General features: G+C 52.8%; 48 protein-coding genes. 22 read left to right on the top strand and 26 right to left on the bottom strand.

Translation table 11 applies throughout. The annotated features are described in order from the left end of the window. Nucleotides 1-61: 61 nt before the first annotated feature. A complete protein-coding gene (locus EFA69_RS06895; protein WP_123132369.1) occupies nt 62-1360 on the top strand; it encodes a hypothetical protein in 1299 nt (432 codons plus the stop codon). A gap of 71 nt (nt 1361-1431) precedes the next feature. On the opposite strand, the gene EFA69_RS06890 is transcribed toward EFA69_RS06895, so the two are convergent. The 5 genes from EFA69_RS06890 to EFA69_RS06870 form a co-directional block, all read right to left on the bottom strand. Next, on the bottom strand, nt 1432-2058 hold the full coding sequence (locus EFA69_RS06890; protein WP_123132368.1) for an HD domain-containing protein: 627 nt from the start codon (nt 2056-2058) through the stop codon (nt 1432-1434). Between the two features lie 256 nt (nt 2059-2314). Then, a complete protein-coding gene (nadE, locus tag EFA69_RS06885; protein WP_123132367.1) occupies nt 2315-4171 on the bottom strand; it encodes an NAD(+) synthase in 1857 nt (618 codons plus the stop codon). A 274-nt stretch (nt 4172-4445) separates the two neighbouring features. After that, a complete protein-coding gene (gene rnc, locus EFA69_RS06880; RefSeq protein ID WP_245964515.1) occupies nt 4446-5201 on the bottom strand; it encodes a ribonuclease III in 756 nt (251 codons plus the stop codon). Then, nucleotides 5201-6454, bottom strand: coding sequence for a beta-ketoacyl-ACP synthase II (fabF, locus tag EFA69_RS06875; protein ID WP_123132366.1), 1254 nt, complete (start codon nt 6452-6454; stop codon nt 5201-5203). The genes rnc and fabF overlap by 1 nt, the downstream gene beginning before the upstream one ends. 78 nt (nt 6455-6532) lie before the next feature. Next, nucleotides 6533-6769 carry an acyl carrier protein gene (locus tag EFA69_RS06870; protein ID WP_048919546.1) on the bottom strand — a complete coding sequence of 79 codons (237 nt, stop codon included), beginning with the start codon at nt 6767-6769 and terminating at the stop codon, nt 6533-6535. A 177-nt stretch (nt 6770-6946) separates the two neighbouring features. Between EFA69_RS06870 and EFA69_RS06865 the strand changes: the two genes are divergently transcribed. Both EFA69_RS06865 and pyk read left to right on the top strand, forming a co-directional pair. Continuing rightward, nucleotides 6947-7372, top strand: coding sequence for an IPExxxVDY family protein (locus EFA69_RS06865; protein WP_123132365.1), 426 nt, complete (start codon nt 6947-6949; stop codon nt 7370-7372). 3 nt (nt 7373-7375) lie between these two features. Beyond that, entirely contained in the window at nt 7376-8806 is a 1431-nt protein-coding gene (pyk, locus tag EFA69_RS06860) for a pyruvate kinase (RefSeq protein WP_123132364.1), read from the top strand. A 458-nt stretch (nt 8807-9264) separates the two neighbouring features. Here the strand turns inward: pyk and rpsT are convergent, their stop codons facing one another. Continuing rightward, nucleotides 9265-9522, bottom strand: coding sequence for a 30S ribosomal protein S20 (rpsT, locus tag EFA69_RS06850; protein WP_123132362.1), 258 nt, complete (start codon nt 9520-9522; stop codon nt 9265-9267). Between the two features lie 372 nt (nt 9523-9894). On the opposite strand from rpsT, the gene EFA69_RS06845 reads away from it, so the two are divergent. Then, complete coding sequence (locus tag EFA69_RS06845; RefSeq protein WP_123132449.1) at nt 9895-10311, top strand: BrxA/BrxB family bacilliredoxin; 417 nt, start codon at nt 9895-9897, stop codon at nt 10309-10311. A gap of 106 nt (nt 10312-10417) precedes the next feature. Here the strand turns inward: EFA69_RS06845 and EFA69_RS06840 are convergent, their stop codons facing one another. The 3 genes from EFA69_RS06840 to recQ form a co-directional block, all read right to left on the bottom strand. Then, nucleotides 10418-11701 (bottom strand): acetyl-CoA hydrolase/transferase family protein, encoded by a 1284-nt coding sequence (locus tag EFA69_RS06840; protein WP_123132361.1) that lies wholly within the window; start codon nt 11699-11701, stop codon nt 10418-10420. A gap of 172 nt (nt 11702-11873) precedes the next feature. Continuing rightward, nucleotides 11874-13178, bottom strand: coding sequence for a phosphoribosylamine--glycine ligase (purD, locus tag EFA69_RS06835; RefSeq protein ID WP_123132360.1), 1305 nt, complete (start codon nt 13176-13178; stop codon nt 11874-11876). A gap of 161 nt (nt 13179-13339) precedes the next feature. Continuing rightward, on the bottom strand, nt 13340-15517 hold the full coding sequence (recQ, locus tag EFA69_RS06830; RefSeq protein ID WP_123132359.1) for a DNA helicase RecQ: 2178 nt from the start codon (nt 15515-15517) through the stop codon (nt 13340-13342). 69 nt (nt 15518-15586) lie between these two features. Here recQ and EFA69_RS06825 point away from each other — a divergent pair, with 69 nt between their 5' ends. Both EFA69_RS06825 and EFA69_RS06820 read left to right on the top strand, forming a co-directional pair. Further along, nucleotides 15587-16555, top strand: a complete 969-nt coding sequence (locus tag EFA69_RS06825; protein ID WP_123132358.1) for a KpsF/GutQ family sugar-phosphate isomerase — start codon at nt 15587-15589, stop codon at nt 16553-16555. Between the two features lies 1 nt (nt 16556). Next, on the top strand, nt 16557-17633 hold the full coding sequence (locus EFA69_RS06820) for a mannose-1-phosphate guanylyltransferase (protein WP_123132357.1): 1077 nt from the start codon (nt 16557-16559) through the stop codon (nt 17631-17633). Nucleotides 17634-17797: 164 nt separating this feature from the next. Here EFA69_RS06820 and rlmB read toward each other — a convergent pair whose 3' ends face one another. The 4 genes from rlmB to EFA69_RS06800 form a co-directional block, all read right to left on the bottom strand. After that, on the bottom strand, nt 17798-18610 hold the full coding sequence (gene rlmB, locus EFA69_RS06815; RefSeq protein ID WP_123132448.1) for a 23S rRNA (guanosine(2251)-2'-O)-methyltransferase RlmB: 813 nt from the start codon (nt 18608-18610) through the stop codon (nt 17798-17800). Between the two features lie 263 nt (nt 18611-18873). Beyond that, entirely contained in the window at nt 18874-21879 is a 3006-nt protein-coding gene (locus EFA69_RS06810; RefSeq protein ID WP_123132356.1) for a glycosyltransferase family 117 protein, read from the bottom strand. Between the two features lie 123 nt (nt 21880-22002). Next, complete coding sequence (locus tag EFA69_RS06805; RefSeq protein ID WP_123132355.1) at nt 22003-22638, bottom strand: T9SS type A sorting domain-containing protein; 636 nt, start codon at nt 22636-22638, stop codon at nt 22003-22005. A 181-nt stretch (nt 22639-22819) separates the two neighbouring features. Next, on the bottom strand, nt 22820-23533 hold the full coding sequence (locus EFA69_RS06800; protein ID WP_245964514.1) for a biotin--[acetyl-CoA-carboxylase] ligase: 714 nt from the start codon (nt 23531-23533) through the stop codon (nt 22820-22822). Nucleotides 23534-23624: 91 nt separating this feature from the next. Between EFA69_RS06800 and rsfS the strand changes: the two genes are divergently transcribed. Genes rsfS through EFA69_RS06775 form a run of 5 tightly spaced genes read left to right on the top strand, consistent with a single transcriptional unit; the run spans nt 23625 to nt 28434 of the window. Beyond that, the gene (gene rsfS, locus EFA69_RS06795; protein ID WP_123132354.1) at nt 23625-24023 is read left to right on the top strand and encodes a ribosome silencing factor; all 399 of its coding nucleotides are present in this window, start codon (nt 23625-23627) and stop codon (nt 24021-24023) included. Between the two features lie 49 nt (nt 24024-24072). Continuing rightward, nucleotides 24073-26181, top strand: coding sequence for an ATP-dependent zinc metalloprotease FtsH (gene ftsH / locus EFA69_RS06790; RefSeq protein ID WP_123132353.1), 2109 nt, complete (start codon nt 24073-24075; stop codon nt 26179-26181). 31 nt (nt 26182-26212) lie between these two features. After that, nucleotides 26213-26863, top strand: a complete 651-nt coding sequence (locus EFA69_RS06785) for a LutC/YkgG family protein (RefSeq protein WP_123132352.1) — start codon at nt 26213-26215, stop codon at nt 26861-26863. Beyond that, nucleotides 26847-27626, top strand: a complete 780-nt coding sequence (locus EFA69_RS06780) for a UDP-2,3-diacylglucosamine diphosphatase (protein WP_123132351.1) — start codon at nt 26847-26849, stop codon at nt 27624-27626. The genes EFA69_RS06785 and EFA69_RS06780 overlap by 17 nt, the downstream gene beginning before the upstream one ends. Further along, nucleotides 27607-28434 carry a hypothetical protein gene (locus tag EFA69_RS06775; RefSeq protein ID WP_148041290.1) on the top strand — a complete coding sequence of 276 codons (828 nt, stop codon included), beginning with the start codon at nt 27607-27609 and terminating at the stop codon, nt 28432-28434. Before EFA69_RS06780 ends, EFA69_RS06775 begins: the two co-directional genes overlap by 20 nt. A gap of 707 nt (nt 28435-29141) precedes the next feature. Here EFA69_RS06775 and sugE read toward each other — a convergent pair. Continuing rightward, nucleotides 29142-29468 carry a quaternary ammonium compound efflux SMR transporter SugE gene (gene sugE, locus EFA69_RS06770; protein WP_123132349.1) on the bottom strand — a complete coding sequence of 109 codons (327 nt, stop codon included), beginning with the start codon at nt 29466-29468 and terminating at the stop codon, nt 29142-29144. A gap of 411 nt (nt 29469-29879) precedes the next feature. Here sugE and EFA69_RS06765 point away from each other — a divergent pair, with 411 nt between their 5' ends. Both EFA69_RS06765 and EFA69_RS06760 read left to right on the top strand, forming a co-directional pair. Continuing rightward, the gene (locus EFA69_RS06765) at nt 29880-30941 is read left to right on the top strand and encodes a sensor histidine kinase (protein ID WP_221175689.1); all 1062 of its coding nucleotides are present in this window, start codon (nt 29880-29882) and stop codon (nt 30939-30941) included. After that, complete coding sequence (locus EFA69_RS06760) at nt 30941-31720, top strand: LytR/AlgR family response regulator transcription factor (protein ID WP_123132347.1); 780 nt, start codon at nt 30941-30943, stop codon at nt 31718-31720. The genes EFA69_RS06765 and EFA69_RS06760 overlap by 1 nt, the downstream gene beginning before the upstream one ends. Before the next feature lie 88 nt (nt 31721-31808). Here EFA69_RS06760 and EFA69_RS06755 read toward each other — a convergent pair whose 3' ends face one another. Continuing rightward, nucleotides 31809-32219 carry a DUF6157 family protein gene (locus EFA69_RS06755; RefSeq protein ID WP_123132346.1) on the bottom strand — a complete coding sequence of 137 codons (411 nt, stop codon included), beginning with the start codon at nt 32217-32219 and terminating at the stop codon, nt 31809-31811. Nucleotides 32220-32329: 110 nt separating this feature from the next. After that, nucleotides 32330-32794, bottom strand: coding sequence for a GNAT family N-acetyltransferase (locus EFA69_RS06750; protein ID WP_394342821.1), 465 nt, complete (start codon nt 32792-32794; stop codon nt 32330-32332). Nucleotides 32795-33154: 360 nt separating this feature from the next. Here EFA69_RS06750 and EFA69_RS06745 point away from each other — a divergent pair, with 360 nt between their 5' ends. The 8 genes from EFA69_RS06745 to EFA69_RS06705 all read left to right on the top strand — a co-directional run bounded on the left by EFA69_RS06745 (nt 33155) and on the right by EFA69_RS06705 (nt 43782). Then, a complete protein-coding gene (locus EFA69_RS06745; protein WP_123132344.1) occupies nt 33155-34309 on the top strand; it encodes a zinc-dependent alcohol dehydrogenase in 1155 nt (384 codons plus the stop codon). A 14-nt stretch (nt 34310-34323) separates the two neighbouring features. After that, entirely contained in the window at nt 34324-34815 is a 492-nt protein-coding gene (locus tag EFA69_RS06740; protein ID WP_123132343.1) for a hypothetical protein, read from the top strand. 324 nt (nt 34816-35139) lie between these two features. Continuing rightward, complete coding sequence (locus EFA69_RS06735; RefSeq protein ID WP_123132342.1) at nt 35140-36297, top strand: zinc-dependent alcohol dehydrogenase; 1158 nt, start codon at nt 35140-35142, stop codon at nt 36295-36297. 348 nt (nt 36298-36645) lie between these two features. After that, nucleotides 36646-38337 carry a PSP1 domain-containing protein gene (locus EFA69_RS06730; RefSeq protein WP_317125623.1) on the top strand — a complete coding sequence of 564 codons (1692 nt, stop codon included), beginning with the start codon at nt 36646-36648 and terminating at the stop codon, nt 38335-38337. Then, nucleotides 38337-38822 (top strand): gliding motility lipoprotein GldH, encoded by a 486-nt coding sequence (locus tag EFA69_RS06725; protein WP_123132341.1) that lies wholly within the window; start codon nt 38337-38339, stop codon nt 38820-38822. Before EFA69_RS06730 ends, EFA69_RS06725 begins: the two co-directional genes overlap by 1 nt. 168 nt (nt 38823-38990) lie before the next feature. Next, nucleotides 38991-40094: an endonuclease/exonuclease/phosphatase family protein gene (locus tag EFA69_RS06720; RefSeq protein WP_123132340.1), complete on the top strand. Its 1104-nt coding sequence runs from the start codon at nt 38991-38993 to the stop codon at nt 40092-40094. Nucleotides 40095-40437: 343 nt separating this feature from the next. After that, on the top strand, nt 40438-42594 hold the full coding sequence (locus EFA69_RS06710) for a hypothetical protein (RefSeq protein WP_148041289.1): 2157 nt from the start codon (nt 40438-40440) through the stop codon (nt 42592-42594). A 288-nt stretch (nt 42595-42882) separates the two neighbouring features. After that, nucleotides 42883-43782, top strand: a complete 900-nt coding sequence (locus EFA69_RS06705; RefSeq protein ID WP_123132337.1) for a DUF1207 domain-containing protein — start codon at nt 42883-42885, stop codon at nt 43780-43782. A 351-nt stretch (nt 43783-44133) separates the two neighbouring features. Here EFA69_RS06705 and EFA69_RS06695 read toward each other — a convergent pair whose 3' ends face one another. The 10 genes from EFA69_RS06695 to EFA69_RS06650 form a co-directional block, all read right to left on the bottom strand. Next, nucleotides 44134-45003: an SDR family oxidoreductase gene (locus EFA69_RS06695; RefSeq protein ID WP_123132335.1), complete on the bottom strand. Its 870-nt coding sequence runs from the start codon at nt 45001-45003 to the stop codon at nt 44134-44136. 216 nt (nt 45004-45219) lie between these two features. After that, the gene (locus EFA69_RS06690) at nt 45220-46152 is read right to left on the bottom strand and encodes a hypothetical protein (RefSeq protein ID WP_123132334.1); all 933 of its coding nucleotides are present in this window, start codon (nt 46150-46152) and stop codon (nt 45220-45222) included. Then, complete coding sequence (locus EFA69_RS06685) at nt 46142-50137, bottom strand: AAA domain-containing protein (RefSeq protein ID WP_123132333.1); 3996 nt, start codon at nt 50135-50137, stop codon at nt 46142-46144. The genes EFA69_RS06690 and EFA69_RS06685 overlap by 11 nt, the downstream gene beginning before the upstream one ends. A 159-nt stretch (nt 50138-50296) precedes the next feature. Continuing rightward, complete coding sequence (locus EFA69_RS06680) at nt 50297-51235, bottom strand: ComEA family DNA-binding protein (RefSeq protein ID WP_123132332.1); 939 nt, start codon at nt 51233-51235, stop codon at nt 50297-50299. Between the two features lie 289 nt (nt 51236-51524). Next, the gene (locus EFA69_RS06675) at nt 51525-52424 is read right to left on the bottom strand and encodes an SDR family oxidoreductase (RefSeq protein WP_123132331.1); all 900 of its coding nucleotides are present in this window, start codon (nt 52422-52424) and stop codon (nt 51525-51527) included. 12 nt (nt 52425-52436) lie between these two features. Next, nucleotides 52437-53057 (bottom strand): peptidylprolyl isomerase, encoded by a 621-nt coding sequence (locus tag EFA69_RS06670; protein WP_123132330.1) that lies wholly within the window; start codon nt 53055-53057, stop codon nt 52437-52439. Between the two features lie 72 nt (nt 53058-53129). Beyond that, nucleotides 53130-54074 (bottom strand): hydroxymethylbilane synthase, encoded by a 945-nt coding sequence (gene hemC / locus EFA69_RS06665; RefSeq protein ID WP_123132329.1) that lies wholly within the window; start codon nt 54072-54074, stop codon nt 53130-53132. A gap of 9 nt (nt 54075-54083) precedes the next feature. Further along, nucleotides 54084-55205 (bottom strand): DNA polymerase III subunit delta', encoded by a 1122-nt coding sequence (holB, locus tag EFA69_RS06660; RefSeq protein ID WP_123132328.1) that lies wholly within the window; start codon nt 55203-55205, stop codon nt 54084-54086. Nucleotides 55206-55366: 161 nt separating this feature from the next. Next, nucleotides 55367-56575, bottom strand: coding sequence for a GlmU family protein (locus EFA69_RS06655; RefSeq protein WP_123132327.1), 1209 nt, complete (start codon nt 56573-56575; stop codon nt 55367-55369). Nucleotides 56576-56643: 68 nt separating this feature from the next. Next, complete coding sequence (locus EFA69_RS06650; protein ID WP_123132326.1) at nt 56644-56886, bottom strand: type B 50S ribosomal protein L31; 243 nt, start codon at nt 56884-56886, stop codon at nt 56644-56646. A 165-nt stretch (nt 56887-57051) separates the two neighbouring features. Between EFA69_RS06650 and EFA69_RS06645 the strand changes: the two genes are divergently transcribed. Next, complete coding sequence (locus EFA69_RS06645; protein ID WP_123132325.1) at nt 57052-57561, top strand: phosphoribosyltransferase family protein; 510 nt, start codon at nt 57052-57054, stop codon at nt 57559-57561. Nucleotides 57562-57671 lie beyond the last annotated feature (110 nt).

Here is a 57671-nt window from a genome sequence, read left to right as displayed (position 1 = left end):
TAAACGCATTTTGCTTTCTAAGTCCTAATCCCGATCTTATTATCTCTTATCTACCTCCTCCATGAAAAAATATTTCGCCACCCTGGCCCTCAGCCTCTTCGCCCTTGCGGTGGGCTTCGCGCAGAAAAAAGCGCAGCGCGTTGTTACCACCGACGTTGACAATTTCTGGGTGGCCTATGACAGCATGCGCACCACTCAGGACAGCGTAAAGCAGCTGCATTACTTGCAAACGCTGTACCTGGATAAAGGCACGCCCGGCCTAAAAGCCATGAGGGAGGTAAGGAATTACAAGCCCGAGGAATGGGTAAACGCCATCAGAAAATACCCGAAATTCTGGAACTCCCTCAGGCCCCGTACCCAACTGGCCAAATCCGGGGCCGACGGGCTGGAGCCGCACCTGAAGAAACTCCGACAGCTCTACCCGCCGCTCAAACCCGCGAACATCTACTTCGCCATCGGGGTTTTCCGGACCAGCGGAACATACAAGGACAGCCTGGTGCTGGTGGGGGCCGAACTGGTCACCGGCAATTCCTCTGTAGACGTCTCAGAACTGCCCCAGAATCTACAGACCTTTTTGCGCCAATACTACTCCACTAATCCATTCCAGAACATGATTCCGCTGAACGTGCATGAGTATGTGCACACCCAGCAGAAAAGCTTGGGCAATATGCTGTTGGGCACTGCTCTTATGGAAGGTGCCTGCGACTTCATGACGGAACTGGTGACCGGCAAAACCATGCCGCTCCCCTACATGGAATATGGCCCGGCGCACCTGCCTGAGCTGAAGGAGAAATTCAAGGCAGAGATGTTTGAGACCTGGGATGGCAACTGGTTCTACAACCGGAACGATCCACATCCTGACCTCGGCTACTTCATGGGCTATGCCATCTGTAAAGCGTATTATGCCCAGGCCAAAAACAAACAGCAGGCTATCAAAGAAATCATTGAACTACAGTATGACGATGACGCCGCGGTAGAAGCTTTCCTGACCCAATCTAAATTTTACCAGGAGCCCCTCAACAAAGCCCAGCTGCGCAAGGCCTATGCGGCGCAAAAACCAGTTATTACGCGCATCATTCCTTTTGCGGGGGCAGACAGTGTGCTGGACGCTACCGTGCAGGAGATACGTCTAGAATTCTCTTCCCAGATGCTGCGCTTTCAGGCAGCGGATTACGGCTCTGGCGGAGAAGCGTCGTTCCCCGTGGTAGGCCGCGTGGGTTTCTCTCCAGACATGAAATCCTATGGGTATAAAGTGGACCTTAAACCGGGCCGTTCTTACAGTTTCAAGATAAGTGGTTTCAGGGCCACCGATGGCAAACCTCTGGACTCGTATGAGATAAGGTTCAGGACAAAACCTTAACGCTGTTCATTTATCTTTCCCTGCAAATTGCGTTTAGGGACTGTTTTTGGGAAAACAGCCTCTAAACGCAATTATGCTTCTGGCGCTTCCCAGGAAGGCCGCTCCCGTCGCTCCTCCAGGGCCAACAACGCTTTCTGCACCTCATAGCAGGCCAACAGGTACAGCTTGAACGGCTCGGCTTTCTTCAGTACTTCCAGCAGCGCCACAATCTCCGGGATGTATACCTTCGCGAAGCTGAAATCGTGTTCCAAAATGTCTCGGGTGTTGTCAATGATGTCGGCGAGCTTGATGGTCTGGGCCCGGGCCGAAATATGGGCCTGCCGTTCCACTTCCATCTGTTTGCGCCGTTTCCGGTTATAACCGGGAGCCTGCTGTTTGGTGAACTGGTCGGTGAGTTCTTCCACCATCTCCAGCACCTCAGCGGGTTTCACAATAGAACCGGCGCAGGCTTCCTCCAGAAACACCAGCATTTCGGATTCGGTCACAGGCGTGTCTTCCAGTACATCATGCAGCAGCGCGGCCATCACCATGCCGGTGGTTCCGCCATAGACCATTACCGTTTGGGCCACCCGCTCCAGGTGCTTCACGTACGGCTCATTATGGTATTTGCGCCGCTGCTCGCCATGGGCGGCCACAGCAAATTCCCACGCCTTGCGCTCCAGCGTATTAAAGGAAGGCGGACATGCCAGATTTTCCATAAAGCCTGCACAAAAAAATTGTCTGATAACACTAAGGCGTTTAGGGGCCGTTTTTTCAAAAACAGCCCCTAAACGCCCCGGCACCTACAGATACTGTTTAGCAAGGCACGGAAGTATCTTCCGCACCATAGTAGCTCATTCTGTTGACAAGAATTTCTGTTTAAGGTCTGCTTTTCAGAAAACAGCCCCAAAACAGAAGCGTTACCAAAGTCCTAATCAGCACATCTTCTAATCAGCACATTAGCACATCTCCAAATCAACCCAGTTCGCTCAGTTCCTGCCGGAAACCGCCGCTGAGGATTGGGAACCGAAGCCAGCTGCGCGGGTCTACATTGTAGTCGTCCAGGTGGAAGGCGGGGGCGTAGCGTTCGCGTTTCCATTGGTTGCGGCTCCAGAGCGAGTAAAAACGCTGGATGAACTGGCGTAATTGTTCATCTGGATAAGTGCCTTTCAGCTCCTGAAACACCTGCTGCGGCGAGAGGCGGTTGTAGAACGCCAGCCGCTCAATCTGGTTCAGGAGCGGGTACGGCATCAGGTCTTCCTCATCGGTTTGGGTGTTCTCCAGGGGCCGCAGTTCCGCCGAAGGCTGTAGGTTGTTCACGTACTGCAGCCCTTCATAGCCCAGCTGCAACTGCGCCCACACCAGCCACTGCCGGATGAAGGCTTTGTCTACGCCCGCGATGGGCGAAATGCTCCCGGCGGTGTCGCCGTCCATGGTGGCGTAGCCCACGCTGGCCTCTGAGCGGTTAGAAGTGGCCAGCAGGAGCGAGTTACGGAGGTTGGCCAGCATCCAGATGCCGGGGGCGCGCACGCGGGCCTGAATGTTCTGCAACGCGAGGTCGTCCTGCTCCCAGGTAAGCTCGCGGCCGATGACGTGCTCAATCTTGCCCCGGTAGCTTTTCACCTCCTCGTCAATGGTCCAGTTATAGAAAACCGCGCCAATGGATTTGGCCAGCTCCTCCGCGGAGCGATAGGTGTCATCTGAGGAGTTGACAGTGCCCTGGTATGCGGTGACCAGTAATTTACCCACCAGTATGTTCCTGACTTCGGTGTTTGCTAGTTGATTGTATTGTTCGATCTCCTCGGGCGTGAGGCTGTTGGTTTTCTGGGCGAATTCTTCCAGCCCGATTTCCTCCACGGCCCGGCGCACCATCTCGGCCACGGCCACGGCACACAAAGAAGAATCGGCCCCGCCGCTTAATGAGAGGACAAAGCCCCGGCTCCGGCTTTTGCGCAGGTAATCAAAAAGGGCCAGCGAAATGGCCGAGATGAACTCCATGTTCTCGTCAACCGGCAACAGATCCATTTCCACCGGCGGCAGCGGGGTTTCAAAAGAGACTTCGGCACACTCAAAATCGACGCTCTTGAACGAAAGCAGTTGATTGCGCAGCAGCAGATTCCCGTTCTGCGCGATGATGATTTCGCCGTCATAGATCATTTTGCCGGCTTCGTTGCCCAGCAGGTTCACGTACAGATACGTGCACTCAAATTGCCGCGAGGCATCTACCACCAAATGGTAGCGCACATCGGTTTTGCTCATGGCAAAGTGGCTGGCGCTGGGGTTGATGATGAGCTGCACGCCTTTGGGCTTGTGCCGGTAGGCGGGCCGGTTCTCGTTGCGCCAGGCATCTTCGCAGATCTCAAAAGCGAATTTCACTCCTTGGTGCTCATAAATAATGTCCCCAATCTGGTACGTCTGACCCATGGCCTCAAACTGCTCCACGGTATCCGGCACCCAGGAACTGAACCAGCGCGGCTCGTAGTGTACGCCGTCATTGGCTAGAAACTGTTTGGCGGTAAAACCCAGAATCTCTTTGTCTCTGATGACGCAGGCGCAGTTATAGGTAGTGTTGTTCAACCGAATAGGAATTCCCACGCACACAATGACACCTTCGCACCACTCTTTTATCTCCAGCAGGCGCTCAAAGCACTCTACAGACACCCACTCGCTCAGGAACAGATCCTCGCACCCGTACCCCGGAATACTCATTTCGGGGAGGCACAGGATGTCCACGTTCTCTGCTTTGGCCTGTTCAATGGCGGTTTTGATGTTGCGGAGGTTATTTTCCCAATCCAGGGGAGTTTGGTTGAGGGCGGCGCCGGCAAGTTTCATAGGTAGGTTCTGTTTTGGCCTTTTTAACGCAAGAACAGCCTTGCAAGTTAAAATACACGGAGTTTGTGCAGATGAGGCGCACTTCACCCGAGTAATTACAAAACTAATAAGCTTGCTGCTAGAACCAAGAAAAGAGCCCTAAACTGAACAGCCCAAAAACGACAGGAAGACCTATCTACCCAGCAGATTGATGTAAGGAAATTTGGTAAAGAAAGTTGAGAGAAGAGGATTGCGTTTTGTGCCTGATTTTGGAAAAACGGCCGCTAAACAGGTTCTAAGGAAGAATCGCGCCGGTAGATTTAAGGACCTCCATGCTTTTCTCCGCAGCCGCCTGCTCAGCTTTTTTCTTGGAAAGACCGCTGCCGCTTGCAATGATGTCATTGTCTACCACCACGGCGGCCGTAAACTCAGTAGTGGAGCCACTCTGTTTCTGCCCCACAATCTCGAACCGGATGCTGCGGTTCTGCCCCTGTGCCCACTCAATTAGTTTGCTCTTGAAGTTACTGGTGGTGGTAGTGAGTTGGTGCAGATCAAAGTGCGGTTTCACCAGTTTCTTCAGGATGAAGTCTTTGGTGTCTTTGTAGCCTTTGTCTAGGTACACGGCCCCTACCAATGCCTCTAAAGCGTTGCCATTGATGAATTTATGGCGGGTTACCCCAGAGATATTGTCTACCTTAATAAGCGAGTGCAGCCCAACTTTCACCGCCAGGCTGTTCAAAGATTCACGGTTCACCATGCGTGACCGGATCTCCGTTAAGAAACCTTCGTCTTTATAAGGGTATTTCTTGAAGAGATACTCCGCAATGACCGCTCCCAAAATGGCATCCCCTAAAAACTCCAGACGCTCGTTGGTTTCCTGGTTTCCCTTGAGGTTTTGACGCACGTAAGACGTGTGCGTAAACGCCAATTGGTACAGGTGCAGGTTGTCTGGTGCCATGCCCGTGATATGGGTAATGGCATTTACAAAAGCTTTGTCTTTGTAAAAGAATTTATGGATTGCTCTAAAGACCGGTCTAATCGGGCTCAACACTACTCACTGAATTTCTTGAAAATCACAGAGGTATTATGTCCACCAAATCCGAAGGTATTGCTTAGGGCAATGTTCACTTCGCGCTCTTGAGCCTTGTTAAAAGTAAAGTTCAGCTTTGGATTAAACTGCTCATCATCCGTAAAGTGGTTGATGGTAGGCGGAACTATACCATTCTGGATAGCCAGAATAGACGCAACCGCTTCAATGGCGCCGGCCGCCCCTAATAGGTGGCCCGTCATGGATTTGGTTGAGCTGATGTTCAGGTTGTAGGCGTGGTCACCGAACACGTATTCAATAGCTTTGGCCTCTCCCACATCTCCTAGCGGAGTAGAAGTACCGTGCACATTGATATAGTCTACCTGCTCAGGTTTGATACCGGCATCACGCAACGCGTTCTGCATTACATTGCGGGCTCCCAATCCGTCTGGGTGTGGAGCTGTAATGTGGTAGGCATCAGCAGACATACCGCCCCCAATGATTTCAGCGTAGATTTTAGCGCCGCGGGCTTTGGCGTGCTCGTATTCTTCCAGCACAATGGCGGCGGCACCTTCGCCTAACACAAACCCATCGCGGTCTTTGTCAAACGGGCGGGAGGCAGTTTCTGGAGAATCGTTGCGTTCTGAAAGGGCTTTCAGGGCGTTGAATCCACCCACACCTGCTTCGGTCACGGCGGCCTCAGAACCACCGCTCACCACCACATCCACCATACCCAAACGGATATAGTTAAAGGAGTCAATTAGAGCGTTGGTGGCAGAAGCACAGGCAGATACGGTCACAAAGTTAGGACCTCTGAACCCGTACTTGATAGAGATATGACCAGCGCTGATGTCGGCGATCATTTTGGGAATGAAGAAAGGATTAAATCTTGGGGTGCCGTCTCCGTTGGCAAAGTTCACGCACTCTTCCTGGAAGGTACGCAAGCCGCCAATACCAGAGCCCCAGATCACGCCAATACGGTCTTTGTCCAAAGACTCATCTTCCAGATTGGCGTCTTTCACTGCCTGGTCGGCAACGATAACGGCAAATTGCGTAAAGAGGTCCATTTTGCGGGCCTCTTTACGCTCAAAGTAGTGCTCAGGATCATACCCCTTTACTTCGCAGGCAAATTGGGTCTTAAATTTTGAGGCATCAAAGCGAGTGATGGGCGCTGCCCCACTCACCCCGTTCACGAGGCCGTTCCAGTATTCAGAGACGGTATTCCCCAGAGGGGTAAGCGCACCAAGGCCAGTTACTACAACTCTCTTAAGCTCCATACGCTGCTAGTAGAGGAAAAGAACCTGTATTGATTAGGTAAAATTGGATCGATAGAAAATAAAGGGGAAGGAAGGAAATTACTTCGCGTGCTCTTCCAGGTAGCTGATCGCTTGGCCTACCGTTGCAATGTTCTCAGCTTGATCATCTGGAATAGACACATTGAATTCTTTCTCAAATTCCATGATCAATTCTACTGTATCAAGAGAGTCGGCACCCAGGTCGTTTGTAAAGCTAGCCTCAGGCGTTACCTCAGATTCCTCAACGCCTAATTTATCAATGATAATAGCTCTTACTTTTTCTGCGATTTCTGACATTTTTTTATAAGTTTTTTAAAACACAGTGCAAAGAAATAGATTTGGCAACACAATGTCAAACAAAATGCGCGCAATAGTTTTTCAGGCACTTTTCTGAAAAAGGTTTCTTGTGTTTCCAATTACCTTCTTTAAATTGCCTGCCCAACTACTATTACCCTTACCCAGAGTACCCCACCCATGAAATCTTTTCGACTAGACGTAGAATATGATTACGACTTCGACTTATACGGCGTGGTGTCCTCCAGTAAAGAACATACGTTAGCTTGGGCCCTGAACAAGTACTTCCGCATTAGGCTGGTAAAACAGACTGACCTCTGCATTGACTTCCTCCACAAGGGGCGGCTGGTGATCTCCAACTACCTGCACCGCGCCGAGCACGGTTCCCTGCGCTTGTTCCGCAACCGCTCTGTGGGCACCAGCACCCTGGCTACTCCTTTCTTAGTGCCAGATATAAAAGAATACGATTATGTAATACAAGTATCTGGCGGGCTCAGCCACCTTCAGCAAGAGCTTCTACAGACACTTAACGCCGTACCACTGGTCCAGTACGTGCGTTCTTTTGACCCGCAATGTTTACGTTATAAAGAAAACCTGCTTTTTTAGCGCATGGCTATCCATTTCAACAAAACCAAGATTATCGCAACAATTGGCCCCGCCAGTAACACTCCAGAGAGGCTTCGCGCCCTTATCCAGGAGGGGGTAGATGTATTCCGTCTTAACTTTTCGCACGGTGCCCACCCAGAGCACCTGAAGGTGATTGAGGCCGTACGTGCCATCAACGCCGAGGAAGGCTATAACATCTGTTTACTTCAGGACTTGCAAGGTCCTAAGATCCGTCTCAATGATATAGAGAACGGAGCAGTGGAGATTGTGGCCGGCCAGCAAGTAACCATTGTATGCGACAAATCTGTAGGCACGTCACAGCGTCTGTCTACCAGCTATCTTCGTCTTGCCCATGACGTGCGCCCCGGTGACGCCATCCTGATTGACGATGGTAAACTGGAGCTGACGGTGATCAGCACAGACGGCGACAAAGAAGTTTTGACCGAAGTAGTATACGGCGGCGTGGTGAAACCCCGCAAAGGCATTAACCTGCCAGACACCGTGGTAACGGCTCCTTCGCTTACGGAGAAAGATATCCAGGACCTGCACTTCGGGCTGGACAATGACGTGGAATGGGTGGCCCTCTCTTTCGTGAGAAAGGTAGAAGACATCCATGAGATCAAGCGCATCATTGCCGAGCGCGGCAAAGACACCAAAGTGGTGGCTAAGATTGAGAAACCGGAGGCCATCCGTAACATTGACTCCATCATTGAAGCCACAGACGCCGTAATGGTGGCCCGTGGTGACTTGGGCGTTGAAGTGGGTATGGAAGAAGTGCCCATGCTCCAGAAAATGATTGTGGAGAAGTGCCAGGCCATTGGCAAACCTGTGATTATTGCTACCCAGATGATGGAAAGCATGATCACCAATCCGCGCCCTACCCGTGCGGAGACCAATGACATTGCCAACGCCGTAATGGACGGTGCCGACACCCTGATGCTGAGCGCCGAGACCGCCGCCGGCGCCTACCCTATTGAAACCATCCGGAGCATGGTGCGCACCATTGCCTCCGTGGAGTCTCAGGCCGAGCTGTTCTACCGCAACTTCGTGTTCAACCCGCAGTCAGAAACCTTCTTCAATGACACCGTGGTCGCCAACGCCGTTAGCCTGGCCCGCGACACTGATGCCCGTGCCCTCATTGGCTTGACCAAGTCTGGTTATACCGCTTTCCAACTGGCCAAGCACCGTCCTAAGGCACACATCTTCATCTTCACAGACAACCGCGCGTTACTCAACACCCTTAACCTGGTGTGGGGCATCAGAGGGTTTTACTATGATCGTTTTGTCTCTACTGATGAAACCATTGCTGACCTGAAAGAAATCCTCCTGAAAGCCGGGCACCTGACCCAAGGCGACGTATTCATCAACATTGGCTCTATACCGGTCATGGAGAAAAAACGCGCCAACATGATTAAACTGAGCGTAGTGCACTAGGCCCAGATTTAGTCTCACATGAAAAAGCGGAAGGCGGCCTCTAGGTAGAGACCGCCTTCCGCTTTTTTAGCTTCTTTTGATTTAAATCAACAACCTCCTCCCCTGTTCTAGTTAACCAGACAGCGAATCACCGTTTAGGGCAAATTCCGGAAAATCGGCCGCTAAACGCATTTCCACCACAGACAGATAGTGGCGCAGTACGAATAGGCTTTATTTAGCAGGAATGGAGAAAAACAGCAGAATACAATGTCTCTTCAGACAAATCTGAAGGTTCTGTTTTAAGGCTGTTTTCTGAAAAAGAGCCCCTAAACGCAAAAGAAGCCCGGCGGCTTCTTCAACAAGGGAAACTACTACAACCTCCCAAAGGAATGGCAACAAAAGACTATACAACACAAGAAGCCTTGCATAGAGCAAGGCTTCTTGTAAAATTCCCAAGAAACAAATACTACCTAAAGAAACTAGGCAGCTAAGTTATTAACGAAACGAGCCAGTTTAGACTTGTTGTTAGCAGCTTTGTTTTTGTGAATCACATTCTTCTTAGCCAATTTGTCCAGCATACCAGATACCGTCTTGAACAGTTCTTGCGCCTCGGCTTTGTCAGTTGTGTTTCTCAAACGCTTTACAAAGGTACGGGTAGTTTTCGCCTGATAGCGGTTCAGCAAGCGTTTCGCGTTGTTGGATCTGATTCTCTTTAATGCTGACTTATGGTTAGCCATGGTTGTGAATATAGATAAATGCTTTTGACTCTGATTCTAAATGAGTTTGCAAAACTACACCATCAAAGATTAATTTCCAAGCAACCGCTTCAAAATTTAATCAGCTTACCGCTCTTAAATTGCTTCAGGAGACATAACAGGCAGCTTGGGCTGTTTTGCGTTGCAAAGGTAACATTTCTGCCAAACCCTGTCCCCTTTTAGGCCAAAAGTTTTTGGGCAGCTTGGCCAAAACCGCTCAGAACACCCCAGTTTCCGGGGTAAGAATCAGTACCCTTTTGGAAACCAGAACTATGGCCGCGGTGTTTTACGCTTGATTTCGTAATTTTACCCCAGAAAACAGAATTTCACCTAAAATTCACCATCACCATGGCAATGTATCCTGAATATATGGTCGCCCCTATCCGGGAAGACCTGACCTCCGTCGGCTTTGAGCAGCTCATGACGCCCGAAGAAGTAGAGAATGTATTGAACCAGAAAGAAGGCACCGTGCTGGTGGCCGTAAACTCTGTGTGTGGCTGTGCCGCCGCCAAAGCCCGTCCGGCCCTGAAAATGGCCGTGGCCAGCTCTGACCAGAAGCCCGCCAAACTGGTAACCGTGTTCGCCGGTATGGAAACCGAAGCCGTTGCCAAAGCCCGCGAGTTCATGCTGCCTTACCCGCCGTCTTCGCCGTCTATCGCGCTTTTCAAAGACGGTGAACTGGTGCACATGATTGAGCGCCACCACATTGAAGGCAACGACCTTACCCGCATTGTAGACAACCTGCAAGGCGCTTTTGAGGAGTACTGCTAGTTTGTAGTCCCCTTATTATTTGAACAGTGAGGCCTGACTTTCTATAAGTCAGGCCTCACTGTTTTAGGGCTGTTTTTCAAAAAAGAGCCGCTAAACGCCTTTCCGCTTACAGCACCTTAAAGCGCTCAAAAGCCAGCCGCTCCAGTTCTGCCTGGTGCGAGGGGTGCGCAATCCTGATGAGCTCTTTCGCGCGCTGGCGCAGGTTCTTGCCGTACAAATCCGCAATCCCGAATTCTGTGACAATATAGCGTACGTGGGCCCGGGTGGTGGTCACGCTGGCCCCAGGCTTGAGCATGTTCACAATCTTAGATTCGCCTTTGTTGGTGATGGACGGCAGGGCGATGATAGGCTTGCCGCCTTCAGACAGGGCCGCGCCACGCATAAAGTCCATTTGACCGCCCACCCCGGAGAATTGGTACGTTCCAATACTGTCGGCGCAGACCTGGCCGGTGAGGTCTACTTCAATGGCGCTGTTGATGGCCGTGGTTTTAGGGTTTTGCCTGATGATGGACGTGTCATTGGTAAATACTGTCTCCTTCATGACCACCGCCGGATTGTCATGAAGAAAATCAAAAACCCGCTGCGAGCCGTTCACAAAGCAGGACACAATTTTGTGCTTGAGCACTTTCTTGCGGGCGCCGGTGATAATGCCTTTTTCCACCAGCGGAATGATGCCGTCTGAGAACATCTCAGTATGGATGCCCAAGTCCTTATGGTTGGTGAGCTGCGCCAGCACCGCGTCTGGGATGCCGCCAATGCCCATCTGCAAAGTGGCACCGTCTTCCACCAAAGAGGCCACCAGCTGGCCAATCTGGGTTTCCACCTCGCCGGCAGGTTTGTTCGTGTGCTCCGGCAACGGCTCGTCTACCCATACCTTCGCATGGAACTTGCTGATGTGCACCACCCCATCGCCGTGCGAACGGGGCACCCTGGGGTTCACTTCCGCAATCAGGATTTTAGCGGTCTCTACCGCAGACAGAGCCACGTCTACAGACGCGCCCAGGCTACAGAAACCATGCGCATCTGGCGGTGTTACCTGTACCATAGCCACATCCAGCGGCAGAATATTGCGCCGGAACAACAGCGAAATCTCGCTCAGGAAAATGGGGATGTAATCTGCCGTGCCTTCGTTCAGGGCCTGCCGGATGTTACCGCCCACAAAACAGGCGTTGGTCTTGAAACTGCCGGTGTGCTCTGGGTAAGTGTAGGGGGCGGGGCCTTCGGTGTGCATGTGAATAAACTCCACCTCGCGCAGCTCGGGACCGCGGGCAGAGATGGCATTCACTAAGCGCAGCGGCGTCATGGCGGCACCGTGCACAAATACCCGGTCACCGGACTTGATGAGTTTAACGGCTTCCTCAGGGGTGGTATAGTCAGGTTGAAGAGACATCTGTTATCTGAATGGTTGAAATGCTTTCTACGAAAATCTGCCGCAAAGATTTTCCTTTCCCACCTTCCCAAAAATGACAAAGGCCAGCATGGGAGCTGGCCTTTGTCATTTTATGCCCTTTTTGGAAAAACAGGCGCTAAACGCAATCTCTCATCTATAGATCAAAAGATGCTTAGAGTTTCTGGGTGAGGTATTGTTTCAGGTCAAACCCAATGTCCTGGCGGAAGTAACGGTCTTGCCACTGGATATTGGCGGCGGCGGCGTTGGCTTTCTCCAGCGCATCTTCCATGTCCTGGCCCAGGGCGGTCACGGCAATCACCCGGCCTCCGTCTGTCACAATCTGTCCGTCTGCGGCTTTTTTGGTACCGGCATGGAAACAGAAAGAATCCTGCGGCATCACCTGGTCCAGTCCCTGAATAGGGTGGCCTTTGGCATAGTCCTCGGGGTACCCGCCCGAAACCAGGAAAATAGTGGTAGCCGAACGCGGATCTACGCTCAACTGGAACTGCCCCAACTCATGGTCATGCAAGGCTTTGAACAGCTCAAACAAATCTGACTGAATGCGCGGCAGAATAGCCTCCGTCTCAGGGTCGCCTAGGCGCACGTTGTACTCAATCACGTACGGATCGCCGCCGGAATTCATGAGCCCGATGAACAGGAACCCCGAGTACGGGATTCCCTCCTGCTGCAACCCGCGCAGGGTAGGCTCAATCACGCGCTCCCGCACTTTGGCCATGAACGCATCATCTGCGAACGGAACGGGAGAAATGGCCCCCATGCCGCCGGTGTTCAATCCTTGGTCTCCTTCGCCAATGCGTTTGTAGTCTTTGGCCTCCGGCAGCAGCACGTACTCTTTGCCATCGGTCAGGATGAAGGCCGAGAGTTCTATGCCTTGCAGGAATTCCTCAATGACCACTTTGCTGCCGGCACTGCCAAACTTGTTGTTCTTGAGCATGTCTGTAAGGGCAAGCGCGGCTTCTTCCTGATTTTGCGCAATCACCACTCCTTTTCCGGCGGCTAGGCCATCGGCTTTGAGCACCACCGGGTAGGCATGGTTTTGCAGATAAGCCAACCCCTGGTCAAAGGTCTCTGGTGTGAACGTCTGGTACTGGGCCGTAGGAATGCCGTACTTGAGCAGGAACTGCTTGGAGAAATCTTTGCTGCCTTCCAATTGGGCACCGGCTTTGCGCGGACCTACCACCAAAATGTGCTTGAGGTATTCGTTCTCGGCGAAATAATCGGCGATGCCTTCCACCAGGGCGGCTTCCTGCCCTACTACCATCATCATGATGTTGAAGTCAGTCGCGAATTTCGCCAGTTCCTCAAAGTTGGTGATGGCAATATCTACGTTGGTGGCGATTTGGGCGGTACCGGCGTTCCCGGGCGCTACAAAGATCTGCTCACAGTAAGGGCTTTGGCTAATTTTCCAGGCTAGGGCGTGCTCTCGGCCACCCGCTCCTATTATCAGTACGTTCATACAGGCATGGTTTGCGCTCAAGCGAGGCTCAAGCAGGTTTTACTAATGTGTGGCTGCGGCTGTTTTGGGCAAGATTTGAGAAAAACGGCCCCTAAACAGCCCGCTGCAAAGGAAATAAAAAAGCAGGTGTTGCCACCTGCTTTTTTAATTTCGGCTAAGAATTAATTTGCATACTTAGAGAGGAACTTGATGCGCATGAGGCGCAGGTCGTCCTCGGTATAATCGTCGGTGCCGAGTTCCTTAATGGCCTCGGCCATGTTGTCTGTGGTAGCGTGCATGAAATAGTCAATCACCTCCTGCTGACGGTCCTCGTCCAGTACCCCGTTGATGTAGTAGTCCAGGTTGAGCTTGGTACCGGAGTAGCAGATGTGCTCTATTTCCTCAATCAACTCAGGCATGGTAAGACCTTTGGAGCTGGCAATTTCCTCCAGGTCCATTTTCTTGTCTATCTGCTGGATTACGTAGATTTTGAGCTTAGACTTATTCACCGTGGTTTTCACCACTACGTCGGCGGCTGTGACAATGTCATTTTCCTCTACGTACTTAGAGATGAGTTCCAGGAACGGCTTCCCAAACTTCTGCACCTTGCCCATGCCCACGCCGGCAATGTGCGCCAGGTCTTCTTTGGTGGTGGGGTACGTGGTAGCCATTTCCTTGATGGATGGGTCCTGGAAGAGCACGTACGGCGGCAGGTTCATTTCCTTGGCCAGTTTCTTGCGCAGGGCTTTGAGCATGTCAAAGAGAACAGCGTCATGCCCGGCCGCGGCCTGGGTTTCTTCTTTTTCTTCTTCCTGTTGCACCTCTTCGTCAAAGTTATGGTCCTTGGCAAACTTGATAGCGTGCGGGCTCTGAATGAACTTCTCTCCCTTCTGGGTGATCTTCAGCGTCCCGAAGTTCTCAATATCTTTCTCCAGATAGTCAAATAACAAGGCTTGGCGAAGAATAGAGTTCCAGAACTGTGGCTCCTTCTCTTTCCCTACTCCAAATACCTCCAGTTGGTCATGGCCGTAGCTCTCCACGTACTGGTCTTTGAGGCCGATGAGCACGTGCACTAAATGATCTATGGCGAAGCGTTGGTTCGTCTGCACTACGGCCTTAAGCGCGTAGGTGAGCTCCTGCTCCGCCTCAAACTTCTCTTTAGGGTGTACGCAATTGTCGCAGAAACCGCAGTCTTTATCGTACTGTTCGCCAAAATAATGCAGCAACTGACGGCGGCGGCACACGGCTGAGTCTGCGTACGCCGACATTTCCTGCAACAGCAGTTTGGAGTTGTCGCGCTCGGTAACAGGCTTGTCTTTGCTGAACTTCTCCAGCTTTACAATATCATCGTAGCTGTAGAACATGAGGCAGTTGCCTTCCAGTCCGTCGCGGCCGCCGCGGCCGGTTTCCTGGTAGTAGCCCTCAATGGATTTAGGCGTATCATAGTGGATCACGAAACGGACATCGGGCTTGTCAATCCCCATTCCGAAAGCGATGGTGGCCACAATCACGTCTACGTCCTCGTTCAGGAACGCATCTTGATTGGCCATGCGCACGTGGGAGTCCAGCCCGGCGTGGTACGGCAGTGCCTTGATGTCATTCACCTGCAGCAGCTCAGCAATCTCCTCTACTTTCTTGCGGCTGAGGCAGTAGATGATCCCGCTTTTGCCTTTGTGCTTCTTAATGTACTGAATGAGCTGCTTCTTGGTGTTGTGCTTGGGCCGCACCTCATAATACAGGTTGGTACGGTTAAAAGAAGACTTGAACACAGAGGCATCATCCATCTGCAGGTTTTTCTGGATGTCTAGCTGCACCTTGGGCGTGGCCGTGGCCGTGAGCGCAATGATGGGCAGATTGCCTATGTTGTCTATAATGCCTCTGATCTTGCGGTACTCAGGCCTGAAGTCATGGCCCCACTCAGAAATACAGTGGGCCTCGTCAATGGCCACGAAGGAGATGGTGGCCTGCTTAAGGAAATCCAGGGTGTCTTCCTTGGTCAGAGATTCTGGGGCTACGTACAATAATTTCACCTCGCCGCTCACGGTTTCCTTCTTCACCTTGTTCATCTCTGCCTTAGACAGCGTAGAGTTCAGGAACTGGGCGTTTACCCCAAAGGCGTTCAACTGGTCTACCTGGTTCTTCATGAGCGCGATAAGCGGCGAAATCACAATGGCGGTACCTTCCATGGCCAACGCGGGCAACTGGTAGCAAAGCGACTTACCAGCCCCCGTGGGCATGATCACAAAGGTGTTTTTACCGGCCATGATGTTCTCTATAATCGCCTCCTGGTTGCCCCTGAATTGACTATAGCCGAAAACTTCCTTTAATTTGTTCTTTAATGATGCTTGTTTTACTAACATGTAATATGCTTGTTGTGAGAAACAAGTGTTTGTACTATCTGTTGTTGTCTTGTCTAATACAAATCTAACTTGAATATCACGAAAAATATCAAAAGCATCGCAAAAAAAGTGTTGCAGGAGGAAGCAGCCGCGATTCTTCAACTCGCCGACTATATTAATAGTGACTTTGAGGCTTGCGTGGAAGCCATTCTCGCCATCAAGGGCCGGGTAGTGGTGACGGGCATTGGCAAAAGCGCCAATATTGCCGCCAAAATGGTGGCCACCCTCAACTCTACCGGCACCCCTGCGCTGTTCATGCACGCCGCCGATGCCATTCACGGGGACCTGGGTATGATCCAGGCCGAGGATTTCGTGATCTGCCTCTCCAAAAGCGGCAACACACCAGAGATAAAAGTGCTGGTTCCGCTCCTTAAGCGCAAAGGAACTCCTTTGGCGGCCTTGGTTTCCAACACAGATTCCTACCTGGCCCAGCAGGCCGATTTTGTTCTGGATGCCACCATTGAGCGTGAAGCTTGCCCCAACAACCTGGCCCCTACCACCAGCACCACCGCCCACCTAGCCTTGGGCGATGCCCTGGCCGTTTGCCTCCTGGAGTCCCGCAATTTCAGCAGTGAAGACTTTGGCGCTTTACACCCGGGCGGCTCCCTGGGCAAGAGACTCTACCTTAAGGTGTCTGACCTTTACGCACTCAATGCCGCCCCGCAGGTGAAAGAAGAGGCTACCCTCAAGGAGATCATCATTGAAATCTCTTCCAAGCGTTTGGGAGCCACTGCGGTTTTGGATAATTCTGATAACTTAACCGGTATCATCACAGACGGGGACCTGCGCCGCATGCTCTCCAACTTTGACAACCTTTCCGGCATCACCGCGTCTGATATCATGACTCCTGCTCCGCTTACCATTGACAGTGATGAGTACGCCGTGGAAGCCTTGGCCATGATGCAGAAGAAGAACATCACCCAGCTGATAGTAACCAAAGGCGGCACCTTCGCAGGATTTGTGCACCTGCATGACCTATTGAAAGAAGGACTAGTATAACATGAACCAAAATACTTATGTAGTGATCATGGCGGGCGGCATTGGGAGCCGGTTCTGGCCGTTTAGCCGGGTAAACCATCCTAAGCAGTTCCATGATGTGTTGGGTATTGGCGAAAGCATGATCCAGACTACCTATAAACGGTTTAACGGTGTCTGCCCCCCAGAGAATATTTACGTAGTAACCCACCGTGACTACATCAACTTAGTGCAGGAACACTTGCCGGAACTGCCCGAAAGCCAGATTCTGCAGGAGCCCATTGGCCGCAATACCGCCCCCTGCATTGCCTACGCCTGCTATAAGATCGCGAAGAAGAACCCCGGTGCCAACATTGTGGTGGCTCCCGCAGACCACGTGATCCTGCGCGAAGAAGCGTTCATCAGCTGTGTGAAGGAAGGATTGGAGGCTACCGCCAAAGACGACATTCTGGTCACTTTGGGCATCAAGCCCACCCGCCCAGATACCGGCTACGGCTACATCCAGTTCATTGATGACCAGCACAACGCGCTTAAGAAGGTAAAGACCTTCACTGAGAAGCCTTCGCTGGAAATTGCCCAGATGTTCTTGGACAGCGGCGAGTTTGTTTGGAACGCCGGTATCTTTATCTGGAACGCCCAGACCATTCTCAAGGCCTTCCGGCAGCACCTCAGTGACATGGCCGAGACCTTTGAGGAAGGCATCTCCGTGTTTGACACTCAGGATGAGGAAGCGTTTATCAGCAGAGCGTACTCCCATTGCCGCAACATCTCCATTGACTACGGCCTCATGGAGAAAGCTGACAACGTGTTCGTGATCTTGGGCGACTTTGGCTGGTCTGACCTGGGCACCTGGAACTCCCTCTACAGCCTGTCTGAGAAAACCACCGAAGGCAACGTGATTGACGGCAACGTGCTCCTGTATGATGTCAACAACTGCATTGTGAAAACTCCGCAGGACCACCTGGTGGTGGTGCAAGGGCTTCAGGATTACATTGTGGCCGCCCATGATAATATTTTCATGGTCTGCCGCCGCGAAGATGAACAGAAGGTGAAAGACTTTATGGCAGATGCCAAAGCCATAAAAGGACAGAACTTCATCTAAGGAACGTTCTGCCGAAAAAAAGGAGAGGCCCGCAACAAATTAGTGGGCCTCTCCTTTTTTGCCTTTTGCGTTTAGGGGCCGTTTTTGAAAAAACGGCCCCTAAACGCAAAGAGCCGGTGCGTTCAGAGAACGCACCGGCTCTTTTTTTGACTTATAGAAAATACTTAGGCTTCTTTCCTTTGCCGAAGTGCTTCGTACAGAATAATACCGCTGGCCACTGACACGTTCAAAGACTGCACCTGCCCCAGCATCGGGATTTTCACGCGCAGGTCTGCCCGCTTCAGGTACTCCGGTGAAATACCGTCTTCCTCACTGCCCATGAGCACGGCTACCGGACCGGTAAGGTCTACGCCTGCATCTGTGAGATCATCTTCGGCTTTCTCGGTACAGGCCACCACCCGTATGCCAGACTGTTTCAGGAAGTGCAGGGTTTCTTTTAAGTTGGCTTCGCGGCAAACCGGAATCAGGTTAAGGGCACCCGCCGAAGTTTTAAGGGCATCGGCGTTGATCTGCGCGGCCCCGCGGCTCGGGATCACAATGGCGTCTACGCCCATGCATTCGGCGTTACGGGCAATGGCCCCAAAATTCCGCACATCGGTTACGCGGTCCAGCACCAGCAACAAGGGGTCTTTGCCTTTCTCAAAGAGCGAAGCCACAATTTCGTCTAAAGGAGAATAAGAGATCGCGGACAGGTACGCCACCGCACCCTGGTGATTCTTGCGGGTGAGCTGGTCCAGTTTCTCATTAGGCACCAGAGAAATAGGAATCTGCGCCTCGCGGGCCAGCTCCGTGATCTCTTGACTGATGCTGTGCTTGGCTCCTTTTAGCAGATAGATCTTCTCCATGGTTTTACCGGCGTGCAGCGCCTCCAAAATAGGGCGCAGTCCGAAGATCATTTCCATTTTATCGGCTTTGGGCTGGCTGTAGTACCTGGGCTTTCCGCCGCCATCTCTATCTCTGTAATTTCTATTCTCCATGAATGTAATGCGTTGCTTGGCAACCAGTCTTACGTTGCCCTTCTGAATGAAGGACAAAGGTAACCGTATTTCCGCAGAAAATCGTCAGTCTGGTTTCGGTGGAGTTGAGGAAGCGAGACAAGCCCACAATCTCTTTATGATTTGGCCAAACTATGGGTTTGCGTTTAGGGGCCGTTTTTGGAAAAACAGCCCCTAAACGCAAACCCCCAAGCAAAAAGAAAGGCCGGTTGAAGAACCGGCCTTTCTTTTTGCTTGGGCAGAAATTATCTGCTCATCTGGCTGTAATGCTGCATGAATTTCTGTTCTATCTCTGTGGCCTTCTGCGTCATGCCCACCTGCCGCGACACCTGAATGAGCTGCTGCATGATGAACAGGTTAATTCTGATCTCAGTCTCAAACATAGAGTTTTGGGTGAAGTAATACCGCAGCGCTTTGTCTGCTCTGTCAGACATGACGTTCACAATCTCCTGCGCCCGCTTCTGGTCTCCCACCTCGTATAACGGCACCACAAACGGCGGCACGTAATAGTCATACGGGATGGATTTGTCTGGCAGTTGCGTGAAGCAGTAGTCCATCACCTTTTTGGCCGTGGCTTTATCACCGGCTTTCAGGTACTCCAGCGTTAACTGGTAATATTTGTCACGGGCGTTGGCCGGGAAGCGCAGGTAGTTCTCGTCATAGAAAATGTCTTCGCGGTCAAGGTTTCTCCAGGAGAACTTGGTCATCATGTTGTTGTACATGATGTCTTTGGCAATGTAGCCCGTCTGCTCTGGGTTCTTGTTCAGGACCGGCACCACGCGGTACGCCAGGCCTTCCAGCTGCAGGTAATTGTCAAGCCCCATAAAGTCTGAATTGTCTGCCGTGGTGGAGAAATACACAGGGCGCTTCCAGTTGTTGTTGGCCAGAAGATCCAGAATGGCCAGGTGCTTTTTCTCCAGGCCGCCCTTGTTGATGGTCCAGCGCATTTGGCTCACCACTGAATCTTGATAACCGGGTGCCACCGCATTGGCTGCCAGCACCGCCTGTTTGTCTACGTTCAGGAAGAAGTTCTTGGTAGGGAAAGACAGGTAGGTACGGCCGGCACGGTCACCAATCTGCAGGGCCTGGTGGTTTTGTTTCACCAGTTGGATGTACTGCTTCAGGTCTATGCCACCGGCTACTTCCGGACGCTCTACGTACGGCAGATAGTCGTTTATTCCCTGGCGGTAGTTCTCATTCTCCAGACTCATAGGGAACGGCTCAGACTTGTAGGCCTGGCGTTTCATCTGGTCTAGGTACCAGTCTGTGTTCATGTAACTGAGCACGGCCACGCGCACATCGGTCCTGAAACCTTCCACTTCCTGCGCGTACCACAGCGGGAACGTGTCATTGTCGCCGTTGGTGAACAGGATAGCATTAGGCGCCACAGAGTTCAGTAGGTTCTTGGCTGAATCTACGGAATGGTAACGGTCTGAGCGATCATGGTCGTCCCAGCCCTGGGCCGCCATCACACCCGGAATCAGTAACCCTACCACGGTAGCCACCACACCAGCCAACACATCAGACTTAAGGGTGCGGCGCAGGAAATCGGCGATGGCCAACACGCCTAAACCAATCCAGATGGAATAAGCATAGAACGCACCGGCAAAGGTGTAATCCCGCTCCCGCGGCTCAATAGGCGGCTGGTTCAGGTAAATGACAATGGCGATACCGGTAAAGAAGAACAATAGTCCTACCACGAAGGCATCGCGCTGCTTTCTTCTGAGTTGGAAAACAAGGCCGATGATCCCCAACGCGAACGGCAGCATGTAGAAATTGTTCCGGGCTTTGCTTTCGGCTACGCGCGACGGTAAACCATCATTCCCTTCCCACGGCCACAGCACACCGGACTGCTGAATATCTCCCTCGCGACCCACGAAGTTCCAGCCGAAGTACCGCCAGAACATGTGCCCCATCTGGTAGCTGAACAGGAAGTCAAAGTTCTGGCCCATGGTAGGTTTCTGGCCTTCCTGAATATTCACCCATTTTTTGTACTGGGCAATGTGCCCCGGCTGGTTGCTGTACAGACGCGGCAGCAGCGTTTTGTCTTTGGAATCATAAACCGGCTCAATTTTGCGGCCTACCTCTATATACTTGTCTTCGCCTTTGATGTATTGCGCGGCACCTTCTTCCTGGTCTACCGGCTCTGCGTTGAACTGAGGCCCGAACAGCAACGGACGGTCACCGTACTGCTCCCGCTTAAGGTAAGACACAAAGCTCACAATGTTCTCTGGGTCATTCTCGTCAATGGTTGGGTCATAGCCCGACCGGATAGGGATGATGAGGTAAGAAGAATAGCCAATCAGCACGAAGATGAAGCTCAGCAAAGCCGTATGCAGGGCACGGTTGCCGGTTCTGATGGCGTAACGCACCGCCCAGACAATAATCCCAATGAACAGCGCCACGAAGAAAATCACCCCTGCCCCAAACGGCAACCCGAAGCTGTTCACAAACATCACCTCAAAGCTTCCGGCAATAGAAGGCAGACCAGGGATGATCCCTACCAGCACCACGCCCAAGATGAGGGCACTTACCACCAAGGTGATGATGGCCCCTTTATTAGAATATTTTCTAAGGCGGAAGAAGAAAATGAACGCCAGAGCTGGAATAGCCACCAGGTTCAACAAGTGCACCCCAATGGAAAGGCCCACCATGTAGGCGATCAGGATAAGCCATTTATCAGAAACGGCATCATGGGCGCGGCTTTCCCACCGCAGCATGGCCCATACCACAAAGGCAGTGAAGAAGGAAGAAAGCGCGTATACCTCTGCCTCTACCGCCGAAAACCAGAAGGAATCTGAGAACGTGAAGGCTAAAGCCCCAACAGTAGCCGCCCCCATAATGGCAATGGTCTGCCCCAAGGTTGGCTCCACCAACGTTTCTGTAACAGGGGTTGCCGCAGAAGATAGTCCTGCTGGAGTTTTAGGAGTTGGCACCAATAATTTACGGGCCAGTATGGTGATAGTCCAGAAAAGGAACAGTACCGTGAAGGAGCTGGAAAGCGCAGAAAGTAAGTTCACCCACCAGGCCACTTGCGAAGGATCACCCGCAAACATAGAGAAAACACGGCCCAGCAGCAGATAGAAAGGAGCCCCGGGCGGGTGTGGTACTAACAGTTTGTAAGAGCAGGCAATAAATTCTCCGCTGTCCCAGAAACTGGCCGTTGGCTCCAGGGTAAGTACATAAACGATGGTAGCCACCGCAAATACCAGCCAACCCACCAGATTGTTGATCCGATTGTATTGCAACATGATATGATTATGATTGAACTCTCGAAATTAGCAATTTTCTGAACGTATCGCCTCTTGGCAGCCCAATAAATAAAAAAAGAGCCAGCGTAGGCTGGCTCTTTCATAACTGGAAGCAGGCAAGAATTATTGCGGCTGCAGAATAAGTCGTTTGGTTTCCACCATCTTCTCGTTCACCAAAAGACTGTAGAAATAAATACCGGCGGGCAGCGGAGAAAGGTCCACCACAATAGTTTCTGTGGCCGAAGGCTGCATTACGGGAATCTCTTTGTACACCTTGCCAATGGCATTGGAGATCCTGATTTTGTAGTGGTCATCTCCCAGGGAACTCAGGGAAATCTTGGTCACCCCTCTAGACGGGTTTGGATACGCATTGAGCGAAGGAATCAATTTGGATTCTTTGATGCCCTGGGTAGAGCTCAACTGCCGGGTTACGGCAGTGTAAGAAGGCGTCACATTCCGCACCCCGGGCTTCACAGCCAATGCACTGTTTCCCTTTTTAGTAAGATACAGAAAAGGCGAGTACTTTTTGGCGTTAGGGTTATAAGAAGGAAAATTCAGCGCTGGCAAAATTCCTAGATCCGTAACGGTTAACCCAGACGCGGAACGCCAGTTCAGGAAAACAGTGTCAGATTTGGACGTATCCGCCACTCGGGCATTTACGGGCAACCCACCTGGTACAACCCCTAAAGAGGCTGCTTTACTGCCTACCACCAAGCCCAAGGCTAAAATCCCCAGGAAAACACGAGTAAAAATTTTCATACCATATATAGCAAAGAAGCTGGTTTCAACTATTCAGAATTGTTCAAATATAAGAACCTATCCTTAAATTACAAGCATCTGCTCAGAATTTTAACAGTAGATTTCTATAAAAAGATCAATCCTCACTTTCAGAAATACAAGCCGTTTAGGGGCTCATTTTCAAAAATCAGGCCAAAAACGCTCACTCCCCTATCACAAACTTAATTTCCTGGAACTGGAAGAACTGCAATTTCTGTTCTATGAGCACTGCCAGCCGGCCCGCCGCGTCTATTCCGGTAATCTGCCCCTGCACCACTTGCCCCTGCACCTCAAAAGCATGCCACTCCTGGTAACGGTATAGATGCCCCAGGTATTCCTGTTTTTGCGCCGCCGCGCCGCCGCACCGTAAGGCCAGGTACCGGCGCTCCAGGTTCTCCAGCATTTCCTCTACCAGAGCAGACAGGGTAAATTGCCTGCCGGTGAGCAAGGCCAGCGAGGTAGCCCTTGGCTGCGCAAACGTTACCTGGTTCACGTTAAGGCCAATGCCAATGACGCTGTGTTGCAGAAATCTTCCGCTCACGGAGTTCTCAATGAGAATACCACCGGCTTTCTGATCATGGCAGTACAGGTCGTTGGGCCATTTTAGCCGTACGCCAGCCGGCACATACGCCTGCATCAGATCCAGCACGGCCAGGGACACGGCAATGTTCAGGGAGAACTGGTGCTGCGCCTCTAAGAAGGTAGGCTTTAGAATGACAGACAACGTAATGTTTTTGTCAGGCTCCACGTCCCAGGTATTGCCACGTTGGCCGCGCCCGCCGGTTTGGGCGCCCGCCACTATGACACAACCATCCGTGGCGCAATTATTGTTAACAAGCTCATGTGCCTCTGTATTGGTAGAGGCGCACTCTGGCATAAAAACCAGCTGCTGGCCTATAAAAAGGCTTCGGGGCGAAATTTTTTGCAAAGACTTTAGTATTTTTGAAGATCAAATTTATATTTCCCAGATGAAACACAACACGATTCAGGACAATTCCGACATATTGGCAGAACTAGTGGTAAAAGGCATGCAGGAAAAGAAAGCTGCCGATATCGTGGTTCTCAACCTGAAATCCTTGAAGAACGCTGTATCAGACTACTTCATCATTAGCTCCGCAAGCTCAGACACCCAACTGGATGCCATTGCTTCGTCTATTGAGGAAGAAGTTTTTAAATTAACCAAAGAGCATCCTTGGCAGAGTGAAGGCCGTACCAACCGTGAATGGGTGGTACTGGACTACGTAGACGTAGTAGTTCATATCTTCCTTAAGGAAAAACGTAATTTCTACGCCCTGGAAGAACTCTGGGGAGATGCTGAAATTACCCACGTGGAGCCTGCTGAAGGCTCTGCTTCGGCCGCAGTATAAACAAAGCTCCGGCCCGGAGGTTTACTTTTTATTGAGAAGAGAACAATCCATGACAGAAAAACCAGAGAATAAGAAAAAACGGAAAATAATTCCCACTACGCCGCCCCGCCCTACCATGCAAATCTGGGTACTGGCTGCACTCGTGCTGTTTATTTTCGGCATCACGTATTACAACAATCTTAACGCCACGGTAGAAATCCGCCAGCCCCGGTTTGAGGAAATGCTGATGGCCCAGGATGTGAAAAAAGTGGCCGTGGTGAACAACAACGTGGTAGAGGTCACCTTGAAAGAGGAAGCCCTCAAAAACGAAAAATACCGGGCAGAACTGGAAGGCCGCGGAGGTTTCAGCATGAGCAACCAGGGTGCCCAGTACCACTTTCCTATCATTACCGCTGAGAGCTTCAAAGAGGATTTAGACAAACTGCAGGCCGAAGTGCCGCGTGAGCAGCGCATTCCGCTGGAAATTGAGAAACGTACAGGTCTACTGGAAATCCTGATGGGCTGGCCGTTCTTCATTCTACTCATGGTGGGCTTCTGGTTCCTCATGCGCCGTATGGCCACTGGGGGTGCCGGCGGACAGATCTTCAACATAGGCAAATCCCGTGCGGCCCTGTTTGACGCTGAGAACAAGGTAAAAATCACGTTCAAAGACGTAGCCGGTCTGGAAGAAGCCAAAGAGGAAATCCAGGAGATTGTGGAGTTCCTGAAGAACCCTACCAAGTTCACCATCTTGGGAGGTAAAATCCCGAAAGGTGCTTTGTTGGTAGGTCCTCCGGGTACCGGTAAAACCTTATTGGCTAAAGCCGTAGCCGGCGAGGCAGACGTTCCCTTCTTCTCCCTGTCTGGCTCAGACTTCGTGGAGATGTTTGTGGGAGTGGGTGCCGCCCGGGTGCGCGACTTGTTCAAACAAGCCAAAGCCAAAGCGCCGTGTATCATCTTCATTGACGAGATTGATGCCATTGGCCGTAGCCGTAGCCGTGGACAAATGCCCGGCGGAAACGATGAGCGCGAGAACACCCTGAACTCCCTGCTGGTAGAGATGGACGGTTTTGCCACAGATTCTGGGGTGATCATTCTGGCAGCCACTAACCGCCCAGACATTCTGGACTCTGCCTTGCTGCGTCCCGGCCGTTTTGACCGCCAGATCAGCATTGACAAACCAGACATCAACGGCCGTACCCACATCTTTGGCGTGCACTTAGGCCCATTAACCTTGGCTGGTGACGTAGACGCTAAGAAATTAGCGGCGCAGACTCCTGGATTTGCCGGTGCCGAGATTGCCAACGTGTGTAATGAAGCTGCCTTGATTGCCGCCCGCCGGAACAAGAAAGCCATAGAGATGCAGGACTTCAATGATGCCATTGACCGTGTCATTGGCGGCCTGGAGAAGAAAAATAAAATCATTTCTCCGCAGGAAAAGAAAATTGTGGCCTACCATGAAGCCGGTCATGCCATTGCCGGATGGTTCCTGGAGCATTGTGATCCGTTGGTGAAAGTGAGTATTGTACCCCGTGGCGTAGCCGCATTGGGTTATGCGCAATACTTGCCAAAAGAGCAGTTCCTCTATAACACAGAGCAATTGGTAGATGAGATGTGTATGGCTTTAGGTGGTCGGGCAGCTGAACAGATTGTGTTTGGAAAAATTTCTACCGGTGCCTTAAGTGACTTAGAGCGCATCACCAAAATGGCCTACAGCATTGTGACTATGTACGGAATGAATGAGCGCATAGGGAACCTGTCTTTCTATGATTCCAAACAGCCAGACAACACGTTCACTAAGCCTTACTCAGAAACTACCGCTGAAACCATTGACGCAGAGGTACGCCTGTTGGTAGGAGACGCGTATAACCGCACACTGCAGTTATTATCTGACAGACGGAACGAACTGGAATTGGTGGCGCAGGAACTGTTGGAGAAGGAAATCCTATTCCAGCATGACTTGGAGCGTTTGGTTGGCCCAAGACCTTTTGAAGGACTAACCAACTACCAGGCCCACACCGCCGGAACAGACCGCAGCAAAACCCAAAGCGAATTGGCCGCCGAAACGCACATCACCTCGCCTACGGGAGCACAGTCTAACCTGGAAGATACACCGCCCGCCGCTGAACCAAGCGGGACACCAACTTCCAGCGGCGAAGGCACTACGTTCAATCAGTAGCGTTCCAAAACAGCTTTAAAATAAAAACTACATGTACGAAGCCAAATCGAAAGAGATTGTGCTCCGAAAGGTAAGAGAGGCGCTGGCAAAGTCAGCGCCTTTTCTGCCTCCTACCCCAGACTTCTCCACCTCTGTCTACGGCCCGCTGCTGGAAGATCTTTCGGTGCAGTTCGCCGAGACGTTTATCCGGAACAGCGGCACCTTTGTGTACTGCGAGAACGAGGAAGACTTTTTTGACCAGCTGTTTGAGTTCAAGAAAGAACGGGGCATAGACAATATGTACGTGTGGGAACCCATCCTCAAGAAAATCCTGCACGCGGGCGGCATCAATTTCAACGGTTCTGAAGAAGATTTTCTGGCCAATGCGCAGGCCTCTCTCACTACCTGTGAAGCTTTGGTGGCCCGCACCGGCAGCATCTTGGTATCCTCGGCCAATGCCAGCGGCAGAAGGCTTTCTGTGTACCCGGCCATGCACCTGGTGGTGGCTAAACTTTCGCAGCTGGTACCGGATATTAAACAGGCCCTGGAATACGTTCAGGGAAAGTATGGGAAGAAGCTGCCTTCCATGCTGTCTTTGGTAAGCGGCCCCAGCCGTACCGCCGACATAGAGAAAACCCTTGTCATGGGTGCCCACGGCCCCAAAGAACTTATCCTTTTCCTCATTGATGATCACTCCGATTAACCACCTGCCGCCGGGTAAAAAAGTCTACTTCGCATCAGATTTCCATTTGGGGGTACCCACACCTGAGAAAAGTCTGGCGCGGGAGAAAAAGATAGTGCGGTGGTTAGATCAGGTAAAGGAAGACGCGCAGGCTATTTACCTGCTGGGCGATATTTTCGACTTCTGGTTTGAGTACCGCCACGCCATTCCCCGGGGCTTCATCAGGCTCCAGGGCAAACTGGCCGAGATTGCCGACAGCGGTATTCCCATTTACCTTTTCACGGGGAACCATGACATGTGGATGTTTGACTACTTCCCAAAAGAGCTCAACATCCCCATTATCAGGAAGCCAGTCTCCACCCAGATAGGAAAGCACACGTTTTACATTGGCCACGGCGATGGCTTGGGCCCCAAAGACTACACCTACAAAGTCCTGAAAAAGGTGTTTGCGAACCCTATGAGCCAGTGGCTGTTCGCCCGTATTCACCCTAACCTGGGCATTGGCCTGGCAAATTTCTGGTCGCGCCGCAGCCGGATCCAGAACACCAAGCAGGACGAGGTTTTCCATGGCGACGATGAGTGGCTGGTGCATTACTGCCAGCGCGTGGAAGGACGGCAACACCATGACTTTTACGTGTTCGGGCACCGGCATTTGCCTCTGGATTTACCTATTGGGGAACGCAGCCGTTACCTGAACCTGGGAGAATGGGTCAATTATTGCTCTTACGCTGTATATGATGGTCAGGAACTCACGCTCACGTATTTTGAAAACCAGCCGGACTAACCTCTGCCTGCCGCTCTTGCTTTGGTTGCTGCTGGCTCCGCTTATAGGCCAGGCGCAGGCACCCACGTGGTCTGTGGCTTTTCAGTTACCCGCTAAAGGCAATCAACTTTTGTCTATAGACCGCTTTGACAGGGCTTATCTGTCAGACCTCCGCCAGAACATCATCCAGCTAGACACGCTGGGCAAGGCAGTCAACACTTTTTCTCCGCCCGTGCAGGGGCGCGTGGCCATGGCCGAAGCCTGGAGCCCGGCCAAGATCATGGTGTTCTACGATGACCGCCAACGCGTGCAGCTCCTGGACCGCTTTCTTACCCCGCTGGGCCTGGCCGATCTGCGGGAGTATACCGATGGCACCATCAGGGCCGCCACCCTGGCCGCCGATGACCGGCTCTGGCTTTTTGACGAAACCACTTTTCGGCTCCTCAAGATTGACACCCGCGTCAACCAGGCTGTATTTGAGAACCCGCTGGAACTGTTGCTGGACCGCCGGCAACACGACATCACGTTTCTGCGGGAGTACCAGAGCAAGCTGTACATGGTAGACCGGCTTTCGGGTATCTACGTGTTTGACAACATGGGCAATTACCAGAAGAAACTGTCGCTGCCTAACCTTACCTACGTGGGTTTCGCCGGAGATGAGCTCTATTACCTTGCCGGAAACCAACTGCACTTCCAGCACCTCTACACCCTCCAGACCCGGACCCTCACTTTACCGGAGCAGCCCCAAGCCTACCGCCAGGTGCTGGTGGGCGATAAATACCTTTACCTGCTCACGGCAGATACCCTGTTCGCGTACAGATGGCGCTAATGCGTTTAGGGGCTCTTTTTCCAAAGACAGCCCCTAAACGCGAACTCCATTCCCGATTTCCGGCTCTCACCAAGAGGTAGCCGGAAATTCTGGTTTTAGGCTAATTCTGAAAAAAGAGCCGCTAAAGGGAAGTCCTGAGTTCTGAGTCTTGAGTCCTGAGTTTGGGAGAGAAGAAGAGGCCCGGAACGGGAGTTGGCGCAGACGCGCGCAGGTCCTCCGGACACTGCGAGGTCTTTTGAGTAGACGGTAACGCGGCGGCCGGCGTATTGCACCCACCCCTACCCCTCCCAGGAGGGGAATTATCTGCTAGAGTGAGAAAGTCGCTTAGAAGGTACGTTCAAGCAGTAAATCTTCTGCCGCCTATACCACTTCCCATCATTGCCGCATCATCCGCAAAGAACCGGAACTCCCCTCCTGGGAGGGGTAGGGGTGGGTTTACACTAAAAGAGCTTCTGCCACCAACCAACAACAGCCTCAGCTAAACGCACCGTTTCCAGTCTTTCCCTAGAGTGCCTCGCTTGTGGCCAAGTAAGAAAGAAACTAAGAGTTAACTGCACTACCTGGCCGCAAGGGCAGTGCGAGAGGGGAAGACGGGGCCCCGCGGCCGTGAGCGCTTACCGGAAGAGATGAAACAACTAAGCTCATAAAGCCCTAGAGAAGCAGACAAGCCCAAGGCATCAGCCAATTCCAACAAGTACAGCCCTTCTCTATTCCTTCGCCAAAAACTTGAGCCCCAGCACACCGGCAATGATCAACCCAATGCAGACCAGGCGAAGCACATCGCGGGGCTCATTGAACAGAATCATGCCCAGAATGGCCGTTCCCACGGCGCCAATACCGGTCCAGGAGGCGTAGGCGGTGCCCACGGGCAGCGTGCGCATGGCCTGCGCCAGTAGGAAAAAGCTCAGAATCATGATAACAACGGTAATGACCGTGGGCCAGAGTCTGGTGAACCCCTCGGTATATTTCAGGCCAATGGCCCAGCCTATCTCACACAAGCCGGCAATGATCAGGTAGATCCAAGCAGTATTCATAGCGTTCAACGTTGGTGGTAAAAGTAAATACGTTTTTTCAAGGCAGCGTTCCAGTTGCTTCAGTCTGGGTATATCCGTTTTTATCGGAAAGTGCTTGCCTGTCTGTGGGTAAACGTATTATTTGCGAACGTGCCCTTGAGGGCGCGGCTGCAAACTTATAGGATTTCGCATGGTTGCGGTTGTTCCCGTTCACAGAAATCTAAATGTGTCCTTCTTCTGAACAAGCCTGAACTAAGTGCGTTTAGCGCCTGTTTTTCCTAAATTACGCGTAAAACAGAATTCCAACCTAAAACAAAATACTTAAGCAAACACACCTGCCGGCGCTTTTGGGCGGGGTATTCCGGGTTTGCTTTATTTATTATGCTTCTCTCCACCGAGTATTTGGACCGGCTGTTTGTGCAGTCTCCGTTTATGAAGAAAAAGTTTAAATTCAAGCAAAAAAAGCTGTTGCGTTACCTGGCTAACACCGGCATTGCGTTCCTGATCTTCTGGACCTTCTTCTTCATTAACCGCACGGGCCTGCAGGATTTTGAAGCCGCAGATGTGTTCCGGTTGCTCTACAACGCCCTTATGGTCAATGTGGTGCTGGAAGGAACCCGCCGCATAGCCAAACGCCTGAGCAAAAAGTATGACTGGCGCGAGTACGGGCTACGGCGCTTTGTGTATGAGTGGGTGGCCGTGCAGATCTACATCCTGCTGGTCATGGTGCTCTTTGAGATCACGCCGCGCCTGTTCCTGGGCCAGATGGCCTATAACTTCCAGGACCCAGAGGCGCTCCGCGATGTAAAGGAGGTCTTTGTGTTTGGCTCTATCATTCTCCTGTTTGTGCACTTCATCCGGTCGGGCATTTACTTCTACAACCAGTGGCACCGTTACCTCATGCAGTCTGAGAAGCTGAAGAAGGAAACCATCAAGGTGCAGTTTGAGTCCCTGAAACAGCAGGTGAACCCGCACTTCCTCTTTAACAGCCTCAATGCTCTGTCAACGCTCATCTACAAAGACCAGGACATGGCCGCTAAGTTTGTGGAGCAGCTTTCCAAGGTGTACCGCTACGTGCTGGAGAACAAAGACAAGGAACTGGTCTCGCTGCACACCGAGCTGGACTTCATCTACTCCTATCTGTTCCTGCTCAAGATCAGGTTCCGGGAAAACCTGCGGGTAGACATCAACGTGCCCGAAGAGCTCCAGAACCACCAGGTGGCCCCGCTCACCATGCAGCTGCTCATGGAGAACGCCATCAAACACAACATTGTGAGCCGCGACGAGCCTTTGTACATTGACGTGTTTGTGGAGGGCGATTACATCATTATCAAGAACAACCTGCAGCTGCGCGAAAGCCGCGAAGAGTCTACCGGGGTGGGCCTCAAAAACATCATCAACCGCTACAAATTCATCACCGACAAAAAAGTGGGCGTAGAGGTGACCTCAGAGAATTTCATTGCTAAATTACCGCTCCTAAACAACGCCGCCTAATGAACATCCTCCTGATTGAAGACGAATACCTGGCTTCTGAAAAGCTAGAGGCCCAGCTGCTGCGCTACGACCCTTCCATCAGGATTGTGGCCACCATAGACTCTATCCGAAACGCGGTGAAGTGGTTTGAGACCAACCCTACCCCAGACCTGGCTTTTCTGGACATCCACTTGTCAGACGGCAACAGTTTTGAGATCTTCCAGAAGGTGGAGGTGAAGTGTCCCATCATTTTCACTACCGCCTATGATGAGTATGCGGTGAAGGCGTTCAAAGTCAACAGCATTGATTACCTGCTCAAGCCCATCAGCAATGAGGACCTGGCCGGGGCCATGGATAAATTCAAGGCCTTGCGCCAGAGTCAGCCGCCCCAACCCGCGCTGGACATGCAGCAGATCATGGCGCTGCTCAATCGGGGTTCCGCCCCCGCCGGCACCCCGCACTACAAGAACCGTTTTTTGGTGAAAAGTGGCCAGAAAATACGGTCTGTGTCTACGGATGAGATTGCCTATTTCTACGCCGAGGACAAAATCGTTTTCCTAATCACCACCGCGGGGCAGCGCTTCATCACAGACTACACCCTGGATACCCTGCAGGAACTTCTGGACCCGGAGCAGTTCAGCCGCCTCAACCGCCAGTTCATTGCCCACATCCACTCCATAGATGAGATTCACCCGTACCTCAAGGGCCGCCTGAAAGTGTATGTGAAACCCAGCACAGACAAAGAGATCATCATCAGCAATGAGCGGGCGCACGCTTTTAAAGAGTGGCTGGGGAAATAACGTTTTTCCGTTTAGGGGCTCTTTTTCCAGAAACAGCCGCTAAATAGAAAGACAGTAAGCTGAGGCTGCGTTCAGGCAGACATGAGGTTCAGCCCCGCTTGCTCCGCATCGCTTTCACTACCTTCAAAGCTTTGTCTTCCGATAATTTTTCATACTCAGCAGACTCTAGCGCAAACAGGGCTATTTTCCCTTCCTCATTGGCGTGTACGCCCCAGCCATAGCGCTTGGTGAGCGGCGAGGCCCGCAAACAAGCCTGTCCTTTGGAGAAGAATTTTTCCCGTTCGGTGGCTAGTTCCTCGGCCGGGAGGTTGTTCTTGGCGGCATACACACCAAACAGTACCTCATCTGAGGTGTAGTGGTACGGGCGGTTCTGGACCATTTCAAACTGCAGGTTGGCCACCGTCTTGTCATTGCCTTTGAGAGGCGGTACTTCAGCCGAAGCGACAGGACAATCTTCGGCTACTTCAATGAAGGTATTGTAATAATTGGTAGATTTCATATTTGGCTGCTTTTACGTGCTTAAGATAACAGATTCCGCTTTCAAAGCTGAACCCTTGGGGCTGTTCCGTTTAGAGGCTGTTTTCCAAAAAAGAGCCCCTAAACGGCCGCTCAACCCAGGTCCTTCACCATCCAGATGGTACAGGCGTAGTGGCCGGAGTTTCCCAGCGCGTGGGGCAGCGGCCTGAACCCGGCTTTCTCATACATGCTCACCGCTTTGGCCAGCTCGGGGAAAGACTCCAGGTACAGCTGGGCGTAACCCAGTTGCCGGGCCAGAACCAAGCTTTCCTGCAACAGTTTGTACCCTACGCCCTTGCCCCTGCTCGCGCTTGACAAGTAGAATTTCACCAGTTCGGCGCAGCCAGCCGGTAAACCCTGGGTAGGATACACCCCGCAGCCGCCCATGATTTCTCCGTTCTCTTCGGCTACCAGATAGGCGCTGCCCGGCGTCTGGAACAGTTGGTACAAAGCATCGGTGGTGGGGTCTGTGTAGACGGTGCCGGGCCGGTCAATCTTGAATTCCCTGAACACCTCCCGGATGAGTTCGGCCAGCGGCCGATTGTCTTTTTCTTCAATTGCTCTGAGGATGTTGGCTATAGCTGCGGTGCGGTTACAGTGATTGCTGCGGACGGGACGCTGATGTTGTACCTCAAAGATAAAACGCCCGCCATGACTTCAAAGGCTTTTGACGGTAGTTTCTGGTTTAGGCCTATTTTTAGAAAAAAAGCCCCTAAACGGAAAAAGAGCCTGGTTCTAACGGTGCCTTGGCCTCCCGTTCCGGCCCTGCGCCGTGCCTGGGGTCTAACTCCTTCTGTAACTTAATATGAAGCAGATAAGTATTTGAAAAGATGGTTCCGGCAACGGGACAGGGTAAGTATTCCTGAATCATGTTTACCTGTAACTGATGTCTCATCTTAACCCCAACTTGAAACACTTATGCTAGCTATGAATTACCGCGGGCCCTTACGGGTCCGGATAGATGAAAAACCAATGCCCAAAATTGAGCATCCGCAAGATGCCATTGTGCGGGTAACCCGTTCCTGCATTTGCGGCTCAGACTTACACTTGTACAACGGCTCTATGCCAGACACCCGTGTGGGCATGACCTTCGGGCACGAGTTCACCGGCATTGTGGAGGAAGTGGGCTCAGAGGTGACCAAGATCAAAGTGGGCGACCACGTGCTGGTGCCGTTCAACATTGCCTGTGGCCAGTGCGTGTTCTGCAAGCAGGAACTGTACGGCAACTGCCATGAGTCTAACCCGCAGGCCACGGCCGTGGGAGGTATCTTCGGGTACTCGCACACTGCCGGGGGCTACAACGGCGGCCAGGCCGAATACGCCCGCGTGCCTTACGCCAACGTAGGCCCTACCGTTATCCCAGAGGGCATGGACCCCGACGATGCCGTGTTATTGACGGACGTGGTACCCACCGGCTACCAGGCCGCCGAGATGGGCGGTATTCAAAAAGGTGACACCGTAGTAGTGTTTGGGGCTGGTCCTGTGGGCATTATGGCGGCGCGTTGTGCCTGGCTCTTTGGGGCGGGCCGCGTGATCATCATTGACGAAGTGGAGTACCGCCTGGAGTTTGCCAAGAACTACGCGCAGTGCGAGGCCTACAACTTCAGGGAGATGGATGATGTGGTGCAGTTTGTGAAAGAAACCACGGATTGGCTAGGTGCCGATGTCTGCATTGACGCCGTGGGCGCCGAGGCCGCCGGCAACGCCATGCAAACCATTACTGGCCGTAAACTGTTCCTGCAGGCCGGCTCGGCCACGGCTTTGCACTGGGCCATCAACGCCGTGAAGAAAGGCGGCATTGTCTCTATTGTGGGGATATACGGTCCTACAGACAATCTGGTACCCATTGGCAACGTGGTGAACAAAGGAATTACCATCAGGGCCAACCAAGCCTCTGTGAAGCGCCTGTTGCCACGCCTGATTGAGCACGTGCAGAACGGTATCCTGAACCCCAAAGGCCTCATCACCCACCGGGTTCCGCTGGAAGACATCTCAGATGCCTACCGTATTTTCTCAGAGAAACTGGACAACTGCATTAAGCCGGTTCTCATTCCACCATCCGCTAGAATCTAACCAGAAGAAGCATTATGGAAACTTTAGCAAATAACTACAGCCACATAAAAGGGTGGGGCATTGACGCCGACCCTAAAAACGACCCTACGTACCCCATGCGCAACCGGGCCGGGGAAGACACCAAAAGCTATGACTGGCAGCGGCCTACCCAACAGCCCATTGACATAGAGGTGCATCACTCCACGGAACGGCCCAACGTGAGCGCCGTGTTTGGCACCTCGGTTCCGCCCAGCGGCCTGAGCGGTATGTTACGCCGCTACGCCTTCAAGCACCCAGAGAACCAGTACGGCCGCTGGCTGCCCATGCTGCTCGCTGACCGCATCAACGTGGTGGAAGGCATCATTGAAGATTTCAAGACGGGCAAAGTGCCTAACATCATCGCGGAGAAGGGCATGAAGGCAGACTGGCAGCACAACCGTTCCGGGGTCATGAAAAAAGCGGCCGTGGCGGCCTTTCTGGTAGCCGCGGTAGTAGCCTGGAACATGGGCAAGAAAAGCCGGGACTAATCTCTTTTCCCCGAGCCTGAAAAGAAAGGCCGGCACGTGAACCCCACGTGCCGGCCTTTCTTTTTACAACCTTTCCCACCTGAAAACCTTAGCGGCCGCTGCCACGGCAAATGTATGTTTAGGGGCTGTTTTTGAAAAAAGAGCCCCTAAACGCCGCTGGGCACTTCTGCGGCTTGCGTACGCGGCACCTGATACGCCAGAGTTACCCGGTGCGGGCCAGCTTTCTCCTGCGCGCTCCGTAACCATCGCATACAGAAACCGTTAAGCTTTAAAGTAACATCGGCACTTAGAAAAGTGCTGTCACCCACATCTAACTACAAGACTATGAAAGCACTCGTTTTTCACAAAATCAATGACGTAAGCGTTGACAATGTTCCAGACCCTATCATTGAAGAGCCCCGCGATGCCATCATCAAGGTGACTTCCACGGCTATCTGCGGCTCAGACCTGCACATTCTGGATGGCTTCGTGCCCCAGATGCAGGACATGGTGCTGGGCCACGAGTTCATGGGCATTGTGGAAGAGGTGGGTTCTGGCGTGACTAACCTCAAGAAAGGCGACCGCGTGGTGGTCCCCTTCCCTATTGCCTGCGGACACTGCTTTTTCTGCAACAACAGCTGGCCTACCCAGTGCGAGAACTCCAACCCCAAATACGGCCCAGACGGCGGGCTCATGTCTGAGAAAGCCGCGGCCCTCTTTGGCTACACAGACCTGTACGGCGGGGTGAACGGCGGCCAAGCCGAATATGTGCGGGTGCCGTACTCAGATTTCGGGCCGCGGAAAGTGCCCGAAGGCCTAACCGATGAGCAAGTGCTTTTCCTAACTGATATCTTCCCTACCGGCTGGGCTGCCGCTGACTGGGGCCGCATCAGGGGTGGTGAGACCGTGGCTATCTTTGGGGCTGGTCCGGTGGGCATCATGGCGGCCAAATCGGCTTGGCTCATGGGCGCGGCAAGAGTCATCAACATAGACATTCAGCAGTACCGCCTGGACATGGCCCGGCAGTCGGCCAATTCAGAGACCCTGCTGTGGGAAAGCGAAGACCAGGTGGTGGAATACATCAGGAGCATTACCCAGGGCCGTGGGGCCGATGTCTGCATTGACGCCGTGGGCATGGAAGCCGACCGCAACTTTCTGGAGAAAGCCAAAGCCGTGATTAACCTGGAGAAAGGCACCCCTAAAGTACTGGAGACCTGTCTGCGCGCGGTGCGCAGGGCGGGCGTGGTGAGCGTGGTGGGCGTGTACGGCTCTCCGTTTGATAATTTCCCGGTGCACCGTTGGTTTGACAAAGGCGTAACCCTCATGGGCACCCAGGCCCCGGTGCAATATTACATTGACCACCTCATGCAACTGGTGGTAGACGGCAAAGTACGGCTAGATGACATCATTACCCACACCCTACCGCTGGCAGACGCCGCGCACGGGTATGACATCTTCAAGAAAAAAGAAGATAACTGCGTGAAAGTGGTATTAAAACCGTAGCTTTAACAAGTAAAAGGAAACGAAAGGAACGGGCAACCGTTCCTTTTTTGTTTCTGTCCCAGGGCGTTTAGGGGCGGTTTTTCCAAAATCAGCCCCTAAACGCCCTGTTGATAACTTAGGCAAACGTGTCTGCCTATTCAGATTTAGTTATTATATTTGTTAATTACGGTCTCAGTATTTGCCGTAGAAAAGCACGACTACACGTGTCAGCCCACTTCATCTCCCCTGTCATCTGTTTATGCTCAAGGGAGTACATTACCTCTTTTTAATGGTATTGCGGGTAGCTTTTCTGGCAGACAGACGTACTTTTTTTGAAAACAAGAATTATCTATATAAAGGATTTTACCTGTGGGATGTAGTTCATGTTCTAGTGGCGGCTGCGGCTCCAAGACCCCCTCTGCCGACGGCAGCGTGGTGGCTGGCTGCAAAAGCAACGGCGGTTGCAGCACGGGAGGCTGTAACCGGTTAAATGTATTTGACTGGCTCTCAGACATGGAAATACCCGTGTCGTTCAAAGAGTTTGATATAGTGGAAGTCCGTTTCAAGGGCGGACGCAAAGAGTTTTTCCGGAACGTAAACCGGTTGCCCCTCATTACCGGCGATGCCGTGGTGGTAGACGTGCCCAACGGGCACCACATTGGCCATGTGTCTCTCAAAGGCGAATTGGTGCGCCTGCAGATGAACAAGAAGAAGGTTCTGAACAATGACGAGATCAGGACCATTTACCGGGTAGCCACGGAGAAAGACCTGGAGAAGTTCAACCTCGCGCGCGAGCAGGAACCTTCTACCATGTACCGCGCCCGCGCTATTGTGCAGGAGCTCAAGCTCAAGATGAAGCTTTCAGACGTAGAGTACCAGGCAGACAAAACCAAAGCCACCTTCTTCTACTCCGCAGATGACCGCGTAGACTTCCGGGAACTCATCAAGAAACTGGCCGAGGAGTTCAAGGTACGCATTGAGATGCGCCAGATCAGCCTTCGGCACGAAGCCGGCAGACTGGGCGGCATTGGATCCTGCGGCCGCGAGCTGTGCTGCTCCACTTGGCTCACAGATTTCAGAAGCGTTTCCACCACGGCGGCGCGTTACCAGAACCTGTCCCTGAACCCCAGCAAGCTTTCTGGGCAGTGCGGCCGCCTCAAGTGCTGCCTCAACTATGAACTGGAAACGTACATGGATGCCCTCAAGGACATTCCTAACGTGAACCGCCCCTTGCAGACCCAAGCCGGCGACGCCTTCCTTCAAAAGACGGATATTTTCCGGCGCATCATGTGGTTCGGGTACCGCGGCGACAGCAACTGGTTCCCGGTAACGGTAGAACGCGTGCACGAGGTGCTTAAAATGAACGCCGCCGGCGAAATGCCGGAAAACCTAGCCGAGGAAGTGAAAAAACAGCAGCAGGCCGAGGTTGTAGACTTTGTGGAGTCGCTGGAAGGCAACCTGGACCGCTTGGACGACCAGTACAGCAAGAGCAAGAAAAAGCGCAACAAGAAAAAGAACAAAGGCAATAACGCCGCCGCCACAGCTCCCGAAGTTCTGGCCCAGGCAGCGCCTACCCCAGAAGTTAGGCGCGACCGTGCGTCTGGCCGTTCCAACGGAGCCGGGGAGCCCAGACCACGTCCGGAGCGCGGCGGTGGCAGACCTAACGGCGGCAATGAAAACAAGCCAAGGCCAGAGCGTGAAGCACAGCCCCAGGGGCAACCCAAAGGCCAGCAGCCGCAAGGCAAGCCCCGGCCGGAACGGGAACAGAACCGACCTCCCAGAGACCGGGACAACAACAACCAGAACCGCGAGAACAACCAGGGCAACCGTCCGCCCCGCCAGGAAAGACAGCAGGGTCAGCGGCCACCGCAGAACAGACCGCAGCCCATGGCCGAAGCCGTTGGTACCCCGGCCGCAGTGGCAGCGCCTACTCAAGGTGACCGGACCCCGCGGGCCGAAGGAGAGCAGCGTTCCAGACGGAGCCGCAACCGGAATCACCGGAACCGTAAACCGGGCGGCAATTCAGAAAACTCAGCCCCTAGCCCTAAGACAGACGCCTAATGAGAAAAAGACTCCATTTCTTCTTTTGCCTGTTCTGCCTGGGCGCACTTTTAACCAGCTGCGACGGCAACCGGGTGTTTGAGGAAAACCAAGACATCCCCAATAACCAGTGGCCCGTGAAACTGGCACCGGTGTTTACGTTTGAGATCACAGACACTACGCAGGCGTATAATGTGTACTTCAATGTGCGCAACGCACTGCATTACCCGTTCTACAACCTGTACCTGCGGCATTACCTCACTGGCCCAGACGGCCAACAGCTGAGTTCTGCCCTGCACGAGATGTTCCTGATGGACCCCAAAACCGGGGAGCCCAAAGGAAGCGGAGCCGGCGACATTTTTGACCACCAGTTCAGGGCGCTCAAAAACGTGCGCTTCCAGCAGGTGGGCACCTATCGCCTCAAGCTGAACCAGTACATGCGCCAAGACCCGCTCCCTGGCATTATGGCCGTGGGAGTGCGGGTAGAGAAAACCGCCGGTCAATAGGATTATTTCATCAACTTTCTAAAAGCCGTTTAGGGCCTGATTTTAAAAAAACGGGCTCTAAACGGCTTTTTCTGCTATACAGGCCTTTTCGGCCTAACCGTATTTCTCACAAGGCAACTTCTACGGAATTAAACCAGTATGAGAACGGACTTAACCTGTTTCAGACCTATGAAAATAGCCCTTGAGCTGCTTGGCTGCTTTGCCATTTTAGCTTCTTTACTCACGCTTGTCAAGAGCACCTACTGGTGGATAAGGATTCTAGATTTCCCGCGGGTACAGGTAGCCATCTTGGGAACTCTGGTCCTGGGTTTATATGGCTGGTTCATAGGCTTTGAGCTGCTCACCCAAAAGATATTTGCGGGGCTGTTGGTGCTGGCCATTATGAATGAACTGGTGCACGTGTACAAATTCACGCCTCTGGTGCGGGTACAGGCGCTCCGGTCCAAGATAAAGGCCCCCAAAAACTCCTTCGGGATTATGATTTCCAACGTGCGGATGTCTAACCACCGCTATGACCGTTTCCTGAAGATTGTCAAAGAGACAGACCCGGAACTGCTGCTCATCAATGAACCCAACCAACGCTGGGCAGACGCCCTGGCGGAGCTGGACGACCGGTACCCCTACTGCATTAAAGAACCGCTGGAGAATACGTATGGCATGATGTTCTTCAGTAAGTATAAGCTGAGCCATACCGAGGTTCGTTACTTAGTGGAAGAGGGCATTCCGTCTTTCTACATGCTCATTGAGCTACCGTCTGGGAAGAAATTTGACTTTTTCACGGTGCACCCGCAGCCGCCCCACCTCAACAAAGACACAGACACCCGCGAGGCCGAGCTTTTGACGGTTGCAAAAATGGCCAAAGAATCTCCCTACGCCAGCATTGTGGCCGGTGATCTGAACGATGTGGCCTGGTCTTACACCACCAACCTGTTCCGGAAAATAAGCGGCCTGCTAGACCCCCGCATTGGCCGCGGGTTCTTTAACACCTACAATGCCTTTGTGCCGTTCTTCCGGTATTCACTGGACCATATTTTCTACGACCCGGCCTTTCGGCTGATCAGAATGAAGCGGCTGCCCGCCTTCGGGTCAGACCATTTTCCTATTTTCATCAGGCTCAACTATGAACCCCTGGAAGCCGATGAACACGAAGTTCCCATAGCCGATGCGGAAGAGCAGGAAGACGCAGAAGAGTTACTGGACAAACTGGATGTTACCGTACCGGATACCAGCGCCACCCCTCTGCCCACTTCCCAAAGCCAGGAGCGGAGTTAAGTAACTTCTACTCTTTGGTCTGCATAAAAATATGAGCCTGCGTTTAGGGGCTGTTTTTGGAAAAACAGCCCCTAAACGCAGGCTCATATTTTTATGGTCTTGCCATATAAAGTCAGGATAGGTTCAACTGAGCATAAATCCTATCACGGCGTTCCAAGGCTGCCTTTAGTTGGGGCAAGCCCCTCAGCTACGGCCTTTGCGGCACAAATAATCACAATACCAGCCTTAACCATGCAAACACCCGTTCGTATAGTATAAACACTTGCTGAGGGAAAAGAGCATCTCACTTTCTGAGGCAGACGAAACCAACTAACATCTAAAAACAATTAAAGGAGATTTAACCATGAAAGACAATCAAAAAGAGCAGCAAAACAGCAATCAGGGCTCCTCTGCTGGTGCAAGTAGCAACACAGGTGCAAATGCGTCTTCTTCCTCTTCTCCATCTGGCAGCGCGGGCAACAGCTCTAGTTCAGATGCCTCTCTTGGGTCTCTTGGCGCGCAAGGCTCAACGGGCAGCACGTCTGGAAGCAGCGGCTCCGGCTCAAGCCTGGGCTCTACCGGAACGTCTATGTCCTCCGGCGGCGGCGCTTCCTCTTCCTCTAACCAAGGTACTTCCTCTTCCTTATCAGATAGCACATCTGGCAAGAAGAACGGTGGCAGCAAAACTTCGGGCGCTACCTCTTCCACGCCTAAAGCAAGCAGCAAATCTGGCTCTTCCAGCACGTCTAAAACTTCGGGCGGAAAATCAGGGTCCGGCAAATCCAGTGGTAAATCTGGCTCTTCAGACACAGACAATAACTCTTCCAGCGGTTCAACTGCCTCTATGGGCAGCGGCATGGGCTACGGCGGCTCACAGGGCGGCGACATGGGCAACCAGAGCAGTTCCTCTATGAGCGGCATTAGCGGCGGCGGAGACCAAGGCAATGACAGAAACCAAGGCGGCGGCAACTACGGCGGCTCCCATGACATGGGCTCCCGTGGTGGCTACGGCGGAACCAGCGGCGGAGGCCAGGGCGGCTACGGTGGCTCACAAGGAAACAGCGGCAGCTTTGGCGGCGGCAACTCCTGGAACAACCATGACGACCACAATTCCCGCGGCGGTAATTATGGCGGCGGCGGAAGCTACGGTGGTAGCAACTACGGCGGCCAGAGCGGCGCTAATTACGGCATGGGTGGCTCAGGCCATCAAGGAAACCAGGGCAGCTCTAACTATGGTCAGGGCGGTTACGGTTCTATGAGCAACCAAGGCGGTTCCAACTACGGCCAGGGAGGCTACGGCTCTATGGGTGGCGGCAACTACGGCGGCTCCCATGACATGGGCTCCCGTGGCGGCTACGGCGGAACCAGCGGCGGCTCTATGGGCAGCAACCCATACGGCATGAGCTCACAAGGCGGCTACGCAGGCAACTCCAGCCGTTCAGAATCTGACCGCGGCGGTTACTCTAACTACGGTGGCTCTGGCTACTACGGCAACCAGATGGGCTATGGCACTGAGAGCGGCTACGGCATGCACGGCAATGACCACGGCCGCAGCCACGGCGGTTACAGCCAGGGGTACAGCAACCAGAACAGCAGCTCTTACGGCAACATGGGTTCCCGTGGAGGTTCTTACGGCGAAGAGTATGGCTCACGCCGAGGTTCACAAGGTGGCTATGACGGCAATTCAGACTTTGACGGCGGTTACAGCCAGGGCGGCAACAGCTACAGCACCCAATACGGCGGTGACTCCGGCAGCGGCCGAAGCGGCAGCCACTACGGCTCCCATGACATGGGCTCCAGAGGCGGCTACGGCAGCAACATGAACTCAGACATGGGATCTCGCGGCGGCTATGGTTCTTCCCAAGGTGGAAACCAGGAGTGGCAAGGCAGCTCCCGCGGGGGCTACCAAGGCGGCGATAGCAGCGGCTACGGCTCTATGAGCGGCGGTAGAAACCAAGGCGGCCACGGCGGCTACAGCACCCACAATGCCCAGGGCGGCGACTTCGGTTCCCGTTCTTCACAGGGCGGCGGCTATGGCCAGGGGGGCGGCAACTACGGAGGTTCTTCCTATGGTTCCGGTTCTGGCTCACAGGGCGGCAACTACGGCAACCATGGCGGCGGCAGCTTCGGAGGTTCCAACTATGGCAATATGGGCAATGACATGGGCTCCCGCGGAGGTTACCAGTCTTCGGGTACCGGCGGAAGTGACCGCGGACACGGCGGCTCCTCTACCGGCGGCGGTTACGGTGACCAAAGCCGTGACTACGGAATGGGCGGCTACGGCCAAGGAGGCAGCAGCTACGGTTCTTCCAGCGGTTACGGTTCTTCGTCTTCAGACATGGGCTCCAGAGGCGGCTACGGCAGCCAAGGTGGTCAGTCTAGCTACGGCGGAGGCGGTTCTGGCTACGAAAACCGTTCGCAGTACGGCCGCTCCAACCATGACGATGACAACTATTCTGGCGGAAGCAACCGAGGCGGACGTTCGTCGCGCGGTGGTTCTTCCTCAGAGGAAGACCGCTAGAATCTGGTAAACCAGAGCACTAGTAGCCTGAAAACAGAACTGCCTTGCTGACCATCAGCAAGGCAGTTCTGTTTTCAGGCTTTTTTTAAAAAAGCAGCCCCTAAACGTAAACAGGAATCCTACCCCTTTAAGTAGCGCCCCTTGGTTATTATCTTCTGACTTTTAACCCCTTTCTTTTTATGGTGGCAGACAGCTTGAAGAATTTTATTATGCATGACGCATATTTTTTACAAGTTTTCCCGTAGGAAGAAAAAATTTAAAAAGTAGCTGATCTTAACCTCCTAAACCATGAAAAAACACATACCCATTCTGGGGTTGTTTGCCTTGTTCTTTTTAATGTTATCGGGCTTTGCCCAAGCCCAGGCCCCAGATACCGTTGCCGTGAAACGCACCGTATTTCTTCCCAACAACCGGTACTTTGAAACCGTGATGTTTGATCCTAAGGAATGGCAGAACTCGGCGTCTATTGTGCGCTACCGCGTGCGTAAAGGCCAGGGCAACAGCCGTGATTTCACCACCATCACCCCCGTTTCCATTGCCGTAGAGGGTGGCCTTATCCAGTGGGCCACCGGCAAACCCGGCGAGAACAACGGCATACAGATTGGTATTGCCGCGGGGGTTTTCTCACAGTTCAATCTGGAGTCTGATTCCTGGGACCTGCTCAACGCCGATTATATTGTGGGCATACCGGTCACGTTCCGGCACGATGGCTGGTCGGGCCGTTTCCGTATCTTCCACCAGTCGTCGCACCTGGGAGATGAGTTTCTGCTGAACGGCGATATTTCGCCGGAGCAACGCAAAAACCTGAGCTTTGAGATGGTGGAGTTTCTGGGCTCGCGTGACATTGGCCCAACCCGCCTGTACGCCGGGATAGCCGCCGCGCTGCACCAGGACAAGGAAGACAACCGCGAGCGTTTCCAGTACCACGCAGGCATTGAGAACAAATTCTTCCTCAAAAGCACCAAGCGCGTTCTATTTGTGGTAGGCGCAGACGTGAAAGGCGAAAAGGAATATGATTACTTCCCCAGCACCAAAGCCGGACTGGGCATTGAGTTCCGCAACCCCGAGCAGAACACCCACCGCCTCCGCATTGCCGGTGAATACTATTACGGCTACCAGCCTTACTCCCAGTTTGAGGACCTGAAAGTGCAATGGTACGGCGCCACGCTTTACTTTGACCTGAACTAACCCATCAACTGTCCAGCCTTTATCTTTGGTACAAACGTCTGCTTGTGTTCCTTAAGGAAGCCTCTGTTTTAGGCCTAATTTTTAAAAAACGACCCCAAAACGGACGCTTGTGTCAGCAGTTCTATCTAAATAAAGCAGCGCCTCCTTCTCTCGCTCGCCTTTGGCGAGTGTGAGGTACGTGCGGCGTCCCGCCGCTATAGGATATATAAAATTCACAAGCAGGCGGCCAGAGTCCGCAAGTAGCTCACACTCGCCAGAGGCGAGCGAGGGAAGCATCTTGTTTGATGGGCTCCTGATTGAAAAACTCTGTACAACTGTTGCCTTGCTCCAATACGTGTTTGCGCCAAAGTCTTAGAAACAGTCTTTGTACGTCTCGGCAAATTGCTGGAACGTGTACGGCTCCCGCCCCAGAACGGCCTGCACATCACTGGTGAGGCCAGAGGCGTAACCGGCGCGGGAAATGGCGTGCAGTTCCAGCAGGCTTTCGGTCATCCAGTCTGGGAGGCCCTGTTGCTGCATGGCGGTGCGGACGGCTTCTTCGGGTACGTCTTGGTAAGCAATGGTTCGGCCGGTGACCTGGGAGAAGATTCGGGCCACTTCACTGCCAGACAGCGCCTGCGGTCCGGTGAGGGTGTAGGCTTTACCATCGTGTCCCTCGGGCCGAAGCAGAATCTCGGCGGCCACCTCTCCTATGTTGCGGGCATCTATGTAAGACACGCGGCCGTTGCCCATGGGCAGATAAAAGGCATTCTGCTCTTTGATGCTGCCGGCCTGCTGGTGCACAAAATTCTGCATAAAGGAAGTAGGCCGAAGCAGCGTGTATGCCAGCTCCTTCGTCTTGATATACTCTTCGGCCTGCCGGTGCCATTGGCCCAGCTGGATGCCCGGCTCTGCCTCTGCCCCGCTGGCCGAAAGGCGCACCACGTGCCGTACCCCGGCTGCCTGCGCCGCATCTATGAGTTGCTGGGCCATGGCTACCTGGTCTTGGGTGAACGGGGTGATGAGCAGCGCCGTACTTACGCCCGTAAAGGCCACAGCCAGCGAGGCCGGACGGGCAAAATCTATCTCCACCAGTTCCACGCCCGGCAAGCGTTTCAGGTTTTCGCCTTTGATCAAGGAATGTACGCCCGCCCGTACTTTGGCACCCTGGGAGGAAAGCGCTGCTACGGTAGCCGACCCTACGGTGCCGGTAGCTCCGGTAACTAAGATGATAGAAGACATAGTGCTATTTTAGAGTAAAGGGGAAGCGGCCGTGGGCGCACCTCCCGCGTTTCTTAGAACGGATTTTGCTGCGGGGCGTTTCGGGGCGCTTTTTCTGAAATCGGCGCTAAACCAGAAAAGGCACCACCTCTTATCGGCCCACAAAAAAGAAAGGCGTTTAGCGGCTGTTTTTGGAAAAAGAGCCGCTAAACGCCTTTTGCCTCTGGGGCAGGTTTCCTACTTTTTAAGGCTGAGCATGAACAGCGTGCCTTTCTCGTTGCTGATCATCATGTCAGTGTCGTTCACAAACACCAAACCTTCGGCCTGGCCGGTCTTGCCTAACGGGATCTGCTCTTTTTTGCCTTGGAACGCAGCCTCGGGACTATCAGCTTCCAGCAAATACACCCAGCCTTCTCCCAATAGGGCAATGGTACGGCCATTAGGCGAAATATCTGCCGCGGTGATTTTGGTGGTGATTTGTACGCTGTCTAATGGCTGCACCGTCTGCTGCTGACCGGGTTGGTTGGCCACTTTGTAGAGCTTCACCCAGTCGCCTTTGCCGCGGTTTTTGGTAAAGAGGTAGAAGTTGTTGCCGTGCATGAGGAAGCCTTCCACGTCAAAATTCAGGTTGTCTTTGGCCGGCGGAAACTCGGTTTGGTCGGCGTACTTGAACGGAATGGTGGCCACCACTTTTTTGGCTTTCTCGTCTACCTTCACAATCTGGAGGTCTTTGCGGGTGTTCTCGTTGTTGCCCATGTCGCCTAGGTACAGAAATCCGTCTTCGCCGCGGGCGATGTCTTCCCAGTCATTGTTTTTGCCGCCCTGCACGTTCATGGTCTCCAGCAGCTCACCAGACTGGTTGATTTTGTACAATACCGCGTCATTGCCGGCGTCTGGGTGGGTCCAGAAATTGCCGTCACTAGAGGCTTCCAGTCCGGAGCTTTCAGGCACGGTTTTCTTGCCCATCTTGCTTACCTCCTGCAAATCATAGTTGTTGTTGACTTCAAAGCCCTGGGTGGCGGGGTTCTTGTCTTTCTTTTTCTTCTTACCGTCTTTTTGCTCAGTGGTAGTATTGGCGGTTGCGTCTTCGGTTTTAGCGTTGCCGCTGTCACAGGCCACGGCCAACAGTAGGCAACAGCCCACGGAGAGTTCCAGTAATTTACTTTTCATAGTGTTGGGTCAGTTCGGTTAGTCTCTGCCAGACTTGCTGGGGCTGGCTCCAGAACTGCCGACTGTACACGGCGCCGTATTTCCAGCCGCGGGCCTGAAGGCGCAGGGGCACATCAGCGTGAGAAGCCTTGGCGGAAGGGCGTCTATAGTACAAATCGTCGTCGGTTAAGAGTACGGCCTCATAGCGGTTGCCGTTGCGGAAAGTGAGGTCGGCGAAGGGAAGTTCCAATGACATTTCCAGATTAGTACTATTCTGCCCGAACTCTTCCAGCAACGCCGGGTACAGCAGCAAGGCCGACGGTATACCGGCCGGGGCCGAGGGTTGGGGCGAAAACCCGTGCTCGCTCACCTCTTTGGCGAAGGCCAGGTAATCACACAGCAACTTGGGTCCGGGGTGCTTCACGTTCTCCACCGGGAACTGCTCGGGCCATAGACTGGTCACCACGTACACCCGCTTAATGGCACGGGTGATAGCCACATTCAGGCGGTTCTCGCCTTTGGCGGCGTTCAGGCTGCCAAACATAGCCCGCACCACGCCACCCGCGTCTGGCGCGTACCCGATGGAGAAGATGATGTACTGCCGCTCATCGCCCTGAATGTTCTCAATGTTTTTGATGATGAGTTCTTCGGGCAGTTTCACGTTCTGCGCCAGCGCGTGCTCTTCCAGCAAGTCCTGCACCAACTGTTGCTGCGGAAAGTTGAAGGTAATGACGCCAATATTGGTTTCGCCTTTGGCGATGAGTTCCAGCACCAGATCCCGTACGCGCTCAGCCTCTACCCTGTTGGTCTGATTTTCCCACACGCCGTCAACTTTCAAATACTGAAGCGCCGGTTCTGCCGTGTTCATGGCCTCCAGCCTTGGAATCAGTTGCAATTTGTCACGGTAGAAATTCCGGTTGGAGAATTGGATGAGCTCTGGATATTGGCTGCGGTAATGCTCAGACAAAAGCGTCTGCGGAAGGTGCAGCGCGCTCAGCTGCAAGAGAGATTCCACCAGCAGTTCCTCGGTTTCGTCTTCCTCCGCGCCAAACCGCACGCGGTACAAATCTGACGGCCCCAGCTGCTGCTCATCACCGGCAATCACGGCCTGTTTGGCGCGTACCATAGCCGGCACGCCCACCTCGGCGAAGCATTGCGACGCCTCGTCAAAGATGACCAAATCAAAAATCCGCTCCAACGGGAACAACGCCGACACCGTCTCCGGAGAGGCCAGCCAGCACGGCAGCAGCTGCCGTATCTCGTCCCCAAACTCGGCGTTAAGCTTGCGTAGCGGGTACAGCATGCGTTTCTTACTCACCTGAGTCAACAGCCGACGGTACGTGACCGGGTTGCCCAGCCGGTTGTATTCCATGTTTTTGTAGGTCTGCTCGCGCAGGTTGAGCAGAATGATCTGGCGGCTGAGGTCGGCTTTCTGTTTGATTTTCTCCTGCAATTCGGTTTCCAACCGCTCCAGCTCGCCGGTGCTCACAATGGTGAGCACGGGGTTCTGGCCTTCCAGCTGTTGCAGCCAGGCCAGCTGCACGCTGTTCTCAATGGCGCACAGTTGAGCCTCCACGCTTTCAGGCACTGCCGCACGTACTTCTTCCAGCCAGCTTTTCAGTTCCGGCGAAAACGTCTGCACCAGCGCATCAAAGGCCACCATTCTATCAAAATGCTCGTTGAGGCTCTGTGTCATTTCCTGCGCAGCGGCGGGGTTGGTGGCCAGCACTTCAATTTGAGAAGACGTCAACCATTGTTCCCACTCCCGAAGTTGTTCCTGCAAAGCCTGGAGTTTTGGCAACGTTTCAGAAAAAACAGCCCTGAAACGCTCGGGGCGCACCTGCAGCAGTTCCTCCGGCAGCACCTCGTAGGCCATCAGTTTGTGTACCGTTTTTCTCAGTTCCCACGCCTGTTGCAAATGTGCCAGTTCCTGCGCCGCGGCGGCCCCATACACATCTGCCGGAATTTCCAGCGACGGCTCTTGCTCCTGCAGGGTTTTCCAACTGGTTTGTAGCGCCTCCAACTGCTTCAAGGCCGTGCGCAGGTGCTCTACCGCCGTGTCTGGGTTGGTGAGTTTTTTGCCTTCGGCGAACGCCGAGAGTTTCTTTTTACCCGAAGAGAAGCCCCAGCCTATTTTACTAAAGAAACTGCTCTGCGCCTGGTCATGCTCCGCGAGTAGTAGAGTTACCTGAATTGCCTCTTCTGATGATAGTTTGGTTTGCGCCGCTGCCGTGTCTTTCTGTAGCTGTTGTAGTTGCGTTTCCCTTGTTTTGAAGTCTTTGGTTTGGGTCAGATTTCCGAAAAAGAGCCGCGAAATAGCTTTGTCCTGCAAGGTCTCTTGCACAGCCCGCAGCGTGGGTAATTCCTGGAGCAAGGCTTGCAAGGCATCCCAAGGCTCGGCCTGCGGGGGCATTAGTTCCTGCGCCTGAGCAGCAACGGCTTGCGCCGAAGCGGGAATAGCAGTGAGCAGTTGGGTCAGTTTCTGGCGTTCGGTCCAGGTGTGGTGGTGGAAGGAACGGCGTTCGTTCCACGGGAAATCCGGGTGTTGCAGCAGCACCGCGTCTTGCAGGTAATGCAGCAGGCGCGGCCGCCACTCGGGCCAGGTCTGGGCGGTGAAGTGCTGGAAGACGGCCTCGGCGGGCAAGTGCGGTGCGCGCGGGTTGCTGCGCAAATACAGTTCCTTGGGTGACCAGCCACAGGCCGAGGTATCAAAAAGTGCTTCTTTGAGGCTGTTCAGCCGTTCGCTTATCTGGTTAATGCGGCGGCTGGTTTCCAGAAACTGCCGCTCGGCGTGAATGTTGCCCAAGGCCACGTTCTGCCGTTTGTATTCGTCTACCTGTTCAATCTGTGTCCTTATCTTGCTGAATACCGCCGGACGGTCCAGGTTCAGGTCATGCACCAGCGCAGAGAATTGGTCTAACCCAGTGGTGGAAAGTCGTTGATATACCACATCCAGCGCCGCCCGCTTCTGGCAGACCACCAATACACTTTTGCCCCGCGCCAGGTAATCAGAAACCAAATTACAGATGAGCTGCGATTTTCCCGTACCCGGCGGGCCCTGCACCACCACGCTTTGCCCCGCCTTCACCTGCCGCAGCGCCGCCTCCTGCGAGGCATCGGCGTCAAAGGCGGTGAACAGCTGTTGCTCTAGTTGGGCCTGCGTTGGGTTGATTTCCGCTTGCGGAAGAAGCAGTTCCTCCAGAGATTCGGCGGGCGGGTTCTCCAATAAATCATCATAGTCTGCCAGTTGGTAAGAACCGGCCTGCGGGAAGATGCCTAGCACCGCCTCGGGCTGCAGTTTCAGTTGGCCGGGCTTCCAGGTTTTCTCCAGTTCTTCGCGCTTGTAGGCTTTGAACGGCTGGAGTGTGTCTTTGAGCAATTCCTGGTTAAAATTGACGTCTACAGTACTGTCGCGGAGCAGTTCGTAGAGTTTGGTGCGGAACTGGAGGTCATCGGTAGGGAACTCATCGAAATCCTCTTCCATGAGCGCCTCATCGGGCTTCAGGTTGAGGTAGTGCGCGTAGGCCAGCAGGAAACTTTTGTTGAAGAAAGCGGGTGTGTCTTCGGGCCGAACCAGTTGCCATTGCCGTTTCTCGTTCACCTTCAGCTCCACTGGGAAAAACAGCAGCGGGCAGCGCACCAAGGTACCATCTGGGAACGCGCCTTCCACCATGGGCCAGCCCACGAACAGCTCCTTCGCGCCGCGTTCCTCCCAAATCATGTGCGCCCGCCGCTGAATGGTTTTCAGTTGCTTGGTGAGCGGGGCCAGGGCGGCATCACGGGCATCGGCGACGGCGCAGAGGGTGATGTTCTGCTTACCGGCCAGCAGCTCTTTCACATAGTCAAACGACGGGCCTTTGTGGGCGTGGTCCAGCGCATGGATATCTACATGAAGACTGGCCGACGGTTTCAACAACACCAGGGAACGATTGGAGCCGCTCAGGTTGAGCAGACGGCGCTGGTACTGTTTGAGCAGGTGCGGAAGCGGGGTTTCGGGGTTGGGCATATGGGGTAAACGGTGGAGCCGGACGCGTGTTTTACGAAGTGGAAATTAGGGATTCACTTCTAAAATGCCAATTGTGGCGGCATCACATGGTAACGCCTCTACGGATGATTGATTTTATGTTTTTGGCCAGATTTTGGAAAAACGGCCGCTAAACAGATTTTACTGCACCACCAGATACGGCTGCATCTTCAGGAACTGAGCCTCATTGATCACTTTAATTTTGCGCAGTTCCTCCACGCTGGGATACGGACCGTGCTGGGTGCGATAGTTCACAATGGCGCGGGCCAGGCTGTAACCAATATACGGGTGCTGCCGAAGCTCGTCAAACGTAGCGGCATTCAGGTTGATTTTCTTAACGCCTCCGTCTTTGGCAATGAACGCGTATTTGCGGACACTGTCGGCTACTTCGGGCGGGAGCCCGTACACCTCGGCCACTTGGTCTACGCTATGGAAGCCACCCATCTTGTCTCTAAAATTGATAATACGCTGGGAGAGTTTGCTGCCAATGCCCCTGATTTGCTTCAGCTCGGTGGTATCTGCGGTGTTCAGGTCAAAGGGCTGCAACTCCCACCGCTTGCGCGGAAACTCTGGTTTGGGCCTGTTTTCAGAAAAAGAGCCGCTAAACGGCTGGCGGGCGTAGCCGGGGCTTTCGTCTGGCAAGTCTATGTACGGGTACCACAGCTGGAAGAGCGAATCGGGCAGGCCGTAGATTTTCTGCAGCTGCGCCTTGCTCTTGAAATCGCCGGCTTTGGCACGATAGTTCAGGATGCGCTGCGCGATGTATCTGTTCAGGCCCAGTTCCTGCCACTGCGCCGCAGTGAGCTGGTTGGGATTGAAGCGGTACAGTTTGATGGGCTTGCGCCGATAACGGTTGGCTCTTGCGGCGGCTTCCTCTTCGGCTTGCTGGTCTAGCTGCACCACCAGGCTGTCCAGAATCCTTTGGTCGGCGGTGGGGTCATAGGGAACATCGTCCTGGAAAAAGAAAAATGGCGCAACCATGAGCAGCGCCATCAGGAAAATCAGGATGAAGAACTGGGTCAGCTCCCGCTGGGAGAAAGAGAAATACTCTTGCAAACCGTGGAGCAGACGTTTCAGCATAAGTTGCTTCTACGGAGGAATTTAGATTTGGTAGCTACTTTTTCAACCTATAGCCGCAAGGAGGTAAATCCGTAGCGTCGTACTACCAGTACGACGTGGTTCCCCGCAGAAATGCCCAGCGCACATCTCAGCGGACTGGTCAAAGCGACTATTCTTTTTGAGGCGATTAAGGTTCTTACAGAGAGAACCTGTTTTGTTTCATAGCACCTCGTCGTAATGGTATTACGACGCTACAGTTCCGTTTAGGGGCCGTTTTTCTAAAAACAGCCCCTAAACGGATTTCTGCGCGTTATATCTGTCCCGCCAAAATGGCGATGCTTTCTTTGAACGTGTGCGGTTGGTAGCCCAGTTGCGTTTTGGCTTTGGTGATGTCAAACCCGGTGCGCGGCGGGCGTTTGGCGGGTTGGGTGAAGAGCGTGCCGTCTACTTCCTCAATCAGGCTTTGGTCTAAGTTGAAGTACTCAGCTACCTGCACGGCCATTTGGTGAGGGGTAAGCAGTTCCTCGCCGGAGATGTTGAAGATGCCTTGCGCGTCATGCTTGGCGGCCAGCCAGCAGCCTTGGGCCAAGTCCTCTGCCAGCGTGGGCGTACGGAGCTGGTCGTTCACCACTTTGATCTGCTTGCCTTGCTCCAGGCTGCCTTTCACCCACAGCACAATGTTAGAGCGGCCATAGTCATGCACAATCCCGAACACCAAAACAGTGCGCAGAATAGCCCATTTGCAGGCGGCGCGTTTCACCAGTTCCTCAGCGGCCAGTTTGCTTTCACCGTAGAAGTTGACGGGGTTACCCTCAGCCTCCTCTGCGTAAGGGCCGTTCTCGCCGTCAAAGATGAAATCGGTGGAGACGTGGATGAGGTGCACGCCGTGTCTTTCCGAAGCTTTCACCAGGTTCTCCACCGCATCTACGTTCTGTTTCCAGCATTCCTCGCGCTGGCTCTCACAGTCGTCCACGTTGGTCATAGCCGCCGTGTGGATGATGTGGGTGGGCTGCAATTCAGAAATGACTTGTTCTACCTGTTCGGCATTGGTCACGTCCATCGCCGCGAACGCGACATTGGGATAAATCTCGGCCAGTTTGTTCTGCCCCCGTGACGAAGCGATCAATTTGGTGTTGGGCTCCAGGTGGAGCAGGTTGACCAATTTCTGGCCCAGCAGGCCATTAGAGCCGGTGATGAGGATGGTTTTCATAGCGGGAGAAGCTTATTCGTAGCGGTAGCCGTAGGTTTGGGTAATCTTCTTTTTCTTCATCTTTTTGGTGGTCACCGTCATTTTCACATCGGTAGTGGGGCGGTCCCGGTAATCTTTGGGCTGCTCGGCAATTTTGTCAATCACGGCCAAACCGTCAATCACTTGCCCATACACGGTGTACTGGTTGTCCAGGAACGGAACACCGGCATGGTTTTCCACCAGATAAAACTGCGAACCACTGGATTCTTTATTAGGATTCGCGGGCCCACCCAATCTAGCCGCCGCCAGTGCGCCATACACGTGCTTGTGGTGCGGCAAGATCTCAGCGGGGATGGTATAGCCGGGGCTGCCGGAGCCATCATTGCTGGGATCGCTGTCTTTAGAGTTAGGGTCGCCGCCCTGGATCATGAAATCATTGATGACCCGGTGAAACGTGGTACCGTCATAGTATTTGTCTTTCACCAGTTTCAGGAAATTCTCGCGGTGTTTGGGCGTATCTTCAAACAACACCAGCCTAATGGTTCCCTGCGGCGTGGCAATGGTGACCAAATAGTCTTTCTTTGATTTCTTCTGCGCCGACACCGTGCCGCTGAGGCCAACTAGGGCTAACAAAAGGAACAATACTTTCTTCATGCGTGCTGATCGTTTTAAAGCAGTTTCAGGAAAAATAGGCTCGAAACGGAAATATACAGATAAGCTTTGCCTCTACGCTTTCGCCTCTTTGATGGAGGCCAGAATCTGGGCGCCGCCTTTGTTCAGAACCACGTGTGCCAGCTCCTCTCCCATCGCTTCGGCCTGTTCAGAAGGGCCGCTCATTTCCTCCACAATCAGTTCCTCGCCGTCCAGGCTGATGATTCCGGCCCTCAAGGTTAACTGTTCATCCTGTAAGGTAGCCAGGGCGAAAGAAGGAATGCTGCAACCGCCTTCCATGGTACGCAGGTAAGCGCGTTCGGCTAAGAGGCAAAGGTGCGTGGGTTTATGGTCTAAGGCCACCTTCAAGTCCAGCTTCCGCTCCAGCGGCAGGGTTTTGGCGCACTCAATGGCCACACTTCCTTGTCCGGCGGCCGGAATAAAGGTTTCCAGCGGAAGATGCTGCGCAATCATGTGGTCATACTGCATACGGGCCACCCCGGCATACGCCAACAGAATGGCATCATACTGCCCGTCTTTCAGTTTCTGGATGCGGGTCTGCAGGTTGCCGCGGCACTCAGCGGTGATTACGTTGGGGTAAAACCTTTTGAGCATAGACCGGCGGCGCGTAGAGGATGTGCCAATGACCTGCTGCCCCTCGCCTAGTTTAAAGAGCGGGTCAAAGGAGATTACTACATCATGTACCTGCTCGCGCTCCATGAACGCCAGCAGTTCCAGATCATCCGGAATGGTAGATTGTACGTCTTTGGCGCTGTGCACGGCAATGTCAATGGCCCCGGTGCGCAGGCTTTCTTCCAGCTCCTCGGTGAACACACCTTTGGCTCCTATTTTGTCCAGTGACCGGTCCAAGACGAGGTCTCCTTTGGTGGTGATGGTGATGATTTCCACCTCCATGCCGCTGGCCCGTAAAGTGTCTGCCACGTGGTGCGCCTGCCAGAGGGCCAGACGGCTGCCGCGGGTTCCTATGCGAATGGGAGACGTGGTTGAAGTTGTTTCCATGGTATAAAGTTATGCGACCGGCCGAATGAGTTGCGCTATCTGAATAGAGGTATGTAAGAACGTGATTTTAGGGTGCGCGTTCCGTTCAATGTGGTAATGCGCGTCATTGAGTTCCTGCGTGAGCTGCGCCCCGTTGCCCTGGTGAATCAACTTCGCGAATTTCTGCACGAAGTCCAGCTCCGGCGCGGGCAGAAACGTGATCAACTGCTGGTCTACGCCATACAGCAACACCTTACGGAGCAACCCCAGCGCGAACTGCAGGAAATTTTTCTGGTTCTCGCGGCCCAGTTTCTGGAAGTCTTCGCTCTGCTCCAGCACACCGTCAAATTTATGGTTGTAGCACAGGCGCATCCAGCTCAGGAAAAACGTGAAGTAATCTGAGGTCATTTCCTGGCTCAGCACCCGGGCGGCCTGGAGGTTGCCCTCGGCCAGTTGCGCCACCTGGTATGCCCGCTCCTCTTCCACCCCATGCTGCTCCTGCAGATATTGAATCACTTCAGCATCTGTGAACGAACGCACTTTCACCAGCTGGGTACGGGAGAGAATGGTGGGCATAATCTTGTCTGAGGCATTGCTCACCAACAGAAAAACGGTGGCGGCGGGCGGTTCCTCCAGCAACTTCAGCAGGGCGTTGGCGGCGCTGGCATTCATCAGTTCCGGCAACCAGATCACAATGACCTTATATTTGGCCTCGAAGGCTTTGAGCGAAGTCATGCGCACCAGTTCCCGGCTCTCGCCTACCGGAATAGAGCCTTGCTTGTTTTCGGCGCCAATGAACTGCATCCAGTCATTGAGCGTCTGGTACGGGCTGTCGTTGAGAAAAGCTCTCCACTGCGTGACAAAGTTCTTGCTCAACGCATCCTGGTCCTTCACTTTGGTGACGGGCATCACAAAATTCAAGTCTGGATGAATGCGTTTGCTTATTTTGGCACAGCTGGCACAAACGCCGCAGGAGTCCTGGGGCTGCGGATCTTCACAGTTAAGGTACTGGGCATACGCCAAGGCCAAAGCGAGGTTTGCGCTTCCCTCAGCCCCTAAAAACAATTGCGCATGCGCAACGTGCTGTGACGTGACGGAGTTCAGCAACAGTTGCTTGGTTTCCTGATGGCCGTAAATCTGGGAGAACTGCACAGATGGTTAAAATTTGAAATAGAAATACATGCGCCCGGAAATAGCTTTCCGTTTGCATCTGTAAAGATAACGGCGGCACACCGTTTTTGCTCTATTTTCAGAAAAATAGCCGCTAAACGGTACGCCGCCGGAATAAGTTATTTATGAAAGCTGCTCTACGCTTACTGCTCCCAGCTACGGCTGGTTTTGGTCTCCTCAAAAATATGGTCATAGATAGCCCGTTCCGTAGGCGTGACGCTCTGCCCCCTTCGGCTTAACACTGCCTCGGCCACTTCATAGAATTTCGGCAGCTTAAACGTCTGTGACTCATTCACCGCTCCCCAGGTAAAAGACGGGATGAAGTTAGGCGGATAACCACTCCCGAACACATTGGCTCCCACGCCTACCACCGTTCCGGTATTAAACATGGTATTGATGCCGCTCTTGCCATGGTCAGCCATAATGAGGCCGCAGAACTGCAAGCCGGTATCTACCATCTTTTGTTGCGCGTGGCTCCAGAGCTTCACGTTAGCATAGTTGTTCTTCAGATTGGATGTATTGGTGTCGGCCCCAAAGTTACACCACTCTCCCACCACAGAATTGCCCATGAAGCCATCATGCCCTTTATTGGAGTAACCAAAAAAGACGCAGTTACTGATCTCACCTCCCACTTTACAGTAAGGGCCAATGGTCACATCGCCGCGCATTTTGCCTCCCATGTTAATGATGCTTTCCTCACCCAAGGCAAACGGACCTCTTAGCACCGTACCTTCCTGCACCTGTGCGTTCCTGCCAATATAGATGGGTCCATTCTCCGCATTCAAGATGGCCGCCTTAAACTGCACGCCTTCCTCAATGAAGATATCTTGCACATTGTAAGCTACCGTATGCGGATCAGAAATTGGCTGACTCACTCTACCTTCGGTCAACACTTTGAAATCATCTCTGATCTGGGGACCGTTAAACCGGAAAATATCCCACAGTTGCGTTACTACTCCATGCGCTGACAGAGTAATGGAGGTTTGGGTATGGCTCTTGTAATTGTAGACTTCTTTACCTGATTTAAAAGAAGACTCACCCGCATGTAAGGCCACTAAAAGATCTCCGTTATAAAGCGCTGCTCCAAGCGGCATTCGCCTTATCTGTTCTAAGAGTTCAGCAGTTGGGCAGACAGCCCCATTGACATAGATGTTCGCTTCGTTGTCTACCTGCTGCTTGAACTTTTCCTGCAGATACGGTTCCGCCAGAAATGAAACCTGCCCCTTTGAAAAATGTCTCCATTTTTCAGTGATGGTCATAATACCAATGCGGATTTCTGACACTGGCCGGGTATAGGTTAACGGCAGCAGATTAGTCCGCAGTTCCGGATCATCGAAGAGAATAATGTTCATAGGACAAAATAAAAAAGTCTTCCCAATTTACTCAGGAAGACTTCTATACGATGAATCAATAAATTCGCTTATTTCTTATAACGCTGCTTGAACTTATCAATACGTCCGGCAGTATCCACATAAATGTTCTTACCGGTGTAGAATGGATGCGAAGCAGAAGATACCTCCACCTTAATTACTGGATAAGTCTTACCGTCTTCCATAGTGATAGACTCGCTTGAGTTCATGGTAGAACGGGTGATGAATTTAAAATCGCTGGAAGTGTCTTGGAAAACTACTTCTCTGTATTCAGGATGGATGTCCTTTTTCATTATTCTATATTTTTAACTTCGGATTCCTCGAATAGGACTGCAAAAATAAAACATTTGCGATAAAATTAAAACCTTTGAAAAGAAAAATTTCAATTCTGGTTTTGGTTAGCAAAGAATGCTCTAAAATAATTTTGGTAAATTAGCCGCAAACAGCATTCTAGTTACATGATCTTGACCCAAGAAAACCGCATTCTGGACCACCACCAAATTCTTCAGAAAATCAAACGCATGGCATTTGAGATTTTTGAAAATAATTTTGAGGAAAATAAGATGGTCTTAGCAGGTATTCATGAGAACGGCTATCTCCTAGCACAGTTACTTCAGCAGGAACTTAAGCAAATCTCAGCCATAGAAGTAAAGCTACTAAAAGTGACTTTACATAAAACTGATCCTCTGGCTCATGATTTTCTTATTGAACCAGCCTTAGATACCTTAGCGGATACAACTGTTGTATTGGTAGATGATGTATTGAACACAGGTAAAACTCTTGCTTACACATTGCGATCTTTTCTAGAAAAAGAATGTAAAAAGCTTGAGATTGCCACACTCATTAATAGGCATCATACTCTATACCCCATCTCATCTACCTACACAGGCTACTCTTTAGCTACTACTCTTAGAGAACACATCAGAGTAGTATTAGCAGAAAGTGAATGGAATGCCTATCTAATTTAATTTGCTATTCTACCCTGGTAATAAAAGGTCGAGGCTCACCTGCTATTTAGGTGAGCCTCGCCCTTTTTGGTGGATAAACGATGTATGCTCCAGAAAAGCACTTAGACCTT

This window comes from Rufibacter immobilis, from assembly GCF_003721565.1.
GTDB lineage: Bacteria > Bacteroidota > Bacteroidia > Cytophagales > Hymenobacteraceae > Nibribacter > Nibribacter immobilis.
Note: the sequence above shows the minus strand (reverse complement) of the source record. Positions and strands in the feature narration are given on the sequence as shown.

What these genes read in the sequence shown, in the direction of transcription:
- EFA69_RS06695 (WP_123132335.1), bottom strand. Translation starts at nt 45,003, where the DNA reads ATGTCTTCTATCATCTTAGTTACCGGAGCTACCGGCACCGTAGGGTCG.
- EFA69_RS06780 (WP_123132351.1), top strand. Translation starts at nt 26,847, where the DNA reads ATGATCACTCCGATTAACCACCTGCCGCCGGGTAAAAAAGTCTACTTC.
- EFA69_RS06890 (WP_123132368.1), bottom strand. Translation starts at nt 2,058, where the DNA reads ATGGAAAATCTGGCATGTCCGCCTTCCTTTAATACGCTGGAGCGCAAG.
- EFA69_RS06650 (WP_123132326.1), bottom strand. Translation starts at nt 56,886, where the DNA reads ATGAAAAAGGACATCCATCCTGAATACAGAGAAGTAGTTTTCCAAGAC.
- EFA69_RS06865 (WP_123132365.1), top strand. Translation starts at nt 6,947, where the DNA reads ATGAAATCTTTTCGACTAGACGTAGAATATGATTACGACTTCGACTTA.
- EFA69_RS06765 (WP_221175689.1), top strand. Translation starts at nt 29,880, where the DNA reads ATGAAGAAAAAGTTTAAATTCAAGCAAAAAAAGCTGTTGCGTTACCTG.
- EFA69_RS06680 (WP_123132332.1), bottom strand. Translation starts at nt 51,235, where the DNA reads ATGCTGAAACGTCTGCTCCACGGTTTGCAAGAGTATTTCTCTTTCTCC.
- sugE (WP_123132349.1), bottom strand. Translation starts at nt 29,468, where the DNA reads ATGAATACTGCTTGGATCTACCTGATCATTGCCGGCTTGTGTGAGATA.
- recQ (WP_123132359.1), bottom strand. Translation starts at nt 15,517, where the DNA reads ATGTTAGTAAAACAAGCATCATTAAAGAACAAATTAAAGGAAGTTTTC.
- EFA69_RS06720 (WP_123132340.1), top strand. Translation starts at nt 38,991, where the DNA reads ATGAAAATAGCCCTTGAGCTGCTTGGCTGCTTTGCCATTTTAGCTTCT.
- EFA69_RS06685 (WP_123132333.1), bottom strand. Translation starts at nt 50,137, where the DNA reads ATGCCCAACCCCGAAACCCCGCTTCCGCACCTGCTCAAACAGTACCAG.
- EFA69_RS06675 (WP_123132331.1), bottom strand. Translation starts at nt 52,424, where the DNA reads ATGAAAACCATCCTCATCACCGGCTCTAATGGCCTGCTGGGCCAGAAA.
- EFA69_RS06760 (WP_123132347.1), top strand. Translation starts at nt 30,941, where the DNA reads ATGAACATCCTCCTGATTGAAGACGAATACCTGGCTTCTGAAAAGCTA.
- EFA69_RS06820 (WP_123132357.1), top strand. Translation starts at nt 16,557, where the DNA reads ATGAACCAAAATACTTATGTAGTGATCATGGCGGGCGGCATTGGGAGC.
- ftsH (WP_123132353.1), top strand. Translation starts at nt 24,073, where the DNA reads ATGACAGAAAAACCAGAGAATAAGAAAAAACGGAAAATAATTCCCACT.
- EFA69_RS06845 (WP_123132449.1), top strand. Translation starts at nt 9,895, where the DNA reads ATGTATCCTGAATATATGGTCGCCCCTATCCGGGAAGACCTGACCTCC.
- purD (WP_123132360.1), bottom strand. Translation starts at nt 13,178, where the DNA reads ATGAACGTACTGATAATAGGAGCGGGTGGCCGAGAGCACGCCCTAGCC.
- EFA69_RS06705 (WP_123132337.1), top strand. Translation starts at nt 42,883, where the DNA reads ATGAAAAAACACATACCCATTCTGGGGTTGTTTGCCTTGTTCTTTTTA.
- EFA69_RS06745 (WP_123132344.1), top strand. Translation starts at nt 33,155, where the DNA reads ATGCTAGCTATGAATTACCGCGGGCCCTTACGGGTCCGGATAGATGAA.
- hemC (WP_123132329.1), bottom strand. Translation starts at nt 54,074, where the DNA reads ATGGAAACAACTTCAACCACGTCTCCCATTCGCATAGGAACCCGCGGC.
- fabF (WP_123132366.1), bottom strand. Translation starts at nt 6,454, where the DNA reads ATGGAGCTTAAGAGAGTTGTAGTAACTGGCCTTGGTGCGCTTACCCCT.
- EFA69_RS06725 (WP_123132341.1), top strand. Translation starts at nt 38,337, where the DNA reads ATGAGAAAAAGACTCCATTTCTTCTTTTGCCTGTTCTGCCTGGGCGCA.
- EFA69_RS06870 (WP_048919546.1), bottom strand. Translation starts at nt 6,769, where the DNA reads ATGTCAGAAATCGCAGAAAAAGTAAGAGCTATTATCATTGATAAATTA.
- pyk (WP_123132364.1), top strand. Translation starts at nt 7,376, where the DNA reads ATGGCTATCCATTTCAACAAAACCAAGATTATCGCAACAATTGGCCCC.
- EFA69_RS06690 (WP_123132334.1), bottom strand. Translation starts at nt 46,152, where the DNA reads ATGAAAAGTAAATTACTGGAACTCTCCGTGGGCTGTTGCCTACTGTTG.
- rpsT (WP_123132362.1), bottom strand. Translation starts at nt 9,522, where the DNA reads ATGGCTAACCATAAGTCAGCATTAAAGAGAATCAGATCCAACAACGCG.
- EFA69_RS06785 (WP_123132352.1), top strand. Translation starts at nt 26,213, where the DNA reads ATGTACGAAGCCAAATCGAAAGAGATTGTGCTCCGAAAGGTAAGAGAG.
- EFA69_RS06735 (WP_123132342.1), top strand. Translation starts at nt 35,140, where the DNA reads ATGAAAGCACTCGTTTTTCACAAAATCAATGACGTAAGCGTTGACAAT.
- EFA69_RS06800 (WP_245964514.1), bottom strand. Translation starts at nt 23,533, where the DNA reads ATGCCAGAGTGCGCCTCTACCAATACAGAGGCACATGAGCTTGTTAAC.
- rlmB (WP_123132448.1), bottom strand. Translation starts at nt 18,610, where the DNA reads ATGGAGAATAGAAATTACAGAGATAGAGATGGCGGCGGAAAGCCCAGG.
- EFA69_RS06645 (WP_123132325.1), top strand. Translation starts at nt 57,052, where the DNA reads ATGATCTTGACCCAAGAAAACCGCATTCTGGACCACCACCAAATTCTT.
- EFA69_RS06805 (WP_123132355.1), bottom strand. Translation starts at nt 22,638, where the DNA reads ATGAAAATTTTTACTCGTGTTTTCCTGGGGATTTTAGCCTTGGGCTTG.
- EFA69_RS06670 (WP_123132330.1), bottom strand. Translation starts at nt 53,057, where the DNA reads ATGAAGAAAGTATTGTTCCTTTTGTTAGCCCTAGTTGGCCTCAGCGGC.
- EFA69_RS06740 (WP_123132343.1), top strand. Translation starts at nt 34,324, where the DNA reads ATGGAAACTTTAGCAAATAACTACAGCCACATAAAAGGGTGGGGCATT.
- EFA69_RS06710 (WP_148041289.1), top strand. Translation starts at nt 40,438, where the DNA reads ATGAAAGACAATCAAAAAGAGCAGCAAAACAGCAATCAGGGCTCCTCT.
- EFA69_RS06895 (WP_123132369.1), top strand. Translation starts at nt 62, where the DNA reads ATGAAAAAATATTTCGCCACCCTGGCCCTCAGCCTCTTCGCCCTTGCG.
- rsfS (WP_123132354.1), top strand. Translation starts at nt 23,625, where the DNA reads ATGAAACACAACACGATTCAGGACAATTCCGACATATTGGCAGAACTA.
- EFA69_RS06755 (WP_123132346.1), bottom strand. Translation starts at nt 32,219, where the DNA reads ATGAAATCTACCAATTATTACAATACCTTCATTGAAGTAGCCGAAGAT.
- EFA69_RS06810 (WP_123132356.1), bottom strand. Translation starts at nt 21,879, where the DNA reads ATGTTGCAATACAATCGGATCAACAATCTGGTGGGTTGGCTGGTATTT.
- EFA69_RS06655 (WP_123132327.1), bottom strand. Translation starts at nt 56,575, where the DNA reads ATGAACATTATTCTCTTCGATGATCCGGAACTGCGGACTAATCTGCTG.
- EFA69_RS06840 (WP_123132361.1), bottom strand. Translation starts at nt 11,701, where the DNA reads ATGTCTCTTCAACCTGACTATACCACCCCTGAGGAAGCCGTTAAACTC.
- nadE (WP_123132367.1), bottom strand. Translation starts at nt 4,171, where the DNA reads ATGAAACTTGCCGGCGCCGCCCTCAACCAAACTCCCCTGGATTGGGAA.